Genomic DNA, 57,671 nt, shown 5'->3' with positions numbered 1-57,671 from the left:
GGACCCCTTCGGCTCAATCACGAACGAGCCGAACAGGCCCATGACCGTCAATTCCCGATCGTTGCTGTAGGAGTGGAATTGCCGTCCGCCCTCTTGCTGAGTCGGCGGGATGTACCACTCCAGCTCCACGGCCTTGCCCGGGGCCGCGATGCTATCCGGATTCGTCGTGGTTGCGGGCTGACCCGTCGACGCCACGACCATGCTGGAACCGTGAACGTTGAGACTGACCTCCTCATTCCCCTCCAGTTGATTGCGCAGCGTGATCTTCACGCAATCACCCTGATTGCCGCGGATGACCAGGGGCTGGATCCATTGGCTCTGCAAGCCGTTCCTCACGGCGCCGGGATCATGCCCGTCCTTCTCACGGGCTTCCCGATTCCTCCTTTCCTCTTCCCGCACCTTGTCGATGTCCTCGGTCAGCACGTACATGTAGCCGGGATAAAAGTCGAGCCACATGTTGAGCGTGATTTCAACGTTGATGGCCGAAATGTCGTACTGCCGGACCGGAGCCGCCGCCGGGCAGCGTCCACCCTGGGTGGAGACCGGCTCCACGCCGGGATTCGACATCAGCAGCACATCCTGATTGCCGGCCCCGTATTGGTGCATCATGTTCACGTTGTGGTAGAAGCCGCCGGTGCGTTGGGCCTCGGCATCCTGCTCCATTTGCTGCATGATGCGCTGATGCTGGCGTTCCACCATCGCCGTGCGCTCCGGACGACCCTCCATCGCATCCTCAACGATGGTTTGCCCCTTGAGGCGCTCGGCCCAGGCCGCCCCTGATGAAGGCTCCGTGGCCCCTTGATGCGCCGCATGCTGGGCGGCCGCCTCGTCCCCGACCCAGGCGAGGACCGCGCCGCACAGGATCGTGGCAAGTACCTGATGATGTCGGATCAAGCTCCAGATCATGATGTCTTCTCCCTGTCCTTTCATCCTGTCCAAATCCCCGCCTTCAGATCCTCAATGGAAACCAGTGAACCGTGATCCCCGCTCTCTCCATCAGCGGCCTTCATATTTGGTGGCCCGGTGAAGGGGGCTCGCGCGCGGGGAAAATCAGGAGGCCGGTCCTTTTCTTCCCGCTCCTTCACCAGACCTCGTCATATTCGACAGCAACGCACCAAGCCATGGGCATCCCTACGCAACTCCTGTTCCGCTCACGATCATCCCGGCTACTTCACGATTTCCCGCGAAATCGGATCGTGTCTAGGTTGCACGGGCGAATCCAATGGGGCATCGGCGTCCCATTCGCACCAGGAGTCTCTCCGAACCGCTTGATTGCCTGCCGACTTTCTTCGCCCTTGCTCCAGGTGAACAATGGGACGCCGACGCCCCATGTTCTAGGCGGGGGGCACGAGGGGTAGGAACAGTCTGAATCAGGACGGGCCGAAGGAGCCCACCCATGCTGGCAAGTCTTCGATCCTGCTCCGAGGAGCGTGATCATAGCCCGACAAGATCCGCCAAGGTAGGCGTCGGCATCACGCTCGACCCGCCAGCGGAGTAGAGCCTTCTTATCGGGATTCACGAATCTGCACGAATGTGTCTGATGGGGGACCAGTCAGGACGGTCGACGCTCGAGGAATTCACCGCCGCGCCGCTGCATCATCATGGAGCTTTACGGCAAGAAAAAGATTCAGGTCAGCCCCCGCACAGCGCCTGACCCTCACCTATGAAGACGAGCGCCACCACCCCGTGCGTGAATTTCATATCTTTTCACTGGGGCGTAATAGACACAATAAAGGCCGCGAGGTACGGGGTAAGCTGCCGGACAACCGACCTGATGCCGATCACGTGGCTGTTGGAATCCTATTAAGGTGAGAAGAAATCAGAATACCGTTAGCCCGCTCCTGCCCAAACCGGACGAGTTCGCTGACGAGCTCTGTGACACAAGCGGTTCAGAATGACCGCCAAGTACAAGCGGGAGATTTGCAAGGCAGGATGCGAAAGGCCTCGTTCGCCTCACTTCTCATGTCTCACGAATCTCTATGCGCCGCTGTCTCGCATGCGGCCGAAACTGACACGATAAGCAGGCTCCAGACGTTGAGACAGCCAGGCGCCCCCGGCAACTGGCTCGGCGGGACCGCTGCTCGGTCATGCCTGGCGTGAACCGCTCAGGCCCCCGACCTATCACGATTCCGTGAGACCGTGGCGCTTGACCATGCGCTCGATGGTCTTCCGATCCACCCCCGCCTCTTGGGCCGCGTGCCCCATATGCCAGTCGTGGCGCTTGAGGAGATCGAGCAGGTACGTCCGCTCGAATGAGCGCACCACCTCCTGTTTGGCCTCTTTGTATCGAGGGACCTCGTGATCGGGCAGCTCTTTCAAGCCGATCAGCCGGGCGCGTTCCGGCAGATGCTCCAGGCGGATCACGGGGCCATCCGCCAGCGCCGCCGCCCGCTCGATCACGTTCTGAAGCTCCCGTACATTGCCGGGCCAGGTGTAGGCGTTTAAGGAAGAAAGAGCCATCGGATCGAAGGTTGCCGTATCTCCAAAGCTGTTCGCTTTCTTGTCCATGAAGCGTCGCAAGAAGGCCCGCGCCAGGAACTCCACATCACCCTCCCGTTCCCGCAACGGCGGCAGCACGATCGGAATGACGTTCAATCGGTAATACAGGTCTTCACGAAAGGTGCCGTTTCGGCACGCGTCCTCAAGATTCCTGTTCGAGGCCGCAATCACCCGGACGTCGATATCGCTATAGCGTGTCCCGCCGACACGGCGTACATGCCGCTCCTGCAACACGCGGAGGAGCCGAGCCTGGAGGGTCTGGCTCATCCCGCTGACTTCATCCAGAAAGACCGTCCCGCCGTTCGCCACTTCAAACAGTCCCGGCTTGGCCGCATGGGCCCCCGTAAAGGCCCCCTTTTCATGTCCGAACAACTCCGATTCCAGGAGGGTGTCGGGCAGAGCGGCGCAATCCACCGGCACGAACGAATGGGCCGCCCGGCGGCTGTGCGCATGAATCGCACGCGCGACCAACTCCTTGCCGGTCCCGCTCTCGCCGTAGATCAGCAGGCTGGCTTCCGTATCGGCCACTTTCCGGATCAGCTCCAACAGTGTCAGGATCGCTTTGCTCCGTCCAAGGATCTGTGCAAGCGCGGGCGTCTCTCCCGACCTGGTCCGTTGCAATCGACCGCCGCCGACCTGCGCCAGGACGCCGCCCCCATTGGGTTCAGTTCCTCCGAAAGCCCGTTTCGCCACCTCCTCGAGATCTTTGCTGGAATAGGGTTTCAGAATGTAATCGAGCGCCCCATGCCGCATGGAGGCCACCGCAGTCTGGACGGTCGCATAGGCCGTCAGCAACACCACCTTGATCGTGGGGTCGACCCGCTTGGCCTCGCTGAGCACCCCGAGACCGTCCAACCCCGGCATGCACAGGTCGGTCAGGACCAGTTCCGGTCGCTCGATTTGAATCCTCTGTACGGCGCGAACCGGATCCTGCTCCGTCAGACAGTCATGCCCTAAGCGGCTCAGGATGCGACGGCAGTTGTCCAGCGCATCCGCTTCGTCATCGACGATCAATATCTTGCCTGTGTTCTCCATCCGGCCTCCTGATGAACATCGACACATGATGCCAGAGCGGGCAGCGCCACGGACGCCACGGCGCCACGCTCGTCGTTCTTGACCTCCAGCCGTCCGCGGTGATCCGCGACGATCCCATAACTCAGGAACAATCCCAACCCTGTGCCCTGTCCCGTCTTCTTCGTCGTGAAGAACGGATCGAAGATGCGTCCGAGTATTTCTTCAGGGATGCCTGGTCCCGTATCCCGCACCGTCGTCACGACGAAGTCACCCTCGTCAGCCTGCACGGACTCGGACCGGATGGTCACCTGCCGGGGCTGATCGCTGTCCCGGACCGCATCGATGGCATTGTTGAGCAGATTCAGGATGACCGTCTCCAGCCGGTCCCGATCCCCCATGACGGGAGGCACGTCGCCGGCCAGGTCCGTCTCAAGATGGACATCATGGGCCGCCGCCCGATCCCTGGCGACCTCCACACAGGCGCGCAGCACGCAATTCATGTCGATCGGCTTCAGGGTGGTCGCCGCCCCGCGCGACATGGCGAGGACGCTCCGCGTGACGCGGGAAATACGGTCGGCCTGCGACCGGATCGCCCGCAGATCGTTCCACACGTCCTCCGGCAGATGCGCCGCTTCCGCCTCCATGCATTCGATCCGGTTCAGGATGATCCCGAGCGGATTGTTGATTTCATGGGCAATCCCGCTCGCCACCTGGCCCAGCGTCGCCAACCGTTCGGCGAACTGGAGTTTCTTCAGGTGGCCAGTCACCTCGGCGGTTTTCTCTTCCACGCGACGGGCCAGGTCTGCATTCAAGGCTTCCAGCTCAGCCCGGGAGGTCTTGAGGCGATCGGCCATCCGGTGCACGGCCGCAGCCAAATCCTGAAACTCATCGCCGGTCGCGATATCGAGGGGACGGTCGTAGGTGCCCTGGCTGATCGCCTCCACGCCGGCCTGCAACGTCTGGATGGGTCTGGCGATCCGGGCGGCCACATAGCGGCCCATCAGCCAGAGCAGTCCCACCATCACCAGCCCGATCGCGGCCAGGTTTCTGACCTGATCGCGGATCGGCGCGTAGCTCTCGCTCGGCTGTTGCCGGACCAACACATGCCAGGTGTTATCTGGCAGCTTCAACCCGCCGACCGGCGCAAAGCCGATCACCGTATCCTGGGCGCCATGCCCGTCGTCCTCCGCCACGGCCCAGCCCGGGTCCGGCGACACGATCATGGCCATGAGCTGGCTGGGGATTCGATGCGCTTGCCGCGGCAGGATCGGACAGATCAGCGGCTGGCCCGCCGCGTTGAACAGCATGGCGTGGCCCGTTTGTCCCACCCGAATCTGTTTGATGATCGCAAACAGGCTGTCGAACCGATAGGAGGCCTTGATGGCCCCGATCACCGCATGTTGGCGGTCGTCCAGGATGGGCACGGCGATATCGATGGTTTCCTCCGGCGTGCGAAACGAGCCCTCGCGGGCCGGGATCACGCCGCTGATGAAGACCGGCTCCGGGTCGCCGCTCTGGACCGCCCTCCACCAGGCTTCCTGGTTAAACACATAATGGTCCGGCTCCGAGCTCGCCGCCACCAGGGCCCCATATTGATCCGTGATCAAGAGACCGACGACCTTATCCCCGTCACGGACTTTGGTTTCACGCAGAAAGCGGGACAGCGCGGAATCCAGCAGGCGCGCGGAGGCATCCTTCCCCTGCTCCCACATCTGCATCCGCTCGCGAATGATTTGATCGATGGCTGAGCGCTCGACAGGATAGGCCCGGTTCGCGGTCTCGACTGGCTGGCGGACCCGCAACGGAGCCGAGGCGAGCAGCCGGACGCCTTGAATCTCGCCCTGCACCAACAACGTGACGCGATCTGCGACCTGGGCGGCCACGGCCTGGAGGTTGCCGCCGATGACGTCGCGCAGGGACTGCATGCCGGACATGTAGGCCAGCACCAGTCCGATCAGCAGGGGCACGCAGCCCACCAGCACGATCGCGACGACAATCCGCCCGCGAATGGTATGACTCATGACCTTGGGACTCAAAATGAGGGCTATTCTAAGCAACCGGTGGGAGCAAACTCCAGAGCCGCGAGGGGAGTGGATCAGTCGGAATCCGACCGTCTGGCAACTAACCCACATTATTCACGACGGCTTCTACTGCACCCGCCGATACGCCGCTGCAACAAGCTTGACTGCCAGGTTCTCGCAGCCAAGCGGGCAGGCTCGCCACTCGGTCGGTCGACATACTGCTTTCAAGTATGCCTTTCTCCCTCGCGGTTCCGCGTGGGGTACCCATTGCCGGGGCACCCATTGCACTCTGCTTCAGACAACGGGTCGAGCATGCAATGGGTCCAACGCGTGGCGTCTTGGCGGTTTCGTCACGAACCGCCATGAATAATGTGGGATGAGGCGGACGAGGCATGCGATTGATCCGCGACCGTGGCATAGGGCAACCGCGCGACCGCGAGCTTATCCGGCTTGACGGGACCGCGCGCGAGCAGCCGGTACACGGTGGGGACCAGGAACAACGACAACAGGGTGGAGAGCGCCAACCCGCCGACCAGGACCAGTCCGATATGCCGCCTGCCTGCAGCGCCGGCTCCGGTCGCCAGGGCCAACGGCAGGGCGCCGAGAATCGTCGCGGCCGTGGTCATGATGATCGGCCGGAAACGGAGGGTGGCGGCTTCGACGATCGCCTCCCGCGCGGCCATGCCTCGACCGCGCAACTGGTTGGCGAACTCCACGATCAGGATCGCGTTCTTGGTGACGAGCCCGATCAGGATGATAAGCCCGATCTGGCTGTAGATGTTCAAGGTCCCTCCGGTGAACGCCAGCGCCAGCAGGCCGCCCATCACCGCCGGCGGGACCGTCAGCAAAATCACCAGCGGAGAGAGAAAACTTTCGAACTGCGCCGAGAGCACCAGATAGACGACGAGAATCGCCAACCCGAACGTCACGTGCAGGCTGGCTCGGCTTTCAAGAAATTCCTTCGATTCTCCCGCATAGGCGAACCGCATCATCCTCGGGAGACTCTCCTTCGCCGTCCGGTTCAGATAGTCCAGCGCCTCCCCCAGCGAAAATCCCTCGGCGAGTCCGGCGCTGATCGTGACGGCGCGCATCCGATCGTAATGGTGGAGCGCTTCGGGCGTCGCGTCTTCCCGCACGGACACGACGTTGCCGAGCGGCATCAACTGCCCCTGCTCGCCGCGCACCGGAAGGGTCATAATATCCGACGGGCTGTTCCGGTACGGCTCATCCACCTTGACGATGACGTTGTACACCCGTCCGTCGCGCGAGAAGGTCGTGACAGGCCTTCCGCTCAAAAACGTTTCGAGCGTCCGGCCGATGGCAGCCATGGAGACGCCCACATCGGCGGATTTGGACCGATGCGCCTCCACCGTCACATGGGGCATGTTCATCGACAAATCCATATCCGGGTTGAGGAACCCCGGATGGGCCGCCGCCTTGCGCATGAGCCGTTCGGCCTGAACCCGCAGCTCCTCGTAGGTCGATCCGACCAGCACGAACTGAACCGGCGTCTTCTCGGGCGACTGCTCCATCGGCGGCGGGTTGAGGACCGAGACTTTGACTCCGGTCAACCGTCCAAGCCGGGCATTCAGTTCCGCCACAATGTCCTGTTGCGTCCGGTCCCTCTTCTCCCACTCGGCCAAAGTCACCCAACTCGATGCGCGGTTCACAATCGTGGGGCGATACCCGCGGGCGACCACCATATAGTTGAACGTCACTTCCGGAACTGTCTCCACGATGCCCTCCACTTGCCTGGCATAGGCATCGGTGTAGCGGATCGTAGCGCCTTCCGGCGCCGTCAGGTGGCCGGCGAACCAGCCGACGTCTTCCAGCGGAGCCAATTCCATGGGCAAGCGGAGAAACAGGAGGACGCTGGCGACGATCGCCCCCAACGCGACGCCGAGCACCGGCCCCCTCGCCTCCACCAGACGCTCGACCGCGCGCCGATACCGGCTCACCAGGCCGGCAAAGGCCTCCTCGGCAACCTTGGACAACCGGGTCTGGCGCCGTCCGGTCTTCAACAGCGTGGCGCATAACATCGGCGTCAGCGTCAGCGCCACGAATCCCGACAGCAACACCGCGGCCGCCACCGCAATCGCCAATTCCGCGAAGAGCCGGCCGACTACGCCGGTCAGAAACGCGATCGGAATGAACACCACCACCAGCGACAGGGTCGTGGCCAGCACGGCGAATCCGATTTCCCTGCTTCCCGCCATGGCGGCCTGGATGGGCGGCACCCCGGATTCGATCCGGCGATGGATGTTCTCAAGCACGATGATCGCATCGTCCACCACCAGGCCGACGGCGAGCACAAACCCGAGCAGCGTCAACACATTGAGCGAACAGCCGGTGGCCCAGAGGATGGTCACGGCGCCGATGATCGAGGCCGGAATCGCGACCGCCGGGATGAAGGTCGCGCGGACGCTGCCGAGAAAGAGGTAAATCACCAACACGACCAGGATGAGGGCCAGTCCCAAGGCCCGGTAGACCTCCCGAATGGATTGCTCGATCGCGAGCGACCCGTCCCACGCCACCTGCAAGGTCATCCCCTCGGGCAAGGAGGCGACCAGGTCTGGCCAGGCCTGCTTGACGGCCTGCGCCACCTCCAACGTGTTGGCCTTCGATTGCTTGGCGACGCCGATCCCGATCGCCGGCTTGCCGTTCACGCGGACCAGTTTCCGGTCGTCTTCCGAGCCGAGTTCCACGCGGCCGATGTCCTGAATCCTGACCGGGTATCCGTCTCGATAGGCGACGATCAGGTGCAGAAATTGTTGTGGGGTCTCCAGCGAGCCACGGATCGAGACGTCGAACTCCGTGCGATCGCTCTCGATCCGGCCGGAGGGAAGGGTGAGGTTTTGCGTCCGGAGGGCCTCTTCGACGTCCTGCGCGGCAAGCCGGCGAGCGGCCAACCGTTCAGGGTCAAGCCAGATCCGCATCGCATAGCGGCGCTCCCCGTCCAACGGAATGGTCGAGACGCCGGGCAACATCGCCAACCGGTTCTTGATGAATCGCTCCGCGACATCCGTCATCTCCAACTCGGAATGGCGATCGCTGGCCAGCGAGAGCCACATGATTTCATTGCCGTCGCCGGTTTCCTTCGCGACGAGCGGATCCTGGACGGCGAGCGGGAGTTGGCGCCGCACTCGACTGATGGCGTCCCGCACGTCGTTCGTCGCCGCATCCAAACTGCGCGTCCGTCCGAATTCGAGCACGATCTGGGAGGTCTCGGCCCGGCTGGCGGAGGTGATCGTGCGGAGGCCTTCGATGCCGCTGATGGCCCCTTCGAGGACCGTGGTCACGTCGGTCTCCACCAGCGCCGGGCTGGCGCCGGGATAGACAGTCCTCACCGAGACGATCGGGTAGGCGATATCCGGATATTCCCGCAAGGTCAGGCGGGTGAAGCTCAGGAGCCCGAACAGCACCAGCAGCAGCGACATGACCGTCGCCAAGACGGGACGGCGGACCGAGAGATCGGAAAGGATCATCGCGCGATGGACCGGACGGTCATGACCGTAGGCATGACTATAGAAAGGTTCGGATGAAACGCAGAGAGGCGGCGCATTAGGACTCCGCCGGCGCCTGGGTCGTGACCGCCATCCCGTCGCTGAGCTTGTGGGTGCCGGTGCGAACGACCTGGTCGCCCGCCGACAGGCCGGAGAGGACCTGGACCAATCCTCGTTGCCGCACCCCCAGGATCACCTCCGTCAGACGCGCGGCTGATCCGTCGTAGCGAAAGGCATACGGCCGGCCCTGTTTCAACAGGACCGCCTCTTCGGGAATCATCAGCGCCTCCTGCTCCTCCCGGACCATCAGGCGGACGGTGACGAACAGGCCGGGACGAAGCGCCCCCTCCGGATTGGGGACCACCGCGCGCAGGGGGACCGTCCGATTCACCGCATCCAGTCGCGGATCAACCGCCGAGACTTCGCCCTGAAACACCCTGTCCGGGTAGGCCTCCGTCAGCAACCCCACCCGCTGCCCCACGGCGACCTTGGACAGCCACCCTTCCGGCACCTTGAAGTCCACGTGGAGTGTCCGCAGATCTTCGAGATTGACGAGATCCTGCCCCGGCGCGACATAGTCTCCGGCAGACACACGACGAAGGCCCACCGTGCCGGCAAACGGCGCGCGGATGATCGTCTTCTTGAGCCGCGTCCGGTACAGGACGCTGTTGGCCTCGGCCGCCTGCCAGGCGCTTCGTGCCTCATCAAGCTGCTGGGGAGAAATGATCGTCGTTTGTTGACCGGAGAGACGCTTCAGCCGCTCGTAGGTGAGCCGGGCGATCTTCTCCTGCGCCTCGGCCTGGCCTACCTCCGCCCGAAGCTCCTCTTGATCGAGCTCAAACAACAGGTCCTGCGCCGAGACCCGCTGCCCATCGACAAACGCGATGCGCCGCACCAACCCCGCCAGTTCAGGGCGGATCATGACCGAGGCCACGGCCTGAAGCGTGCCGACGGCGCTGAGTGATTCCGCAACCGGCTCGACCGTCACAGGCGCCACTTCCACCAGGAGAACCGCAGACCTGGCTCCATCCAGCTCGCCGGACCGGCCATCGGCCTTGGTGCCGAGCTTGGCGATCATCAAGAAGGTAAGCACGAGGCCGGCGCCAAGCACCATGGCCCAGGTCAGCCCCCGGCGTTTCAACTGGCGTTCAGACATCGGCATAAACGGGCTGCGGTTTCCCGACGGCAGGCGGACGCCGCCGGGCACACCCAGGCCCCTTCCTTTCCGCAGGCTACACTATATGACGTTTCAGAAGACAGAAACCACACTCGGGCCGGTCACGTCACTCTAAGAATCGGGCTAAGCAATGACCGAAGCAAAAAAGGGAACGGGCACGAGAGGATGACGGTTAATCTTCGACAGGGCTATGTCCCTTCACGCCGGTCTGGTGCGCCCGACAAAGGCCACCGGGTCCCAAGACGCAACCTGTCCGGTCCGACTGCCAAGCATGTCTTTTTCCTGCGCAGGGGCGTATGGTGGGCCAAATACGACGTGGTTCCACCATTCTCTATTATTATGAGGTGACGCGATGACGAGGCGTGGGTGTCGAACGCTGGTGGCGGGGTTGATGTTGGTGAGCCTGGGCTGCGCCGGGGGCGTCACCGTGGATGTCCATGGGCGCGGCACGCAACCGATTCCACCCCACATCACCTTCGCGGTGATCCCGACGGGAGAGGTGGAGCATGATCCGGCCTTTCCCACCTACGCGCGCCTCGTGGCCCGCAAGCTGGCGGAGCGGGACTATCGCGAAACCGACGCCAAGGTAGCCAAGCTCGGTGTCTATCTCGCCTACGGAGTCACCGAACAGGCGGCCACGGCGCCCTCATCAGCCGGCGGACCGCCCCTGGGAAGTCCTGCCGGGACGGGAGGCGGCGTCGGGTATGGAACGGCCGTCTCGCCGTCGGCGTCCGCGGGATTTTCCCGCTATGTCGCCCAAGTGGTCCTTATCGCCGCGGACTTGACCCAGTCACGCGCGACCGGTTCAGTGGTCGAGCTCTGGCGTGGTAATGCGCAGACGACCGGCCCGAGCAAGGATCTGCAGGCTCTGGCGCCGCTCCTGATCGAGGGAGCGTTCCGGCATTTCGGCGACACAACCGCGACGACCGTCCAACACACCTTCGGCGAGGAGGAAGTCAGGAAACTGCGAGCGACTCGATAGGCGACGGTGCCGCCGGCCCGGTGACAGATCCCGGACATCATGCGAGGGCGCGTTCAGCATGACGGCCCCGCGAGGAGCCGTGGAGCCCCCGTCCCATCCGACGAACGGGGCTCGGCATCTACCGTCCGGCGATGGGAGGGGCGTCGTCCAGGGGAGCAGCCAGGGCCGCGGCGGCTTTGTCAACCTCCTCCTCCAACCACCGGGTGAGTAACGGGTGTGCCAGCCCCTTTTCATTCAGCACGTACTCCACATCAGCCAGCAGTTTTTTGTAGGGACCGGAGCCGTACAAACGATTCGCGATGACGAGCACCCGACCCTGCTTGGCGTCTTCCCTGATCGAGGCCTTGATTTCCGCCATCGCGGGGTCCCGGAGCTCCGGCCAGTCTTCTCGCGCCGTGGCCGCGCGCAGCGCCCTGAGCCGGGCGCAGTGAGGGTCCTGCCTGAGCCGCTCGATATGCGATTGCATCACGTGCATCCACTTGGCATTCCCTTCCTCCGACCGGTCGCCGTGCGCGAGCAGGAGGACCGTTTCCGTCGAAGGCTCTTGACTGACTTCCATGATGCGTTGGTGCAGGATCTCCGCGACACCGGGATATTCTTCATAGCCGCCGAAGCCGGCGAAGAGCGCCGCGCTCCGCACCTGAGCCGGAAGCGGATGATCGTGGTCATGGGACGCCGGCGCGGGCGCGAGCCCGAGAATATACTCGATCCGTTCTTCCATATGATGGGACAGGGCATACATCCGCCCGAACACGATGCGCCGGATGCCCTGATCCTCCAACCGAGTCACCGCCTGCTGGATGATTTCCGCATCGCCCATCCCGAAGGCGATCTCCAGGGGGTAGCGCGTTTTGAGAGGGTTGATGATGTGTTCGACCGCATCGTTCCAAGGCTGCGTGGCTCCATGCGGCATGACGATGACGCCGATTTCACCGGCGGAGGCCGGCAGGTACCGGTTGGCGGTCTTCTTGAGCCATAGCAGCACATTCGGATGCGGCAGCAGTTCGTCTTTCACGTACGCCACATCCATTTCTCGGAACTTGTCGCCAAGCCAGTTGGTCAGCGCCATGCTGTGGTCGAACTTGGGGCCCAGTGTGGCAGGAACGGCGATCGTCCGTCCCTTCTTAGCCGCGGCTTGCATGAGGAGCGCGTCCACCGCCTTGTTCTTGTCTTCGGCTCCGGCGGCATCTCGATCGTAATACACGACCGCCTGGACCTCTTTGAACGCCTTCCGCAGGGAGACATAGGCGGCCAGTTTTCCCAGGTCGGCTTTCAGGGCCTGTTCCCCCGCCTCGTCCGGCGCCCCGACGCCGATCATGAACAGGCGCTCCTGCTGTGGATCCTGGCTCGTGGCTTCCACCCGATCCAGCATGATTTGTCCGGTGAGGTAGCTCTGCGCCATGGCCGGAGCCCAGCGAACGGCGCGGGCAGCGGTATAGGCCGGCAGATGGGCGATCACCTTTCGCAGCACGGGATCCGCCTCCGAAAGGAAGAGCGGGATGGCGACGATACGGGCCGCCCCATCTCGTGCCAATTCTTGGACCGCGCGGCTCAGATAAGAGGAATATTCGCTGCCGACTCCGTTGTAGTCCCGTCCAACCAAAGCCAGGGAGGCCGGGGCATACCGCTCCTTGAATTGCTCAAACACCGTTTGGATCTCTTGGTTCCCGAGATAGCCACGATCCGGCGCAACCACTAAAAAGCCGACGTCGCTCGTCTCAGCGGACACCCAGGAGGCTCCGCAGGCAAGGATCGCGCAAACATGGAGGGAGATGCGAATGAGAAGCATGGCTCTTGTCCTCCAGGAACAAGGGCGGGCGAGCGCCTCTTGCCTCACAGATCGATCACGTTGTCCCTGCGGCACGCAAACAAAAAAGCCCACGGCGCGTCTTACGCCCTGGGCTCCGACCTTCATGATCGCTGGCCTCGATACGGAGAGACGATGCTTAAAAGCGGCTCGCGTTCATTGCCTGCCCCTTCGTTGCCTGTAGTTGATATGTATTCTCGTTATCATTTATGACCAGCCCTTGTCAAGACCTCCGCAGCACTTCGGCGCGGCGAAGACACGGAAATGATCGCCGGATACTGAACTGGGCCGCCTGCGGTAGGCATCCCACGCTGACATGCACGGATTCCCCGAGGTCGGAATCGCAGCTCGGCGGCGTCATGGAACTTCGCGGCGTACCCCTTGCTTCGGTTACTCGAACCCAGCCTGATCGAGCCGAGGAACGTCAGCGGGGCGCCCAGTCAGTGAGTCGGTTAGAGAGCACGAAGAGCGCGTTCGAGAACGAGATCTTCCAAGTTACGGCGTCCGTCAAAGACTGCCAATACGTGAACGGCCCGGTGATCGATGCGATAAAGAAGACGATAAGGTGAGATGACCAGTTCGCGGAGAAAGTCTATGCCGATCTGGTGCAATTCAGGAACGATTCTTCCGCGCTCGGGAAAACGCTCCAGGCTTTAGGCGCGACGTTGTAGTTTCTGAAAGAGTCGGTCAGCAGTGTCAGGGGTCTGTTGTGGGAGATACTCTAGAATGGCGACGGCATCTTCGATGGCCACCGGTGACCATCGAACGCGGTATCGCTTAGCCCGCATTATTCACGATGCTTCGTGACGAAACCGCGCAGACGCGTCGTGAGACGGGCAAGCGCAGCCGCGAAAGAGGGAGGCATACTTGCAACAGTATGTTGACCGACTGAGTGGCGAGCACACCCGTCGCAGCAGCGTATCCGCGATTGCAGTAGAAGCCTTCGTGAATAATGCGGGTTAGGCACGTCGGAGGCGCGCCTCGATTGTGGCGAGGGCGCTCGCCTGATCCACCGCGCGCCCGCCGCGAATTTCGGCCTCTCCTTGAGCGGCTAATTTCAAGAGCAACAGTGCCCGTCGTGTCTGCTCAAAGGTCTCGATGTCTTGCACAACAGCTCGTGGCTCCCCGTTCTGTGTCACAATGGCGGCCTGACGGGTGTGATTGATCTGGTGGACCAATTCCGCAGTGTGGGTTTTAACGTAACTGATCGGCTTGATCGTTTCTTTCAAGCTCATCCCGTCTCCTTATAGAGAGCCCAATTTGAGTCGTAACGTAGCACTACTCTCCTAAAATGGGCAAGCGATTGCGAAGCACAACTGAAGACCCTCCCAGAAACTAGCCAGATGTGCTTGCATCGGTTCCGGGAGGGTTTCCAAGAGCTTGAGTGCGGTCTCAATAGCCTCTTCAGTTCTCTTGCCGCGTTGTAAGGACGCCCCCCATTCCTTCCCAAGCTGGCGGGTGACCGCTTAGCCGTCGACCGCTTCTAATAAAACTCCAGCCTGATCGACCCGAGCACGGTGAAGGGCACACCCGGATACACTTCGCGGCGGTTCTCGCGGCTTCCTTCGAAATACTCGTGATCCAACAGATTCCGGAAATTGAGGGCGGCGGTGAGGTTCGTGCGTTTGAACACCTCGAGTTTCCGGTAGTACAGCGCCGCATCCAAGCGAACGTAACCCGGCATCTCATACGTGTTTTGTAAGTCTCCCAGGCGCTTGGCGGCGGCATAGAAGCCGACGCCGGCGCCGAAGTTGCGGAGGGGACCGCTTTGAATCGTATAGGTGCCCCAGAGGCTCCCGCTGTGAAGCGGCGCATTGGCCAACGTATTCCCTGATGCGATGCCCAGAACCGAATCGTCGGACCTATTCTCTGCATCAATGTAGGCATAGGTGGCGATCACGTCCAAGCCCGGCATCACCCGGCCGGCCACGTCCAACTCAACACCCTGGCTGCGGCGTTCGCCGGTCGGCAGCGAGAACCGAAAGGTTGGATCGGTCGGATCGAACGTCGCCAGATTGCGCTGCGTGATCTGAAAGACCGCCAGATTGGTGAACAGACGACCGTCAAACAGCTCGGTTTTCACTCCGGCTTCATATTGCGTCCCTGTCGCCGGACGGATGACCTGATTGTCTTGCGTAATGGCGCCCAACTGCGGCGCGAACGAGCGGCTGAAGTTCGCGTAGAGCGACACGGGTTTCACCGGTTGATAGTTGACTCCCAGCATCGGACTGAAAAAGTTCTCCGAGACGCTCGCGGTCGAGACCCCTCCTTGAACGTCCTCCTGCTTGAAGATGTCGAACCGGCCTCCCAGAAAGAGCTTTAGATTGTCGAGCAGCGCGACTTGATCCACGAGGTATGGGGCGATGAAATTCGCCACGCCGTACCCATCGAAGATGTTGGCGGCCGCCGTCGTCGGCGTAAAGACCCGGGTCGGGTTGAACACGTTGGTGGTGCCGAAGCCGGTTCGAACGATGGTCTGATCCAGGCGCTCGCGTCCGATTTCGACACCCGCCAGCAGGCGATGGCCCAACCACCCGGTCGAGAAGACCCCGACGACTTCGTTTTGCAAGTAATGACTCTGCGCCGTCGTCGGTTGCTCGAACCGCACTAATCCGATGTTGCCGGTCGCCGTCGCGTTTCCGGTCTGCTCGATCGAATCATATGCTTCGCTGGCGATCGCGGTGCGAAAGCCCGTCCGCCAGGTCCAGTTGTTCGAGAGTTCATGGAGCAGGACCAGAAAGGCTTTCCCCTGGTGAAACTCGGTCCGGCGGTTGGGATCGCCGAGAAAGGTCGAGATCGGCACCGGGGCAACCCCACGGCCGATGGCCGGAAGACCGCGATCGATCACGCGATCGTCGTAGAGATATTCCATGTCGAACAGGAGGCGAGTCCGCGATCCCAGGGTCCAACTGAAACTCGGCGCGGCAAAGACGCGGTCGTGTTTTACTCCGTCGCGGAAGCTGCCGCCGCTCTCGTACAGACCGTTGAATCGATACAGCAACGACTTGCTGGCGTTGAGCGGACCGGAGACATCGATCGAAGGGCGATAGAGATTGTAGCTGCCGAAAATGAGGTCCGCCGAATAGTACGGCTCCTCTAGCGGCTTCTTGGTGATCAGGTTCATGATCCCGCCTGGCGCGGCCCGGCCATAGAGAAAGGAAGCCGGTCCTTTCAAGACCTCAATCCGCTGAAGATTGGCGGTTTCTCTGAACACCCGGTTCGCAAACCCGCTGTCATCCCGAAATCCGTTCTTGAAGATGTTCAGATCCGCGAAACTCGTGATCCCCCGGATATTGATGAACTCCTGCCGCCCTCCTCCGGTCGAGCTGATGAAGGTGCCGCTGACGTTGCGGATGACGTCCTGGATGCGAACCGCCTTCTGATCGTCCATGAGCTTGCGCGTGATCACTTCGACAGACTGGGGCAGATCGCGGACCGGCCCCGGGAGTCTCGTCGGCGAGGAGACTTCCTCATCCGTCTTGTAGCCGACTTCCTTGCTCTCGCGGACGACGATTTCCGGCACCTTGATCGCCTTGAACCTGGGCGAACCGGCCCCGCCACGCGGGGGTTCGGGTACCGCCAACCCTTCCCGCGGAGTCGCCGGCGCCGGGGTCATCATCGACCCGGATTGGCCCTCCACGAGCGTGACCGTGTGGGCATCGGTAAACCGATAGGTCAATCCCGTGCCAGCCAGGAGCGCTCGTAACGCCGCCTCCGGCTCATAGCGGCCGGCGACGCCCGGTGAGCTGACGCCGGCCGCCAGCTCCGCCGGATAGCTGACCTGGAGCCCGGTCGTCTCCGCAAAGGCATGCAAGGCGGACGTAAGCGGTTGGGCAGCGATGTCGAAGGTAACCGGCGCCCGCTCGCCCTGGCCGGAGGCGGCAGGCTGCGCCGCAGCCGCCGATTGACCGATCGTCAGCGCCAGCGCCATGGCCGCCGGCGCCGTCCATGGCCACCACCCGTACCCCGACCTGCAGCTCCATCCCCGTCTCGACATGGCTTCTCCCTTCCGGTTGCAGCGCGACGACCCATCGCCGCGACTCCTCCTTGACGGAAGGAAACAACCGTCCCTCACGTGCGGATGAAAAAATTTCTGAATCCAGGGTTAGAAGAGGATGACGAGGCGATTCGTGAGGCGGGCCATTCGAACCGGCAGCGTCTGCGTCAACGTCGTGAGCACGCCGGCGGGATCGGCGAGCGTGTAACTGCCGCTGACTTTGATGTCGGCGATGGAAGGATTCACGACGAGAATGGCGCCCGCATGGTACCGGCGCAGTTCCCCGACCAGATCCCCCAGACGGACGTTATCGACCACGAGGCGGCCCTTGAGCCAGGCCGTGGCAGTCGAGAGATCCGCCTCGCGCACTGGCCCGGGACCGCCCGCATCGACGGAGACCTGCCGGCCTGCCTCCACGCGAAGCGGCGCCCAAGCCGGTCCGTTCGGCGCCAACTCCACCATACCCTCGACGACGGTGACCCGGACCCCTTGCCGTTCTTCCCGAACAAGAAATTCGGTTCCCACGGCGCGGGTCAGGAGCCGCCCGCTTTCCACGATGAACGCCCGCCCTTCCTCCGGTTGCACCTGAAACCACGCTTCGCCCTTCAACAGGCGCACGCGCCGGGTGGCCGCGTTGAATTGCACGGCCAAGGCGCTGTCGGTGTTCAGCGTCACCGTGGAGCGGTCGGGGAGTTGAATCGTGCGCCGCTCGCCGGCGGCGGTCTGCTGGTCGGCGGTCAGGCGAGTCGGAAGGTCCAGTTGCAGGCCGAGGCCAATCACAAGCGCGGCCACCGCGGCCGCTTGCAGCATCCGCGTGAGCCGGCGTCGTCGCGGTGGGGCCGTTGAACCAAGGAAAGGCGAGCGCTCGTCCGCCACCAAGGCCGCGGCCTTGAGCGCCGGATCGTCCCACAGCTCGCAGACCTCGTCGAAGGCCCGCGCATGGCCCGGACTGTTCTGCCGCCACCGGTCGAATTCTCGCCGCTCCTCCGGCGAGAGGCGGCCGGACCTCAGGCGTGTGAACCAAGCGAGCGCCTCATCGGATGGGGTCGGCTCCTCGCCGAGCGGCGGATCGAATGGCGGCCGTTCGTCGGAGGTCGGCATGATCGCGGGGCACCCACTGGGACTGCCGGACAGATTCCGGGATGGGGCGAGTATAGGCTCTGACGGATGAGGGTGCCAGTCCCTCATGTCACTCCGCCTGGCGTTGTTGCAACGCCCGCCGGCAATGGAGCAGCGCCCGCATGATCAATTTCTCCACGGCGCTTTCGGACACGCCCAGTTTGGCGGCGATGGCCCGGTAGGAACAGTCGTGGACCCGATGCAAAAGAAAAGCTTCCCGGCTGCGAGGCGGCAGGCTGTCGATGGCATCCAGGAAGATTCTGAGCCGCTGCTTGTCGAACAGAGCGCGATCGGCGGGGGGCGCCGCCGAGGGGACGTCCGCCGCCGCTTCGAGCGCCTCGCCCGTCCGCCGCCTGGCCTGGCCTTGGCGCAGGTAATCGATCGCCAAATTGGCGGCGGTCCGAAACAGCAGGGCGCGCGGATAGGCCACGGAGGTGGTCGGGGCCAGGCTGACCAGGCGCAAATAGGTCTCCTGCGCCAGGTCCGCGGCCGCATCTTCGCAGCGGACGATGCGATAGAGCGACCGGATCAACTGTTGCCGGCACTCGTGAAACAGCCGCTCGATGTCCTGGGACGTCAGGCTCATGAACGCTCGCTCATCCCTTGATCGGCCGCTCTCGTCGGATGATCACCAGACCTTCCTGTCACTCACCGGCTCATCACGATACGGCGGGCCGTTCCCACGTCCCGCGGGCTGAGGCGCCGTCGCAGCGCCTCCATGCTCCTGACCGTCAGGGGATGCGCATGGTGGAACCTGACGTGGTTGTCGGGATCGATGGCGAAGGTGTGGCATCGGCCTGCCACCACATCGTGCTTGACGCCGTACAGGCGGGCCAATCGCTTCATCGGATCGATCAACAACGGGACCGAAAGCGGCCCGGAGGTCCTTGCCCAGGGGTCGTCGGCAACCAGATCGTCGGGCGCGACCACGAGCAACGCCGTGTCGGCCCGCGCGAACAGATGTTCCTGGCGGTCGAGCACCATCCGCTCCATCAGGCCCAGCCGTCCGGGAAAGCACAGGACCACCCATCGCCGGCGATACCGAGTCGAGTGCAGGTACATCGGCTCCCCGTTCATCACCGCCATAAGCCGAAACGGCGGGGCGGGGCGGCCGATCCGCGACTGATGCCGTGGAATCTGCCTCGCCTGCCTTGAATTGGCCCATCGGGAAACAGCCGCCTTTGAGGGTTCGCTCGCGCCGCCCGGCGGCGTTCGCCCGCAATTGACGCATTTCAGGATCGTGAGACGGGCATACCCTTCGCCGCTATAGTCCGGAACCAAGAGACCTCCGCATCGGAAACAATGTGTCGTGGCAATCATATCGTCCAACTCCTTTCCTCCGGGCTTTGTCTTGTCACCGCTGCTCCAACAAAAAAGCCCGGGCGTACCTGGTACGCTCGGGCTCCGGTCATCGATGACTCCGGCCTCTCCGCCGCGCGCGTCGAAACGGCGCGGCACATCTAGTTTTGATATTGAGAACTCGTCTCAACTAAAGAGTATAGGGATTCCCGTCGGAAAAGTACAGACCTTTTTTTGGGCTTCGATACGAATTAGCTGCGGATGCCCGACACGAGGGTCAGCACCATGGCCGTGACATACATGAGGCTGATGCCGGCAAAGACGCCGGAGGCGACTTGGAGACGACGCGACGCCGTGTAGGACATCGCGGTGAGCGACAGAATCACATAGAGCAGCGAGCCGGCGGCGAGCGTATAGAAGGCAATCGAGAAATACGGAGACAGGCCCTGCCCGCTCAACAGGGTGCCGACGCAGGTGGGACCGCCGGCCAACAGGCCAAGCCACCACACATCGAGCCATGGCAACGGAGCCTTTCCGGCAGCCCCAACGATCCCGAACCCTTCGGTTCCGTTGTGGAGCGCAAACCCGGTTACGAGCAGCGCGCTGAGGACCCACTCCCCGGCGGCATAGCTGGCGCCGATCGCCAAGCCTTCCCCCAGATTGTGCAACCCCATGCCGACGGCGATCATGTACGGAAGCGAGAGCAGGCGGCCGGTTGATCCGGTCCCAAGGATCTGGCTGGATTCCAACGCGACGAGGCCGATCAAGCTGATGCCGAGACTACCCAGAAACACGCCCCACGAGACTCCATCCCGCGCGCCGGTCAGCTCCACGGCTTCGTGCATGAGGTCGAAAAAGAGGTAGGCCAACACGCCCGTCGCCACGCCGATCAAGGCGCCCTCCCAGGATCGCGGCAGGATCTTGCCGAGCGCCAGGGCGACGCCGATGCCGAGATAGACCGGGATGACGCCGGCCACGAGGCCCAACCCGATCAGGTCAATCATGTGCGAAGCGCTCCTGCGCGACCGAGGCGACTGTTCCTGCCCGCTGCCGTTGATGGGCCCGCCGCTTCAGCCACCACATGCGAAGTCCCGTGACGTAGAGGACCAATGGGATCACGCCGCTCGCAAACACGATCCATCGTCCCGCCAATCCGAAGGCCTCGCCGTTGTGCAGGGGGAACAGCCAGGCCAGGAATGTATCACCGGCGGTGAAGTTCCGCCAGTCGCGGACCTTCAAGACCGCGCCGCTGTATTGATCGAGCCACACCTGGCTCTGCCCGCCTGATTCCCGCACCTCGCCGGGCTGGCGCAGCCCGATTCGAAAGACGCCCTCCGGATGGTCCGGGACCGAAAGAAACTTGAGTTCCCCTTCCGGAACAATTTCCCGCGCGCGGGCCACCGCCTGCTCGGCGGACAGCGCCGGCGCGCCGGGTGCGGGAGGACTGGAGCGCAGGTCGCCCTTCTTGGGAAATTCCTGCACCGGCGAGAAGATTCTGACCAGCGGAACGACATACTCGGAGAACTCCAGATAGACGCCGGTGAACGCGAGCACGGCCAGGATGATCGCGCTGTAGAAACCGCTGAGCTTGTGGAGATCGTAATGCCACCGAATGACGCTCCGACCGGGTTTGCATGAAAACGCCTGTCGCAGCCGGCCGAGGCTCGGCCACCAGAGATAGAGGCCGGTGCCGACTGAGACGAGCAGGAACAGGCCGAGGAAGCCCACGATGGTTTGGCCTGGTTTGTCGATCAGCAACGATTCGTGCAGTTCGTAGATGAACGACACCAGCGTGCCGCCCCACTCGCGGCCGGGGCTCAACACCTCGGCCGTCGCCGGGTCGATCCGAACTTCGATCCAGCGGGGTTCTTCCGGGTCATGGGTCGGAATCGTGTACCAGACCAGGACCGTATCGTCCGGATGGTCAGGAAGCCGGATGTGCTCCAAGCCGCCTCCATTCGGTCTTGCGGCCCGCGCCGCTGCGACAATGTCATTGAGCGGGCGGGATTCGCCCGCAGACCGGCTGCGGAGCAGATCCGGATTGAGCCATCCGTCGATGGCCTTATAAAACACGAGCAGGCTGCCGGTGAGGCTGACGAGCACGAAGAGGCCGCCGACGACCAGGCCGAGGTAGAGGTGGGTTTGCAACCACAGTCGGCGAAGCGGATGCCGGAGCACAGTGGAGGCGGGCGGCGGGGCGGCGCCGACCTCCGCCGAGGCAGCGACAGGCTCTTGAACGGCGACGGGCGATCCGGCCATGGTCTCGTTCCCCTCCATTCTGGAAAATGGGCTCCGGGATTCGAGACCCTCCGGCCGCTTCACGAATTGGGATAGGGCGATCCTAGCCCACTTTGAGAGCGGTTTTCAATATCGAGCGAACCGGGACCTCGGCGAAACTCGGCGCAGCGTCGCGGATTGCACCCCGTCTCGCTCCGTCAGATCACACTACGCTTGTCGGCTCATCAATGAACTCCCGGATGTGGCCGTCCTCTCGCCCGGTCGAGCGAAACGGCGCGATCGGATTGGCCAGCGTCCCTGCAAACTGCAGGTTCTTCGCCGGATCCGCCAGATCGATCATCTGGCGATTGTTGGCGATCTGCAACCGGTTGAGGCAGGAGCGCCGAAATTCTGCAGCGAACAGATCGTGGCGCCGGAACTTCTCCGACAGTTCCGGATGTTTCCATTGATACTCCAGCACGCATTCCGCCACCAGCCGCCAGAAGCCCGTCTCGGAACACAGGCGCTCCTCCCACAACAGCTCGGCCAGGTAGCGGAAGAAACAGTCGAACACGTCGACGAAGAGCGACAGCACCTTCATCTCTTCCGGAACCGAAACCGACAGGCGGCGGACCTTCTCGGGCAGCACCCGGGCGTCGAGGACCGCCGATTCCTCCGCAATGTCCTTGAGAACCACGCGGACCGGCACATGGTCCCGCAACACGAGGATGATGTTCTCCCCGTGCGGCATGAACACCAGATCGTGCGCGTAGAAGCAGTGCAGGAGCGGAGCCAGATAACAGCGGAGATATCGCCGCACCCATTGCTCCGCGCCCACGCCGGACGCCCGGATGAGCTCCGGGAGGAGCGCGACGCCGTCACGGTCCCGATGCAACAGCGCCGCCATCGTCATGAGCCGTTCTCCCGCCGCCAAGCGCGGCACCGGGCTTTCGCGCCAGAGCGCAGCCAGCATTTTCTTATAGGGGCTGTCCCCGGTGACCGCCGCTTCATAATGCGGGTGCCGATAGCCGACGGACGCGACCTCGCGCAGAATCCCGAACCCGCTGTCCCGCAAGTACGAGTCCCCCTCGATCAGGGCATGGATCCATTCGTTGATGGCGGGCGTCGTCTCCATGTAAGAGGAGGAGAGCCCGCGCATGAACCCCATGTTCAAGATGGACAGCGCGGTTTTGATGTAGTGTTTCTCCGGACGCGTAAAGTTGAAGAACGTGCGGATGCTCTGCTGCGCGCGATAGACCTCTTCGCCGATTCCGAGATACAGCAACTTCCGAGAGGCCAGGTCGGGGGCGAACAGACAGGCGAGCTTGTTCTCCCATTGCCACGGGTGAACCGGGAAAAAGAGGTACGAGTCCGGATTCAACCCTTCCCGCCGCAGGATCTCGGTGAAGGCCTGCACGGTTGGCGCGCCGAGCGTCTTTTGCATCAGATCCCCATAGCTCAGGTCGCTGGCGGAGGCGAACGTCGCACGGCTCTTGTGCGCGGCCAGCCAGACGAGCCGAACGTCCGCTCCGACCTCCGGCGCGTAGGTCCGATAATCCCGCACGTCGAAGCCGATGCGGCCGTTGTTCGCGACGAATACAGGATGCCCCTCCGCCATGCCTCGTTCGATATCCTGGAACCCGGCATGGGCGAGTTCCACCGCGCCAAGCTCCTGGTTGGCATGCTTGTAGGCGCCGCCATACAACGTGCTCGTGATCTCTTCCATATAGGTCGGCAGCATGGCGGGGTCGATGCCGATGAGCCGGCGGATTTCCAGGATGAAGCTCAGGGCATCGAGGCGGGCCCTTTTGCCGCGGGCGTATTTTTCGATGGAGGCCGCGTCGATGTGCCAGTGCTCCAGATGCAACACCTTCGCGCGAAACCGATATTCGATGTCCGGGCTGTCGGTGCCCAGAACATAGTGTTCCCAGCCGCCTTCCGAGCCGGTGCGCCGCGGTTCCAGCAGCAGCTCGTGAGCGAACTCGCGAATGATCTTTCGGACCAGAAGAACATTGACCGTCGACCACAGGCCCGGAGTCAGATGCGAAACGCCGGTGTCCGCGCCGGACATGGGGGCCCAGCCTCGTTCGCCGCCGTTCCGCTTGAGGGCAGTCTGGTACCGGGCTCTCGTACAGAATGCCAGGTAGGCGGTCTTCTTCGGCAACTGGATGATGTCCTGGTATTCGAAGCCGGCACGCCTGTTCAGCCGGTGAATCTTCTCGTTCCTGACGTCCGGCTCGACCACGATACGCTCCACCGAGTCCTCGCTGAAGAGAAAATCCATGACGACGGTGAAGACATGCCAGGTGAACTGGGCGATCGGCCGGTCTGTCGGCGCCACCAGGATATGCATGCCCCGGTCGCCCGGGCGGGCGTCGTAATAGCGACCCACCACGTCCTCCATCGGGTGATAGCGCTCGACAAGAAACGCCGGCTCGTCGTCGTGAAACCCGAGGAACACGGATGAACCCGGCTGCCTCAGAATCTCCCTATAGGCCGACTCGACGTCATCGACGGACTGCTGTTGCATGCCCCAGTACTTGGCGCGCTCATGCGTGACCCAGCGGTGCACCAGCGGAATGTCATCCGGCACATCCAGCATCCGGAGCGTGAACCGACCAACAGCCGGAACATCCTTCTCAAAACATGGGTCCTGTCTTCGCATAGGTTCCTCCGGTTCGTGAACTTCCTCCTGCAACATGTGGCTCATAACGCGGCCGTCACCCTGCTGACCGCCGGCTGCGCACCAGGGTGTAAGAGCCACCGATACAACAAGATGGTCGCGACAAATCCGACCGACGCGACCACAAACGGCGCCCGAAGGCCATGGGTTGTCACGAGCGACCCGGCCGCGAATGACGAGCAGAGGACGCCGAGCTGTTGAAACACGTGGATCTTGCTGAAGTCGGTCGCGTAGCGCTCGGGATCGCTCCGCTGAAACAACAGCAGGTCGAGACGAACGGCCCCCTGGAACAGCGCCCAGCCGAAGATGCCGCGCCCGATCAGCACGAGCAGCTCCTGGGGAGAGGCTTGGAGCAGACTCCCGAGCAGCCCCGCGAGAAGGGCCGTGACGACCCTGTGGCGGCCCTCGTCACCCGCGCCCCGTCGCGCCCCGAGCCACAGCGCCGCCAGGGCCACGATTCCCGGAATCGCGTAGACCAGGCCGGCGACCAGGCGATTGTCCAGCCCGGACATCGACTCCCAGTACAGGGTAAAGAACGGCCGGGTCAGAAACGCGCTGAAATAGAAGAGCAGCATGACCGCACCGAGACGGTAGACGAGGACGGTCGCCCGGCTTCTCGGCTCCCGGCTTGGCGCTCGGAGCGACTCGGTTGCCCGACCGGTCGCGCCGCGCTGCTGGTCTCTTGCCAACGGCAGGCAGATGAGCGCCTGCGTCAGGTCACAGGCCGCCATGACCAGGAACAGATGGCGCGGCTCCAATACTTGGAGGACCAGGCCGGAGAGCAACGCTCCGAGGATGCCTCCAAGGTGCACGATGACGGAGAGCAACCCGATCGTGCCGACATGGCGGTCCTTGGCCTCCTCGCTCAGCAGGTAGGGATAGATGAGCAGGTAGCTGGCCTTGAAGGTAAACATCCCGAGCGACATCAGCCAAAAGATCGGGAGCGACCCGGCGCCATACGACAGCAGGCACAGAAGTCCGGCGGCGAGCTGGGTGTAGACCAGCAGGCGCAGCGCGGGCAGATACCTGGCGACCCAGGCCCAGAACGGAAAGGCCGCCATCACGGTGAAGCAAGAGGCTCCGATGTAGAAGCCCACGTGCTCCGGATCGCGCAGGCCGAACACGTCCGCAAAGTAGTGCGGATAAAACGGAGCCAGCAAGCTGTCGCCGACCACCGCGATGACGGTCACCAGCACCAGCAGGAGCTTGAGGGTCATGCTCGACACGCGCCCGAACGTGTGGGATCGCCGGCTGTCCTGCGCAGGGCGTGCCTAGGTGCGGAGTCGCAAGCCGGCGCAAGCACCGCACTTTCTCCTGGATGCGCCGAAACGAACGCTCCTGTGTCGGACCCCGGGGCGTCGAAGGTGCTGAACGCCGTTGATATCGGGAGCCGGTAGACTTCTCGCCCCACGATGGCATTGAGAATGACGGCATTGCGGTACGGCGCGATGCCGAGATCCGGCGCGGCCGCGCCATGACTGTGCAGGTCCGCGTGGGCGACGAAGATGCGCCCGCTGATCGAGTCGGCCAGCTCCAGGGAATGATCGAGTCGGACTTTGTAGCGCCCCTGCTCGTCTCGGCGCAGCCTCCCCTCGATCGGGCCGAGAAAGGACGCCCGGCGGTGCCGGTACCCGGTCGCCGCGATCACGAGATCCGTGCTGTGCGGGAAGACCGCCCCGGTGTCGCGATGGCGACAGTGCAGGACCGGCCGGCCGGACCCGTCCTGCCGGGCCGACTCGATCGTGACACCGCACCGGAGGTCGACCGGGGACGATTCGAGCTTGAGCCGCCGCCGGTACAGCAGGTCGTGGATCTGCTCCAGGGTTTCGGTCGAGATCCCCTTGTAGTGCTGCCACTGTTCGGCGACCAGCCGGTCTTTCACCGGCTGGGGCAACCGATGGAAGTACCGGACGTAGGCCGGCGTCGTCATCTCCAGGACGAGCTTCGTGTAGTCGAGGGGCGCGAACGACCGCGTCCGGGTCAGCCAGCTCACGGCGGGCCCGCCGGCCAGATTCTGCGTCAGCAGATCGACCATGATCTCGGCGCCGGATTGCCCGGCGCCGACCACCGTCACATGCGATGCGCGTTCCACCTCGCTCCGGCGGTCCAGATAGTCTCCGGCGCGCACCAGCCTGTCCGCCGGCAGTCCGGCCAACGCCTCGGGCACGTACGATTCGGTGCCGATGCCGATCACCAAATGTTTGGCCGCCAGGGCGAGCCGCGCGCCGTCGCCACGCGTCGTTTCAACGACAAACCGCTCCCGGGCTTCGTCCCAGTGAACCGCTTCGACCCGGTGCGAGAACCGCACGGCCGGCAATCGGGAGGCCGCCCACCGGAGGTAGTCCTCGTATTCGACGCGGGTCGGATGAAACTGCTCGCGGATGTAGAACGGGTACATGCGATCGACGTCCCGGAGGTAGGCCAAGAACGACAGTGGGTGCGTCGGATCGACCAGCGTCACCAGGTCGGCGAGGAAGCTGAGCTGGAGCCGGGCATCGTCGAACATCAACCCGGGATGCCACCGCAGCTCGGGGCGCGCCTCGAGGACGACAAGATCCAACCCGGTGATGGTCGACGCGAGCGCGGCCAACCCCAGGTTGAACGGCCCGCAGCCGATCGCGATGACATCATGCTCGCGCCGATCCCCGGCCGGGTCCTCCGTGATGACCCGATCCATCGCTGACAGCCGCCGCTCCTCTTCACACTCCCGGCCCGCCTCCAGCGCCGCGTCGAGGAGGTGGTCGATCTCGTGCGGGGAGGCGGTGGGATTGAGCAGGGTCAGCTTCAGGCAGACGCGCTCGGGTGAATCGGGCCCTTGCCCGCGCACCGCGGTGCGGCCGATCAGCGCCATCCCGCGCTCCAGCAGGCGCCGCCGCAATTCGCCGTTGATGTCGTCCTCGATCTGGGCCAGATCCCCCCGGTGCCGATGTGTGCACCGGTACCGGAACACGACGGTCGTGAGCTCGGCCGGCGACACCAGTTCCAGGTTGGGTTCGGCTTCGATCCGCTCCTGCGCGCGGCAGGCCAAGCCGTGGCAGGCATCGACCATATCCCCCAATCCCCGGCGGCCGTAGGCCAGCAACGTGGCGACGACCTTCACCGCATCCGGCCGGCGCGTCGTCTGCAGGCTACGGCCGAGCAGGCCGTCGTAGCCCGCCGCCTGATCATCGGTCGGGTTCAGATAGGCGACTTCGCGGTCCAACGGGGCGAACGCGGCGTGGTCAGACACGAGCAAGATACTCGCCGCCGCCGGCTGCCAGCCGAGCTTGTGCAGGTCTACGGTGATCGAGTCGGCTCGCTCCAGACCCGCCAGCCGATCCGCCAGGCGCTCGGAGAACAAGGCGCCGAAGCCGTACGCGGCATCGATGTGCAGCCAGACGCCATACTCCGCGGCGAGTGGCGCGATCTCCGGAATTGGGTCCATCGTCCCGAAGTCCGTCGTGCCCGCGGTGGCAACGACCGCCACAAGCGTGTGGCGTGGAGCCAGGTCGCGCAGGAGGCCCCCCAACGCCCGAGCACACATCCGCCGGCCTCCGTCCGTCGGGACGGTGCGGACGGCGCCTTCCCCCAATCCCAAGGCGGCGCAGGCCCGCTGGACCGAGAAATGCGCACATTCCGAGCAGAGCACCAGAGGACCGGGCAGCGCCCCGACCCCATCGCGGCGAATGTCCACTCCGCGTCGCCGGGCGGCCCGGTCGCGCGCCAGCAGCAGGCCCATGAGATTCGAGATCGAGCCGCCCGGTGTGAGGACGCCGTCCGCCTTCGGCCCCAGCTTGGCCATCCGGGCGAGCGCCCCGATCAACCAGCGTTCCACGGCAATCGCAGACGGACCGGAATCATAGGTATCCAACGACGCATTGCTGATGCTGGCCAGCGCATCGGCGGCAACTGCCACCAAGAGCGGCGGCGGCTGCAGGTGCGCCGCCGCCCGCGGATGGGACAGGTCGAGTCCGTATTCCGCCAGCACTCTGGCCAGTCGTTCCAACGCCGCGTCCGTGCCGATCCCCTCGGTGGGCACTTCGACCGGCCCGAGCAGGTCCTCAGCGGCGCTCAGCACCTCCCCGGCCGTACCGGCAGGGAACGGCCGGTCATCGCGCTGGCATTCGAGCGCCCGCTCGATGGCTCCTGCGAGCACCGCCGGAAGCCGGGCGAGCCCTCCGCGCGAACCGGCCAGGAGGCAGCGGCGCCCCCTCGACAACGGGTCGTCGGACGGCGTGGTCGCTGTCATGCCGGCCAACATCGATGCAGGGATCTTGCGAATGGTGTCCATAGGTCCCTCACTCCAAGTTGTGGTGCCCGCAACAGGCGGGCATCAGCAGGCCGATGCCGGGCTCTGGACGCGAGGTCTCGGGCCGTAGAGCTGACGAAGGCTGCTCGGCGCGATGCGCGCCGAGCCTTGACACGCAGGAGGGACGAGGCAACCCTTCACCCCCGCGCTGACGGTCTCACCACCGGTAGGCGACTGTCCCGACCACGGTGCGGCGTTCGCCGAAGACGCAGAAATTGGTCCCTCCGCGATCGAAGCAGGAAAACGCGTCATGATTGAAGATGTTGCTGATATTCAGCGCGAACCGATAGCGGCGCCAGGTGTAGTCGATGACCGCGTCCCCGACCACGAAGCTCGGGACTCTGAACTGGTTCGCGACGTCCGAATAGGTATACCCCGTGTACCGCGCGCCGCCGCCGATCCCGAACCCCTTCCAGGTTCCGTCCGGAACCGTGTACTTGACCCAGAGCGAGCCGAACTGCGCGGGAGTTTGGGTCAGCCGCTTGCCCTTCTCGGTCGGATCGGCGCTCTCCATCACTTCATTGTCGAGCAGCGTATAGCTGGCGATCAGGTCGATGCCCGAGTCGAAGCTCGCCAGTCCTTCCAGTTCAAGCCCGCGCGAGCGCGCCTTGCCCCGTTGCACCGGGAGAAACGTCCCCGGATCGGTCTGCACGTAATTTTCTCTCGTGAGGTCGAACAACGCCGCGGTGAAGAAGCTGCGTGACCCCGGGGGCTGGTACTTGATGCCGACTTCATATTGCCGGCCGGTCTCCGGCGAAAAGGGCTGCCCCGATTGGTTCAGACCGATCGACGGCAGGAAGAACGTGGAATAGCTGACGTATGGCGCCAGCCCGAAATCGAAGAGGTACGTCAAGGCCGCCCGGCCGGTGGCTTTGCGGTCGTCCTGGCTCTGGCTGGCCGACGGCGTAAGGTTGTCCTGCGTGTCGTTGTTCGCCCAGTCATGACGTCCGCCCACGGTCAGCAGCCACTTGTCGTAGAACTTGATCTGATCCTGCAGATAGAGACCCGTCTGCCATTGGGTGACGTGTTGGTCCAGGAACAGGGAGGGCAACGGAAAGGGCGCGCCGTAATCGAACCGGTTGAAAATATCGATGTCGGAGGCGGCGCCGAACGTTTGCCGCAACTTCACCGTGATCCGCTGGAAGTCCAAGCCGCCCAGCACCAGGTGCTGGAACGGCCCGGTCGAGAATCGGCCGTGCACTTGGTTGTCAATGGCCAGCGCGTTCAATGTGCCGAGCGATCCGAAGGCGCCTCTCCCGACAGTGCGGCGGTCCGCTCCGAAGCTGCTGCTGAAGATGTTCATGAGGTCGAGTTCGGTCATGCTGTAGCGGAGCTTCTGGACGAAATCCCAGTCCGTGGCCAGACGATGCTGCAATTCATACCCGACCGATGATTCCGTTCTGTTTTGCTTTTCAATATCGGGGAAGCCCGTGAACCGGGCGGCCGGAATGCTCCCGTTGGGATTGACCCGCAACGTGCCCTCGGCCGGCAAGGCCTGGGAGGAACCGAGCTGATCTTTCTGAAAGTGCGCAAAGAACGTGATCTTGGTGCCGGGGGCCGCCCGCCACGTCAGCGCGGGCGCGATGTAGATCCGATCGTTCGGCACCTGATCGATCTGCGTGCCGCTTTCGCGGAAGAGGCCGGTCAATCTGAACGCGAGCGCGTCGCTGTCGTTGACCCGGCCGCCGAGATCGAGCCGGCCTTCGTACCGGCTGAAACTGCCGGTCAGGAATTGCAGTTCATGGAACGTCTGTCCCGTCGGCCGCTTCGTGATGTAGTTCAACAAACCGCCGGGGCTGCCCTGTCCGTAGAGGAAGGAGGCCGGCCCGCGGAGCACGTCGATCCGCTCGGCGCCGTAGGGCTCGAGGTTGTAACTGACCGCGAAGCCCGGATTGCGGAGCTGGAGCCCGTCCTTGAACAATCCGTTCTGCGTCGCGTCGAATCCGCGGAACCGCAGGAAGGTGAACCGCGGCTCGAATCCGAACGGCTCGCCCTGGACGCCGGCCGTGTAGCGCAAGGCTTCCGCGATGGTATTGACTTCCTGGGCGTTCATCCGTTCGCGCGTGATCACGGTGATGGACTGCGGGGTCTCGATGAGCGGCGTGTCGCTCTTGGTCGAAGTGCTCGTCTCCTCCGCCACATAGGAGGCGGCATCCTCTCGTTCACGGACGTCTTTGACCAGCACTTCCGGTAGCTTGACCGGTTTTCCCGTCGTCCCGTCCGCGCGAGGCGACAGGCCGGACGGACCTTCAGGCGGCGCAGCGGACGGGGCCACCGGCATGGCCGGCGCTTCCACGAGGGTTACGGCTCCGCCGCTTGTGAATCGATGGGTGAGACCCGTGCCTGCCAGGAGGGCGCTCAGCGCCTCTTCCGCCGTATACGTTCCCGTCACCCCCGGACTTTCGCGCGCGCTGGTGAGCGAGGCGTCTACCAGCAATTCCACATTCGCAGTTTCCGAGAACTGAAGCAGCGCCGAGGACAAGGACTGCGGCGGAATGTTGAAGGGTATACGTTGCTGAGCGGATGTCTCCAAAGCGAACCCGGCATGAACGACGAGGCCCAGCAGGAAACTGATGAAGACCAAACGGCTCCGATGCGCCATGCGACAGACCCTCCGGTATGTGAAACACAGCTCGCCGTCTCTCCTGATACGACGAACTGCGCCGCCGTGAGGTCTAGTCGCGTGAAAAGATTTGTGTGAAAGATTGTGAAGGGCCGCGGAGGGCTGAGGCGTGATGCGAAAGCGGCCCCACGCCCGGGCTCAGGGGGAAGACGGCCCGGTCTTACGCGACAGCAGCACCAGCCGGTCGGTGACGGCCACCGTTCGGATCGGAAGGGTTTCTTCGATGGTCTGGAGCGCCTGTTGGGTCCTGCGGATATCGAAGACGGCCGTCACGGGAAGCCGTTGCAGGGATGGGTCACGCAGCACGATCCACCCGCGGCGGTATCGGTTTACCTCCGCAATGACCTCGGCCAGCGGCTGATGCTCGAAGACAAGGCGATGGCGCCGCCAGGCGAGCGCTCGGTCGAGATCCGCCGTCTCGACAAGGCTGAACGAGCCGGCCGACCCGTACGAGAGACGCCGGCCTTCCGGCACGTCAACCGCTGCGCGATGGCCGATAACGCGGACGGCATGCTCGGTGACCGTCACGACGACCTGCCCTCCATCGGCTCGCACATTGAACGCCGTCCCCAGGGCGCGAATCGTGCCGCCCCCCGCCACGACCTCGAAGGGACGCCGGGTATCCGGCGCAACGGAAAAGAAGGCTTCGCCTTCGTGCAGGACCAACCGGCGGGCGGCCGGGGTAATCTCCACCGACAGGGCCGTGGCGGTATTGAGATGGACCGTCGATCCGTCGTTCAGCGTGACGGACCGCTGTTCGCCGGTGGCCGTGCGGTAGTCCGCTCCGAGATGCCAGGTTTGGATCAGGCTCACCAGACACAGGGCCGCCAAGGCGGCGGCAGCGCTGAGCAGGGCAGCCCGCCGCCACGCGCCAACCCAGCCGACGCGCCGTGGGGCTGCGGCGCCCGCCCTGTCGGGGCCCGAGGCACGAGGCGACAGCAGCGCGCCCATCGCCTGAATGTCCGGCTCGGGGAGGACGTCGAGCTGGTCCCAGAACCGCTCGGCCTCCCGATACGCCAGCCGGTGAGCCGGATCGGCGGCGAGCCATTCGGCGAATTCCCGCCGGTGTTCGGCTCTGGCGTCGTCGGCTTGCAACAACACGAGCCACCGTGTCGCCGCCTCCGCGGGCGTCTCCCGAGACCTGTCGGTCATGGCGAGGGTCATGGTAATGATCCGGCCGCCGTCCTGTCACCTGCTATTATGAACGACGAACCGGGCGGCTTTCGCATCCAGGACGCCGGCCTCCTCACAGCGGCTCCTCCTCAACGCGCCGCCGGCAATAGTCCAGCGCTTTGATCATATGTTTGACCACGGTGCTCTTGGTGATGCCGAGCCGCTTCGCCACGTCCGCATAGCTCAGATGGTGGAACTTGTGAAGGATGAACACGTCGCGGCACTTGGGCGGCAGCTCGGCGATGGCCCGGTGCAGCCGCCCGACCTGCTCTTTGCTCAAGACTTCGGCTTCGGCCGAGGGACGCTCATCGGCCGTCTCGATGCCCGCCTCGTCCCATACCTCGTAGCGGGCGGCATAGCGCAACCGGCGCTGGTGATCCACGGCGAGATTGGCGGCGACCCGGAACAGAAACGCGCGAGGATTATCGGGCTGCTGCGCCGGCGGCAGTTGTGCGAGCCGCACAAAGGTTTCCTGGACCAGATCAGCGGCGGTATCGGGACATCCCAGGCGGCGAGCGAGAAATCGCTGCAACTCGCCGCCGCACAGCCGGAAGGTCTCCAGCAGAGAACGTTGTGGCGATTCCGGCCAGGCGGTCGATTCCTCCGTACTCATGGCCGCAGACCGTATCACAGGACAGGGGGAGCGGGAATGTTCATCCGCCGGAATAGAAAACATCGGCCAGGGACCGGTCTCTCCACATTGGAGGGCCGGAGAGGGCGGTGGAGGACCCTCGATTCAGCGGTAGCCCTTCGACTGCATGCAGCCGGAGAGGTTGATGCCGCCCGCCATCGTGTCGTTCTGGTGTTCCACGCCGGCCAGCACCTCGGCCGTGCAGCGCTCCCAGTCGGCTCTGGGACTCAGTCTCGGACGTGGTCTCTTGTCAAAAGTCGGAGGTCACGGTTCCAGTATTTGACATGTGATGCGTGAGGAGATAGCATCAACGCATCATGGCGCGAACGACGCTCGACATTGACACCCCCATTCTCAAGGAGCTCAAGGCGCTTCAAAAAAGCGAGAAGCGTTCCTTGGGACAAGTCGTCTCCCATCTGCTTGCGGAGGCGTTGGCCCGCCGAACACGCAAGCACGGGAAGAGGGAGCTGAAATGGACGGCCAAGCCAATGCGAGCGCAGCTCGATCTCGATGACAAGGACCATCTGTACGCAATCCTTGATGACGAGAGGCCGTGAGCGACTCGATCGACGTCAACATTCTGCTGTACGCCTCCGATCAAACCAGTCCGCATCACGAGGCGGCGCGTGAATTTCTGACGCGTCGAACTGCGGACCCTGAACCATTCTGTCTCACCTGGCCCGTGCTGATGGCGTACCTTCGAATCGCAACCCACCCGCGTATCTTCCGTAACCCGTTGTCGCCCGATGAGGCATTGGGCAACATCGAAGCCCTTTTGGCGTACCCGCATGTGCGCGTCCTGGCAGAAGAGGATGGTTTTCTCCAGGTGTATCGGGAAGCGACCGGACACCTGAAGGCGCGAGGCAATCTCGTTCCGGACGCGCACGTGGCGACCCTCCTACGGCAGCACGATGTGCGACGGCTCTACACCATGGATGCCGATTTCAAGAAGTTTCCGTTTCTTGAGACGCGCGACCCGTTTGCATGATCCGTTGCGTTGACAGCGCTGCACAGGGCTGAGCCCGGCTCCACCGATTAATACAGCTCCTGCTCAAGCGAGCCGAGGAGAGTGAACGGGGCGCCGGTAGAGCCCTGGCATATCGCGACGCAAGACCTGACCCTGAAACTCCCCCCTGTTCGGTTGGAAGACGTATGGAACGGGAAAAACCCAACCTGTGGTGGGCAATATTTTTGCTCGGTGGGGCCGAATCAAGGAGCTACGAGACCAATAGAGGCACAACAAGCGAGGCGACCGGTCGCGACCGCGGATCCTCAATGTCTGAGGAAGGGTCGAGATCGGCGCGCCGTAAGGCTTCCGAGCATGATTGACTCACCGTCGGAGCGTCTGCCAGGATACCTGTATTCATCATCCCCCTGGCTTTTTCGAGGAGGGACCATGCCACATCCATCTCTGCCACTCGCTCTGTCACTCACGTCATCTGTCGTGATCCTGTCGCTGGGCCTAGCCGGCTGCACGGCCACGAATGAGCGACCCCCTCAGCAGACCTTGGCTGCTGAGGAGCGGCAGCCGGCCGCTTTTCCCGACCAGCGTTGTCAGGCGGCCAGTCGGGACAGGGGCTATGTCGAACCCTGTGTGTCGGTCAACTCGCGCGATCCAAATACCCCGGTCCGCGATATTCCGGGATCGTCCCAGGTCATCAACCGCCAGCTCATCGAGGATCAACGGGCCTTGACCGTCGGCGATGCGCTCCGCAACGTGAGCGGCGTCCAGGGCCGGTAGCCGCTCGACCGCCTGCTATCAGGTCGGCCGCCTCATCAAGCGGAGAACGCGATCGGGCTTCAGTGGAAACTCCGGCTCGTCCGGCATAGGCATGACAGACCGAACCACAGGCTGACGGCGATCGGCGTGCCAAGCGCGAGCCAAGACAACGCATCCCAGACCCCGTCTCCCAACAACGCGGAAATCAGCCCGACCGCGCTCACCGCGGCCAGAGCGACCGGCATGCCCCAGACTTGACCGGCTGGAAGAGGCCGACTCATCGGATCACCTGGCCTGGCGACGCCCCCATCATTACGGCACCGTTGGGATCGGTTTCAGCCAGGAGTTGCTCCACCGACATCCGCCGCTTCCGCCACCACAGATAGAGCCCGCTGAGCAGCACGACGATCGTGATGACGTCCAGCAGCGCCCACAGGATCTTGAGGGGCAGGCCGCCGTAGTCGCCGAAATGGAGCGGCTGCGACAGCAGCAAGGCTGTCAGATACCAGGGCAGATGCCTGCTATCGCTCACCTGCGCCGTTTCAGCGTCGATCAAGAGCGGCGTCAGCAACCGCGAGGTCAAGGGCGTCTGCCCACGCATGAACGCCATATAATGGTGCGGACCTCCGAACGGGGTGCCGGGAAAGGCGATGAAGCGGACGATCATCTCCGGAGCCGCTGCCTCCGCCGTCCGGACGATCTCATCCACCGGCCTCATCACCGCCGGAGGTGGCCGGTCTTCCCAGGGCGCGACCATCCCGGCGATGTCCGTCATCTGCCAATAGGCCAAGAGCGGGCGGTCCAAGGTATTCACCACGCCCGTGAAACCGACGACGAACGCCCAGACCACGGTCACGATTCCGAGCAGGTTGTGGATGTCCAGCCACCAGAGCCTGGGGCTTCTCTCCCGCCGCACCGTCCCAAACGGCAGCTTGCGCATGAACGGCCCATATACCACGACGCCGGACACGACGGAGGCAACGAACAAGAGGCCCATGGCTCCCAGGAACAAGGTTCCCGGCAGGCCGGCCAGCAGTTCGACGTGGAGCTTGAAGAGCAGATTGAGCAGGCCCTCGTTGACCGGGAGTGCGTGCAGAAACGCCCCCGTGCGGGCGTCGTACATGAAGAGCGCGCTGTTGTCCTGCGCCTCGGGCGTCTCGCCCAAGGAGACGAACCACGCGGGATCTTCGTCGTCCCGTATCAGCAATTTTATATGCTCCTGCGGCCGTCTGGCCCGGGCGTCCTGAATCAAGCCATCGAGGACGACGGGCGCCGTGGCCGTAACCTGTTCGGGCGGCTCGACGGCGTCGCCCAGCCAGACGGCCAGCTCGTCTCGAAAGACCAGCGGCAGCCCGGTGAGACAGAGCAGGACCAGAAAGGCGGTGCAGATCAGGCTCGTCCACTTGTGGACGAGGTGCCAAGTCTTGAAGGCCTTAACCGTCATGCCAGACCTTGGAGATCAATAGAACTCCAACTTAATGGAACCGAGAAAGGTGAGCGGCGCCCCCGGAAACGCGGCGGCGGCCCGGCTTTGTCCTCCGCTGTAGAAATACTCCTGGTTGAGCAGGTTCAGCACGTTCAACTGGGCGACCAGATTGGTTCGGGGAAAGATCTCGGGCTTGCGGTAGTAGAGGGCGGCGTCCGTCCGCACATAGCCGGGAAGCTCGAAGGTATTCCCCAGATCTCCGGCCCGTTCCCCCACCGCAAAGAGACCGATACCGGCCCCGAATCCTTTCAACGGACCGTCTTGAAGGTCGTAGGTGGTCCAGAAACTCCCGGTATGTCTCGCGATCAAGGGCAGCCGATTGCCGACCGGAACGGTCGTGTCCGCCGCGATGCGCGCGTCCGTGTAGGCATAGGTCACGATGACATTCCATTCCGGCGTCAGGTTCGCCGTCAGGTCGAACTCGACGCCGTGACTGCGTTGCGCGCCGGTCTGCACGAAAAAGAGCGGGTTGGTCGGGTCGGCCGCCAGGACGTCCTTTTTCAGAATCCGATAAAAGGCCAAGGTCGAGGTCAAGCGCCCGGGCACGATTTCGGCTTTAATCCCGGCTTCGTATTGCGTCGCCGTCGTCGGCTTGAATTGATTGCTCGCCGCGGTGAAGGGGCCGAAGTTCGGCACGAACGACCGAGTGACGTTGGCGTAGATCGCGATCGGCGCGAGCGGCTGATAGGTCAGGCCGATGCGGGGGCTGAACGCAAAATTTTCCGCCTTCGTGTCCGTTCCCACAACGTGGCTGTGCTGGTAAAAATAATCGCCCCGGGCGCCGATCAGGACATGGAGGTTGTCGAGCAAAGACAGTTGGTCCTGCACATAGCCGCCCAGCGCATTGGCGAAGCTGTGGCTGAAGGGCGTTCGCGGCAGGATCGGTCCCGGCGTCTGCCCGTAGACCGGATTGAAGAAGTTGAACGTGTCGAAGGGCACTGCGGCCTGCTCGTACGAAGCGTATTGCCGGCCCACCTCCACCCCGGTCAGGAGACGATGGGCGATCGAGCCGGTGGCGAACTTCCCGATGACATCGTTCCGCCAGTAGTAGCTGGAGACCGGCGCCAGTTGGTCGAAAAAGAATCGCGCGACGGCTTGATCGCCCGGCAACACGGCGAGGGGGACGGTGCGATAGGCCGTGGCGGTGCCCCGGTCGGCCCTGAAGCGACTCTCGATACGCCAGTCTGGATTGAAGCGGTGCTCCACGGTGAGGCTGGCTCGTCCTTCTTCGAAGGCCAGCGTATCGAACCGCTCGCCGAGAAACCGGCTGTCGGGCACCGGCGCGAGCCCGCGCCCGATCGCCGGAATCCCCGGGTCTGGCGTCCGGCGATCGCGGATATATTCGCCTTCGATCGTGATCGTCGTATGGTTGCCGGCGATCCAGGTCAACACGGGCGAGACGAAATACCGCTGGCCTCGGACGATATCCCGGAAACTTTCCGTGTTTTCATAGGCGCCGGTGATGCGAAAGCGCAGCGTTTTGCTTTCATTCATCGGGCCGGTGGCGTCGATCATCGTCCGATAGTAGTTGTAGCTGCCCATGATCTGATCGATGGAGGCATAGCGTTCCGCCTGTGGCTGCTTCGTCAGGATGTTGATGATGCCGCCCGGTTCGCTCCGGCCGTAGAGGACCGAGGCCGGCCCTTTGAGCACCTCGATCCGTTGCATGTTGGCGATGTCCCGATAGGCGAGCGCCTGGTTGGCGTCTTCGTTCCGGAGATAGTTCTTGAAATAGCCGCATCGGAATCCTCGGCAAAAGGCCACGTCGGCGGCGAGGCCGGTTTGCCCGACATCGCCGAGCGCCACGCCGCTGACGTTGCGCAGCGCCTGCTCGACGCGAATGCCCCGTTGGTCCTGGATAACTTTCTGCGTCACGACTTCCACCGACTGCGGCACCTGGATCAGCGGGGTGTCGGTCCGCGTGGCGGTGTTCGCCTCCTCGGCCACGTAGTCCTTGCCGTCATCCCGCTGATGCACGTCCTTGACCAGCACTTCCGGGAGTTTGACCGGTTTCTCTCCGCTGCTGCGGGGCATGCCGACCGGTGGCGGCGGCGTGGGTTCCGGCTGGATCGTGAAGGTGTTCGCCCCGGCCGGTTGGAGTTGGAGTCCGGTTCCCTTCAGCAATTGCGCGAGCGCCGCCTCGTTCGTGTAAGGCCCGGTAACTCCCATGCTCTGCCGGCCGGCCAGCAACTCGGGGTCGGCGTTCACCGATACGCCGGCCTGGGTGGCAAATTCGATCAGGGCTCTGTTCAAGGGTTGCGCGGCAATGTCGAATGTACGCTCTTGCGCCCGGACCGGGCCGGAAAACAACAACACGGCCGCCAGGATACCGGCGGCCCGCCGCGCCGCAGACATGGCCTCGATCGTGAATCGTCTCCACGGAACCTCCCGCATGACCACCCTCCGTGCTCGGTTTCTCCTGTCGCCGCTATCTGCTACGACACAGGAGGAGAGAAAACCCTCACGGGGATGGAAAAGAACAACACAGGGCCGACTCGGAAGCCGGAATCAGATCGCCGTCGACGGAGTAGGAGCCATTAGGGAAGTCCGGCTCGGATATGCCAGTCGGCCGGAGCAGGATGATCGACGCGGACCGGCAGGCTGGCCGGCAGAGCGGCGAGCGTGGCCTCGATATCGGTGAACTGCACGACCGCGGTCAGCCGAATGTCCGAGGCAGCGGGGTCGAGCCGGATGATCCCTTGATACTGGCGCTGCAACGCGGGCACGACCTCCCGGAGCGGAGCCCGGTCGAACACCAACACGTGACGTCTCCAGGTTCCGATCGTTTCCACAGCGACGTCGGCAACCGGCTCGATGCCGGTTGCCGTGACGTTGACACCTTGACCGGCCGAGAGCACGACGGTCATCACAGGTGGGAGAGGCCGTTCCACCCGTACCTGACCCCTCACGACCTTTATGGCGACCCGATCCGCCTCGCGAGTCACCTGAAACGAGGTCCCGACCACACGGACCGTGCCGAGACCGGCCTCCACCACAAACGGCCGGTCGGGATCGCCGGCGACATCGAACAGCGCCTCGCCTTCGTCCAAATGACTGATGCGGCGACCGCGGAAATATTCGACCCGCACCCTGGAGCGGCCGTTCAACTCAATGCGCGACCCGTCGATCAACTCCAACGTCCTGCGCTCCGCGATCTGCGTGGAGGCCGCGACCTCATAGGTCGGCCAGAGACGGGCGGCGGCGAAGAATCCGATCGTGGCCACGGCGGCCAACATCGCGGCCATGCCAGCGATCCACATCCAATTGCGCGCCCGCTTGAGCCCGGAAGCCCTGGCTTTCGCGGTTGGTCCGGCGCTCGGACCATACACCGAGGCCAGCGGCTCCAGTTCATCCCAGTCGGCCCGGCATTCCTCGAAGGCCCTGGCATGTTCGGGGCTCGCCGCAAGCCATTGCTCGAAGGCGCGCCGGTTCCGATTCAGGGGCACAGGACCGGCCTGTCGCAACGCCATCAGCCAGCGCACGGCCTCATCGTAGGCCTTGGCCGGGTCCGGCCCATCGGCGGGCTGGTTGGTGGTTCCGTTCATGAGGCGCCTGTCTAGTCCGTCTATTCCTTCGACACGATTCACCGCATTTCCCTCACTGTGCCCCATCCCGCGCCTCGCGGCAAGCACGCATGGCTCGAATGACGTGCTTCTCGACCATGCTGAGCGAGATGCCGAGTTGCGCGGCGATCTCCGTTTGGTTCATGTGATGAAACCGGTACAGGATGAAGACCTCCTTGCAGCGTGACGGAAGCGATTCGATCGCCTCCATCACCCGGCGCAGCCGGTCGGCGCCGGCCACCACCCGCTCCGGCGTCCGGTCATCGCGGAGCGATCGGTCGGCGGCCGGCCCGGAGTCCGGCTCGGAGGAGAGGGCATCGAGATCGCGCCGTCTGGTTCCATGGTTGATGGCCAGGTTGGAGGCAATACGAAACAGGTACCCGCGCGGGTCCCTGATCTCCGCGGCCGGTTGCCTCCCCATCAGTTTGAGAAAGGCTTCCTGCATCAGATCGGATACCGTGTGCGGGCAGGCGATCCGCCGCGAGAGAAACCGCCTGAGATCGTCGCCGGCGGAGAGAAAAAGCTGTTCGACATCGTGGGAGGTCATGAGGCTGATGGATCGGCCGCTATTCAGCGCGCGTGAGATCGACCGCGCATGGAATCCTCGACCATTCCGGTCCGGAACCGCCGCGCAAACGGCGCCACGCTATCACGAGGAGCAGGGCAGGAGAATGTTCATTCGCCGGTACTGTGAGGGACAGCGCGTGTGGGCCGCGTGTCAGCCGGATGACCTGTTTCGCAGGCTTGGCCGTGCCAGATCACGCCCGATGACGGCCGCGGGAAGGGCAATGCGCGAGTCAGGCAGACATGCCAACGTGGTCGAGCGAGGACGATCAGCGGGGCTCCGTAACCTTGGCGCCGGGATCGCGTGGTGCTTCGCCTTCGACGTAGGTATATCCTTTGGACTTCATGCACCCGCTGAGGTTCACCCCGCCGGCGAGCGTCTCCTTTTGATGCTCGACGCCCGAAAGCACCTCGGCCTTGCAGACTTCCCAATCCTGCGCGGCCTGCTCTTCCGTGTTCGTCGGATGCGCCCAGCGCCCTTCGCTGCACCCGGCCAGCGTCAACAACCAAACGAGGCCGGCGGCGGTACGTCCTCCCCTGTTCGTCACGAGCCGCCTCCTTTCAGAACCGTATCCCCACGGTGCCCAGCACGGTGAAGGGCTCGCCGAAGAAGAAAAACTGGGAACCGTTGTGCGAGGTGGCGATGTAGCGCTTGTCCAGAAGATTCCGAATATTCAGCGCGACATTCAAGGCCTTGGCCCTCAGCCAATTTCCCGGCTCCAAGGCGCGGTTGTAGTACACGGCCGCATCGGCTCTGATATAGCCGGGCATTGAGATTTGGTCTCCGAACAGGGAGGCGTTCCGGTCGCTGTAGGCAAAGATCCCGCCGCCAAGACCGAATCCTTTGAGCGGCCCTTCCTGAAAATGATAGGTCGACCAGAGGGTGGCCTTGTTGTAGGGCACGTTGGCCAGACGCTTGTTGAGCAACGCCGGATCGTTGTCCTTCGTCACCTCGGCATCGGTATAGGCATAGCTCGCGATCACGTTCCATCCAGGCGTCAGTTGCGCCGTCACGTCCAATTCCACGCCCTGACTCCGTTGTTCGCCCGTTTGCACCGAAAATCCCGCGAAGGCCAGCGCGGGGTCCGGATTGGGCGTGACCAGATTCTCCCGCGTCAGGTGAAACCAGGCGAGGGTGGCCGACAGGCGGTTCTCGAACATGAAGATCTTCGTTCCCACTTCATATTGGGTGGATCGTTCCGGCTTGAAGAGCTGGCCGTCCGGATTGAACCCAAAGGGCGAACTCGGCTGAAATCCCTTGGTCCAGGACGTATAGAGGGACACCGGTTCGACCGGCTGATAGACGAGGCCCAGTCGAGGGCTGACCGCATGGTTGTCCGACGTCTGTTCCGGCTCGCCCAGAGAGTGGGCGAATTGGTGAATGTAGTCGAAGCGCAAGCCGCCGAGGAATTTCAGGTTGGGCAGAATGGTCACCTGATCCTGCACAAAGAGGCCGGCGCTCTTGGTGTCGTTGTTGAAGTTCACGAGGTCGCCGGTAAAGGCCAGCGGGCTCAGTGAATAGTCCGGAGCAAACAGGTCCAGCGGCGGCGCCGCGGCGAAGGTATAGACGGACCGGTCGGTCTTCTCCTGCCGCAATTCGACACCGGTCAACAGGGTATGGTCCATGTCGAAAAACCGGAAATGCCCGACCACGTTCGTGATCATCGAATGCGCATGCCTGCGGGCAATCGCCGGCTGCAGCACCTGCAACCGCTGGAGCGTCCGTTGGTCTGGGTCCAGCGAATCGGGGAAGGCGTACAGGTTGTTCTTGTCGTCCTCCGCAATCGTATGCCGATAGGCATTGCGAAAGGACCAGTTGTTGCTGAACTGATGGGTGAGGTCATAGCCGACCCGGTAGGACGTGCGGTTGAACGAGCTGAAATCGCCCAGGGTCACGGTGCGGTTCCTCGGGAGCGGGCCGTTGATGTTCGGGAAAAGCGTCCCCTGAGCCGGAAGACCGTAGGGATCGTTGCTCCAGCGGCGCAGGTAATCGGCCTCCACGGTCAAGGTGGTGCGCGGGCCGATGAGCCAGGTGATGGTCGGCGCAAAGGCCACCAGATCGCGATTGGCATAGTCGATGAAGCTGTCCGCCTTTTGCCCCGCCACATTCAATCGATAGAGCACCGTCTTGTTCGCGTTGAGCGGGCCTGTGGCGTCAAGCTCGGACCGATAGAAGCGGAAATTCCCCAAAGTGACGTTCGCGGCATAGGCGGCATCCGGTAGGGCTCGGTTCGTGACGATATTGATGATGCCGCCGGGGTCTCCCTGCCCGTACAGGACCGCCGCCGGCCCTTTCAGCACTTCGATCCTTCGAATGTTGTAGGTGTCCGACGCCGTAAATTGCGCGAATGGATCGAACAAGCCGTTTCGGAAATAGGTCCGGGTCGTCGCGTCGAACCCTCGAATGATGATCGATTCATACAGCGACGCCGCGGACTCCGTCGCGTTGATGCCGGAGATATTCTGCAAGGCGTCCTGCAGACGAAACGTGCGCTGCTCTTCGATCACCTTCCGAGTGGTCACTTGGATCGACTGCGGCACGTCCCGGATCGGCGTATCGGTTCTCGTCGCCGTATTCGCCTCTTCGGCTACATACGATTTCGTGTCGTCGGCGCGCTGGCGCACGTCCTTGACCAAGACTTCGGGCAGCTTCACGGGTTTCTTTTTGGGTGCGCCGTTCATGCCGTTCGCCGAGTCCACCGGCGCCGTTTCGCTCGTCGTCGGAGGGATTGGAGGCGGGGCCGCGGCCGATGAGGCCGATTCGATCGTGACGGTTCTTGGATCGGTCATGCGAAACGCAAGTCCGGTTCCGGCCAGCAGTTCTTTCAGCGCGCGGTCCGGCGCATAGATGCCGGACAGGCCGGGGCTCTGGATGCCTTCCGCCACCTCCGCGCTATAGAAGAGCTGCCAGCCGCTCTGCTCCGCGAACGTCGTGAGCGCGCTCCGCAAGGGTTGCGGCGGGATGTCGAAATTGATCCGCTCCGCCTCCGCGAGGCGCGCCCCCTCGTCTTGACGATCGGCCGTTTCCGCATAGGCCGGCGCAAGTGGCCAAGCCAATGCGAACGTCCACAGCAGCGCTCCCGCTATCCGTCTGACCCGTTGTCTGTCCCTTCCCAACCTGCTATCCATTCGTCCTCCACCACGCGCTTCGCGCACACACTCCCGGAAATGGGCGAACCGCCGAGTCGCCCAACCTCGACATTGTTCCTTCCGTTCCCATCGATCTCAGAACCGATGACAGAGAATAGACGCTCTCGGGGAAGAAACCCGGACGGCTAGGCTTAGAAAAAATGCGTGGGGAGTCTCGGCGGAGGCTGCGACGTTTAGCGGAAGAAGATCAGGCGGTCGGTGAAGTGGGTGGCGGTGATCGGCAGGGTCCGTTCAATGGTGCTGACGGCGGCGTCCAATCGTTGGAGATCGAAGACGCCGCTGACTCGGTGCTCGGCAAGTTTCGGATTGAGCACCATGATGTGGCCGCGGCGATACCGGTTCATCTCGTCGACCACGAGGGTCAGCGGCGTCGCTTCGAAGATCAGCTTGCCCCGCTGCCAGGCCGTGGCCACGCGGAGATCGACCGGCTCGACCGGTCCCACGCCGGCAGGATCGTACCGTATCCGTTGGCCGGCCTGGACCAGAGTCGGAGATGCCGCAAGGCCGCCCTTGACACTGACCTCCACGACGCCTTCCGTGACGGTGACAAGTACGGCTTCCGCGGTCTTATGGACGATGAACTCCGTGCCGACGGCACGGACCTGTCCCTCGTTCGTCTGCACGAGGAACGGACGCCCGGCATCCTTTTCCACGCGAAATGCCGCTTCCCCGGCCAACAGGTCCACCAGACGCGCCTGCTCGGAGTAGTGGATGGAGACCGCGGCCTGCGTATTGAGGAGGATCTCGCTGCCGTCATCTAAGGGGAGCGTTCGCTGCTCGCCGACCCCTGTGCGGGCATCCGCCCACAGCAGCGGAAAGGTTCCGCTCGCCAGGGCCAGCGTCACCGCAAGGGCCGCCAGAGACGCGGCGATGGCGCCCCATCGAATCCATACAGGCTGCTTGATCCTGCGTGTACCGGCCGTCGCGGTGGCGGCGACCGGTGCACCCGTTCGCTCGCTCGCAGCCTCCGCAGCAGAGAGGCGTGCTTTCAAGGGCTGAATGCCCGCCCAGAGACGCTCCACCTTTCGAAACGCCTGATCGTGTTCGGGACTCCGGCGGCGCCAGACCGCCAGCGCGTCCCGATCGGCGTCGGTCGCGCCGCCTGACGTGAGGCGCACGATCCACGCCACGGCCTCTTCTTCAAGCTGTTCCCGTTCCTGTTCGAAGGGCTCCGCTGCCGACATGCTGCGCCATCTCCAGGCGATCCGGCCCTTGAGATAGGGCAAAGAACCGTCGCGAATCAAGAGGGGCCTATGGATAAGACGATGGGCGCGTCCAAAGCCGGACGGAACGGGAGCGAATTCTTCACCCGGCGGACTCGTTCAGACGCCGGCGGCAGTGATTCAGGGCGCGGGCGATGTTCTTCTCCACGGTGCTGAGGTGAATCCCGAGCCGATCCGCGATCTCGCGGTGGGGCAAGCCTTCGAAGCGATTGAGGACGAAGATCCGGCGGCACAGGGGCGACAGTTCCTCCAGGGCCTGAAAGGCGACGGCCAGTTCCTCTTTGGCGAGGGTCGCCGCTTCCGGTGTCGCGGCCCCATCCGGATATTCGATCAGCGCGCTCTCATCCTCCGGAGAGGAGCACCTCGTCCGCGCGCGGGCCCGATGGTGATCGATGGCCAGATTGTTCGCGATCTTGAACAGGTAGGTGCGAAGATTGTCGATCGCCTCCAGGTTGGGCACCTGCGCGAGACGCAAAAAGGTCTCTTGCGTGAGATCCGCAGCCGTGGCCTCGCAGGTGACCCGGCTCGCGAGGAATCGTTGCAGGTCCGGCGCGAGCCGGTCAAAGATCTGTGGAAGATCTGCGTGAGCCATGGCGCTTTCGGAATCTCTATCGCGTGAGCAGACCCATCATGCAGCATCACGGGCTCCGACAGTATAGTGATTTTGAGAAGTAATATCAACTATCAAACAAGCGGTCCCGGAAGGCGGCCCCGACGGACCGCGCGACCGCCATCCCTGGTCTCGGCTGCCCCCCTCAATAGAACTCGAACTTCAGCGATCCGATCACGGTGAGCGGCATGCCCGGGTAGACGATCTCCCGGAAATCCTGGGCGCCGGCGAAGTAGCGTTGGTCGAGGAGATTGTAGATATTCACCGACGCCAGCAGGTTCGTGCGATTGAAGATGTTCTGCTTCCGGTAGTACACCGCCGCATCCATCCGCACGAACCCCGCCAAGTTGAACGGCTCCTGCCCGAACGCGGTAGGTTGCACGAGTTTGATCCCGTTCCGTTGGCCTTGCGCGTACATGCCGATGCCGGCCCCGAGTCCCTTCAATCGGCCTTCTTGGAGAAAATACTGGGTCCAGATGCTGCCCTGGTGATAGGGCACGTTATCGAGCCGGCTGTTTTCGACGAAGGTGTTGTCCTTGGTAATGCGGGCGTCGATGTAGGCATAGTTGGCGATCACGTCCCATCCGGGCAGGATCCGGCCGGCCACGTCGAACTCCACGCCTCGGCTCCGCTGCTCGCCGGTGGCAATCGAAAAGCCGGTGAAGGCTCCGCCGGCACCGATCTCGCTCGTCAGGACATTGGTCTTGACGATATCGAACAGGGCGATGGTGGACCGGAGCCTGCCGTCGGAGGCTTGGAACTTGATGCCGCCTTCGTACTGACGCCCTCTGGTCGGATCGAACAGGGTCCCTTGCGAACTACGGGCGCCGGGTGATTGCGGCATGAACGAGCGTGTGTAGTTGGCGAAGAGCGCAACGGTCTTGAGCGGCTCATAGGTCAACCCGACCGACGGACTGAACGCCCGGTGGGTCTCTTCCACCTCCCGATCGGTGGGATCGAATGCATCAGGCCGGTTGGTCAGATGCTGTTTGAAGATATCGAAGCGGCCCCCGAAATTCAGGTGGAGATTGTCCAAGAGATCGATCTGGTCCCCCGCGTAGAGGCCGATGATGCCGTTGGTCTGGCTGCTGTCGTTGATCGTGCTCAGCGGATTATTAAAGAACGAATAGGTCGGGTTCAGAATATCGATTGTGTTCAATGCGGCGCAGGTTCCGAGAAAGGCGCAACTGCTGTCCGTGAGGACCGTCGATTTCTGAACCTCCCGGCCCAGCTCCACCCCCAACAACAGGCGGTGCCCGATCGGACCGGTGGAGAAATGGCCGTGCAGTTCGTTTTGCAGGTAATGGCTCTGGACGGTTTGCGGAATACGGAAAGCGGCCAGCTCCAGCGTGCGATTGTCCGCCAGCAGAAACCACGATTCGAGACTGTCGTACTTTTCCGATGCGACCGCCGAGCGAAAGCCGGTCCGCCAAGCCCAGGCCTCGTTGAACTGATGGCGGAAAATCAACGTCGCTTTCCCCTGGTTGATCTCACCCCGCCTAGTGGGATCGCCGAGAAAGCGGCCGATCGGAATATCGGCCGGCCCGCTCCCGACCGCCACGATCCCGCGATCGATCGGAGAGCGATCGTGCAGATACTCCGCTTCGAAGCGCAGGGTCGTGCGAGGCCCCAGTTCCCAGCCGATGGTCGGGGCCAGGAAGATCCGATCGATCCTTACCCCTTCCCGAAAACTCTGCGAGGATTCATAGACCCCGTTGAATCGGTAGGTGAGGGTTTTGCTGTCGTTCAGCGGACCGCCAAGATCGACGGAGGGACGATAGAGATTATAGCTGCCCACGGTCAGGTCCACGGCCGAGTACCGTTCCCGCAACGGGCTCTTGGTGATCTGATTGATGACTCCGCCGGGATCGGCGCGTCCGTAGAGATAGGAGGGCGGTCCCTTGATCACCTCGATGGACTCGAGATTGGCCGTGTCCCGCGAGGCGCGCGCGCCGAAGGTGCTGTCTTCCCGGAAGCCGTTCTTGAACACACTCTGATCGGACCGGAATCCCCGAATCATGAAATCGCCGGCCCGGCCTCCCTGGGAACTCGGCATCGAGGCGCCGCTGACGTTGCGCAAGGCGTCCTGCACCCGGAGCACTTTCTGGTCGTCGAGCACCTGCCTGGTGACCACTTCGATAGAACGAGGAGTCTCCTGGATGGGGATCGACAGGCGCATCGCCGTGGAAGAATCGTCGGCCGTATAGCCGCGCTCTTTCACGTCCTTCACCAGGATCTCCGGCAACTTGAGCGGTTTTCCGCTGTTCGGCGATGTGGCCGGTGCCGGATGGGCCGGAACCTCCTGACTCTGTGGTGCGGGCGCCCCGGGAGGAAGGGGAACAACCGGCGCACGTTCCAACGTAATCGTGTGGTGATCGGTGAACCGGTACTCGAGCCCGCTCTCCTTGAGCAGGTGCCCGAGGGCCTCTTCCGGTTCATAGCGGCCGCTGATTCCCCGCGTGCGCTGTCCCCGCGTCAGCTCCCCGCTGTACAACACCTGCAGATCGGTCTTGGCCGCAAACTCGGCCAGGGCGGAGGCCAATGATTGTTCGGGGATCTCGAAATCCACCGGTTCGGCGGCAACCAGCAGTGGGAACACGACCCCGGACAGCACACACACCATCACACCGCTGACAGCCAGCAACAACGTCTTCATACATCCCTCGTGAAGTGAGCCTGGTCCTGCCCGTAAGACGGATCAGGCCGCGCCCACCCCAAGCCGTGATGAATTTATTTTCGGATGACGGGATGATGGTTCGAGGAGGGCTACTGATAGAGGATGATGAGGAGCCCGGCAACCTTCAGCGATTTCATCTGAAACGTCGTCTCCAGCGCGTGCACGACCGCGTCGGGATCGCCGGTCTTGAAGACCCCGCTGACACGATGGCGCCGAAGGTCTGGACTCAGCACGAGGATGCGCCCCGGCCAGTATCGATCGACCTCCTCGACAACGTCGCCCAGCGGCTTGAGATCGAACACCAATTGCCCGCGGCGCCACCCGGTGACCTGCACCAGATCGGCGGGCACCACCTTGTCCATCCCTCCGGACCGGCTGTATCGGACCTGTTCACCGGCCCCCACCGATGCTCGAACGGAGGGAGGCGACGAAGCCGGCGGCGCCGATGGCGACACCTCGACCGTCCCCTCGATGACGGTCACGGTGGTGCCGTCGTGATCCTGGCGGACATTGAACTCGGTCCCGATTGCGCGCACCGTGCCTCCGCCGGCTTCAACAGCGAAGGGCCTGGCCGGCTCCGACGCGACGGAAAACCACGCTTCACCCCGTTTGAGTACCAGACGCCGCTTCTGATCGGTGAACTCGACCGAGACAACGCTGTCGGTGTTGAGATGGACCGTCGAACCGTCCGGCAAGATACGGCTGGCATATTCTCCCCGAGCGGTCCTGACGAGGCCCGGCGTCCACGGCTCTCCAAAATCCATGACCCACAGCCCGGCGAGCACCGCCAGCAGGACCGACGCGGCGATGAGCGCGGGCCGTTTCCATCTCAAAGAGACAGGTGGGACAGCCGCATCGGCCGGTTCGACTCCCCGCCGAACCTCCTCCCACACGTGGCGGCTGGGCGCATCCAGATCGCGCCAGAGCGAATCGATTCGCGCGTAGGCGGCGCGGTGGCGGTCGCTGCGGCGCGTCCACTCTTCGAATGACCGCCGTTCTTCGTCGGTGAGATCTTCGGCTTGCAGGCGCACCCGCCAACGGACAGCCTCATCGGACAGTCTGCGCTCGTCAGGACTCATGGCGTTCCCGGGCTCATCGCTCCGCCTACCCTGTGTGACGAACGAATCCAGGGTTACCACAGCCTGGACCGGCTCATCGCCCTTCTCGTTCCAGGGCATCACGGCATAGCGCCAGCGCTTTGCTCATATGTTTTTCGACGGCGCTGGTGGAGATGTTCAAACGGGCGGCGATCTGCGCATACGAGAGGTGCTCGGCCTTGTGGAGCAAGAACACGGTCCGGCACTTGGGCGCCAGGGTGGCGACGGCCCGGCGCAGCAGCAGATATCGCTGGCGGGCATCGATCGCATCATCCGCCGAGGGCATCGGACTGGGAACTTCGTCCGTGACCGCGTCCACCGCTTCGTAAGAGGCATGCAGTTGCCGCTTGCGCAAATGGTCGATCGCCAGATTCCTGGCGGTCCGATGCAAGAGCGCGCGCGGATAGGCCACGGCGGTGTGTTTCGCCAAATTGATCAGCCGCAGGTACGTCTCTTGGCAAAGATCCGCCGCCGTTTCCTCGCACCGCACGATCTTGTAGAGACTGCGAGCCAGCTCGCGCCGATGCCGGCAGAACAGTTGCTCGATGTCGCGGTACGTCAGGTTCATGCGCGGCGACCCGGCCCCATAAAAAAGCCCGCGCGCATCGTGAGATGCGGCGGGCTCCGCCCTGATGGGCTCTGGCCTCAGGAATTGGCTACCTGATGATATTGAGAACTTGTCTCAAAATGTAAATTTACACGCGCCAACGATCGAATGTCCAGTTGATTTCTTCCGGCCTCTGCCGTCCGAGTCGGAACGGTCCGGCCGGCCGCCGCCGGCCATCGTCGTGATGGTCATCCGGGTTGGGTGAGGATTCACCGCGCATCGAGCGAGGAGAAACCTGCTAATCAGGGGTCGGGACGAATAGCCGAACGAGCTGTCTGTCGGCCAGGTATCGTAGGATTGCCTTGAGGCTGTTGCGAGGCGCTTCCCGATCGGTGGAGACAATCACTTCCGAGTCTGTCGGCTCTTCATAGGGATCGGACAGGCCGGTGACATGGGCCACTTCCCCGCGCCGGGCTCTGGCATAGAGGCCTTTCGGATCGCGCTGCATGCAGACGGCGAGGGGGCAGCGGACATAGACCTCCACGAACCGGCCGATCTCCTTTCGGGCCTCGGCGCGCGCCCCGGCATAGGGGGAGATGGCGGCCACGATCGCGACGCCCCCCGCACGGGTCACGCAGCCGGCCACGAATGCGATGCGGCGCACGTTCTCGTTGCGATCCTCCCGAGAGAATCCGAGGTCCTTTGCCAGCTTTCGGCGGACCTCATCGCCGTCGAGCACCACCACCGGTAGGCCGAGCCTTATCAGATCGGCCTCGAGCAAGTGGGCGAGCGTGGTCTTTCCGGAGCCAGGCAGGCCCGTGAGCCAGATCGTGAAGCCCGGGTCAGCGGGGACTTGATCCACCTCTTGAAGCGACGTATCCCCAAAGACAGTCACTTCTCCCAACGTCAGCGGGCCGTCCATCAGTCGTCCTCCATGGCTGCAAACGCCGACTCCAGCTCCGGCAGGAACTCTCGATACCGCCGCCATCGGCCGACGGACTTCGAGTAGATCGGCTGGCGAACCTGCCAGCGGCTGGGCGTCTGCACCGCGCGATCCTGTTGGTGAAAGTTGAGGCACCGCTCGTCCCAGGGCGCGCCGAGAAAGTCGATGAGCCGGCGAGCCTGGCCCTCCAGGTCCGCGACCGTGTCTTCGTACTGGACCTCCAGGATCTGAAGCGGCAGCACAGCGCGCCAATGCGCCATCAATCGGCGATATTCGGCCGTGAAATGCGCCAGGTCGCCGAAGTCCGTGGCATACGTCTGATCGGGGTTGAAATTCTCCATCCAGATCGAGAGCGCATTGTCGCGCGCATCGCGGCGGCAGTGAATCACGCGGGCATTGGGAAAGAGGAGCGCGGCAAAGGCGAGATGAAAGAAGTTCAGCGGCTGCTTATCACTGATGCGCCGGCAGTCCGGCGGGGCGCTGCGCCGCATTGCGCTCAAATACTCATGGGCGAGCCGGCGACTGGTCATCTCCTCGTCGAGGTACTGGGCCGCTTCCCAGGGCGCTACATCCTCTCCTTCCAGCGACTGCTTCGCCAAGCGGGCCAGATCGGGCAGTTCTCCCGCGCCATGCAGGAGCGGATGGGCCGAGAGAATTTGTTCGGTCAAGGTCGTGCCGGAGCGCGGCAAGCCCACGATGAACACCGGCTGGTCGGTCCCGATTCCGAGATGCCGGCGTTCGGCGAAGAACTCCACGGTGTATGCCGCCAGAATGGCATCGATCCGGCCGGTCATGCCGGCGCGGTTGAACGGTCCTGTCGCTTGCCTCCTTGCCGCATTGGCCTTAGTGCCGGCCGAGGCGGCGTCGCGGAACCGGCTGCGGCGGTCATACCATTTCGTGAGGCCATAGCCCATGAGGGCTTTGGCCTCAGCCGACCCCTCCGTGCGATCGAGCGCCGGTTCCAGTTGGGCGAGCCACTCGTGGCCTTCCTCCCCTTTCGCCAGCGCCAGATAATGTCCCAGCGCCAGGGCATGGCCCGGTTGCCGCTGCAGGAGGGTCCGATAGCAGCTCAGCGCCGCCTCTGCCAGGCCGAGGTCTTCGAGGGTGCGGCCCAGCCCGAACCAGCTCTCGACATGGCCGGCATCGAGCGAGAGGGCGCGTAGAAACAGCGATTCGGCCCGGTCGACCTCGCCGCGTTGGGACAGTTCCTGCGCGAGCCGCGTATGGGCCTTGGCCAGAGCGGGATCATGCCGCACGGCCCGTTCGAAACAGCCGATGGCCTCCTCCAACTGTTCCGCATCCACCAGGAGGTTCCCAAGGCTGAGATAGGATTCGGCTCGCGTCGGATCGATGATCAACGCCTGCTTCAGGGCGTCGAAGGCCCGCTCTGTTTGGCCCGTCTGCCGGAGCGCCAGGCCCAAGTTATGCCAGCCGTCGGCATAGTGTGGATCGACTTCGACGGCTTTCTCGAAGCAGACGATCGCGTCGCGAAGATTTCTCGACAAGACATGCACTCGTCCCAGATCAGACCAGGCGCGAGGATCATCCGGGGCAAATTCGGTGGCGCGGATCGCAATGGTACGCGCCTGTTCGTGCTCGCCCAAGACCATCAACACTTGGGCTAAGTACCGGTGCGCATCGGGATCGTCCGGAGCGGCACGGAGATGATCCTCGCAGATGCGCTTGGCCACCCGAGGGTGATTGTCATTCAGGGCCAGTTGCACCGCATGGAGAAGCGCTGAGCCCCGGCACTCGGCATCTGGTACAGCAGCCCTGCCCACTCCCGACCTCAGAAAAACACCCGGAGCGACGCGATGGCGATGATTGGCGCGCCGAAGCCGTTATAGGAGTTTAAGTTGCCGGGACTCTCGATGTATTTTTGGTTGAGCAGATTGCGGATGTTGACGCTCAGATCGTATCGTTTGTTTCCCCGGTAAAAGAGCAGCGCGTCCACCCGCTGATAGGGGTCTGTCTTGATCCCGTTTGGGAACGATAATTCATACCCGCCTTGGAAATAGACTCCGCCCCCGAATCCGAAGCCTTGCAGAGGCCCGGACTGGAGTTGATAGGTCGCGAAGACGCGCCCCACATAGTTGCGCGGCACCCGAGTCGGATAGCTGCCGACCAATGCCGGGTTGTTGTCTTCTGTAATCACGGCATCCAGGTACGTGAAGGCTGCATTCAGGTTCAGGCCGGGAATCGGCTGCCCGTTCACGTCCAGTTCCGCCCCCTGATGGCGCTGCTCCCCGACAGCGATGGAAAATCGAAAGTCGGTCGGATCGGGCGTCGCGACATTGCGGCGATAGGTGCGAAACAGTGCGGTGGTGATACGGAGGCGCTCGTTGAGCAGGTTGAACTTGGCGCCGACTTCATAATTGATGCCGGTCTCCGCGTTCAGCATTTCATTATTTCGAGTGATAAAGAGCGGTTGCGGAGCGAAGGACTGTTGGACACCGCCATAGACGTTCATCCATTCGGTCACTTTCATGGTCGCGCCGGCTCGGCCGGTCAATCGGGAGTCCGTCCGTGCGCTTTGTGCACTCGTTGATGTTTCGCGGTTGGTCGAGTCCGCGTTGTCGTGCCGTCCCGCCAGCACGAGCGTCAACCGTTCGAAGGGACGGATGACGGTCTGTGCGAATACGCCGGTCTGTTTCAAGGTGGATCGGCGGTCTGCACCCGCTACGCTAGTCAGGAACGAATCGGACGCCACTGGTATCCCGTTCCTCGGGTTGAACACGTTATCGATCACAAACGGTCCGCCTACGGGCAAATAGGTATAGCCGAGAAGGAAATTCTGCGTCATGTCGCGATAATCGGCGCCGGCCAAGATTTCGTTCTTTTGCCCCAAGAGATCAAACTCCTTACTGAGGAACAACTCGCCCGCATAGGTATCGAAACGGTTGCGGCGCAAGCCATTGTTGAGATAGGAGTCCCCGCTCGGAGGAATCCCGCCGATGGTATAGCTGTACACGACATTATCGGTGAGGTCCGACTTCGAGTACTTGCCCTTGGCTGAGAGTTTGATGTCGTGGATGAACTGATGATTGTAATGGACCTCGCCGTTGTAGCCGGTAAAGTTGGTATGGGCGCCCACGTCGGCGCCGCCGCCGAAGTTGCTCGTGCGCGGCACGTTGAGCATGTTCCCATCGCTCGTGAGCGGCCAACCGGGATAGCTGGCGCCGTCGAATTTTTGATAGGTGCCGATGATGAGCAACTTGCCGGCGCCCTTGAACAGGTCGAACTCGACGGATGGGGCGACGGTATATTGCCGGACCGGCGTGAAGTCGATGAAGTTGCCCCCCTCTTCGACAGCAAACACCAAGCGGCCCCGGATGTTCTCGTGATTCGGCATCACGCCGTTGGCGTCGATCATCCCTCTGTAAAAATCATAGGAGCCGATGTTGGCTTCCACGGTCGTGAAATTCGAGCGTTGCGGGGTCTTGGTGATACGGTTGACGATGCCGCCCGGGGTGGCGGCGCCGCCGACGATCGAGGCCGGCCCTTTCACGATCTCATATCGTTCGACGATGGCCCAATCCGGCGCGAAGACGCAATCCGTCGGCAACCCATTGACCTTCATGCCGTTAAAGGCGCCGGTGAAGGTACATGCTTCGAATCCTCGGATATTGATCCCTTCACCCCGTCCCAATCTGGTATTGCTCCGGGACAGACCGCTCACGCTTTCGAATGCGTCATTCTGGGTCCGAGAGAAGGTATCGCGGATGACGTCGCGCGTGACGACGCCGATCGAGGTCGGGGTCTCGTCGATCGACATCGTGCTGCGCGTGACGGTCGACGAATAGTCGGCTTTGTAGCCTGCCGGGGGGTCTTGAGACGGCTGCGGCAGTTCTCTCGTCTCCTTGACGACGACTTCCGGGAGTTTGACCGGCTTGCCGGAGTCCGCCGGCGTTCTGGCTGCTCCAGCCGCGGCAGCAGCCCCGGTCCCGACTGTACCGGCCGGTTGTAAGGTGACGGCCCCGGGACCGGCAAACCGATACTGGAGCCCGGTGTGATCGAGCAACAGACGAAGCGCCTCTTCCGGGGTGTAGTCGCCCTGTAGCCCTGCGGTCCGTTGTCCGGCGACCAGTTCCGAGGAGTACAGCAATTGAAGGCCGGATTGCCGGGAAAACCCGATGAGCGCCGTCTCCAAGTCTCCTGGAGGAAGATCGAATGGCTGCGCCGGTCCGTCCTGCGACCCCTCGTTGGATGCCAGACGGACCGCCGGAGGGGCGCTGTGGGACAACTCGCCCTTCCCGCCCGGCCGCCACGGCAGGCCTCGCTTTCTCGCCCCGAGCGGGTCCCGTGGGTCGGGGCTCCGTTCCGGCTCGCGAGGCGTCGGTTTCCAATGCTCCGCCCGCGCATCCTGCGGAATGGCCGGGTGATAGGCGCTCAGCGCCACGGCCGAGAGGCTCGCGAGCAATCCCCACAAGAACCGGTGCCGCGCAGGACCGACGCCCTCCACGGTCGCCGTGGCGAGAGCTGCGCCCAGGCGAGCCGCGGCCGCTCGCCTCCCGGGTTTCATGCTGTTGTGCCTGCGCAATGTACGAGCCATTGATGGCGCCTCCTCGTCGTAGATTGATGGTGTCCGCGTGCTCCTGCTGTTCCCTCCATCCTCGACCTTGCCTCTTCCGGTGGAGGCGGATGACGGCAAGGCGTTCAGCGGCACACGACGAGTAGGACGACGACTGCGGCGGGAGCCCTCATGTCGGAACGGAATTTTTTTTGACAAGCGGTCGGTGCGTGGGGGTGGGAAGAGGGGCTAGCGACCAGTTGAGGAGGCCGGCGGGCGTTCGACAACGATCAGGTTGGTACCGACCCGGTGCGCGCGAATGGGCAAGGCGTCCTCCAAGATTGGGATGACGTGCTCGAGATCGTGAATGTGAAAGACGCCGCTCACCGGAAATTCTTCCAAGCTCGGGTCGAGCAGCCGAATTTCTTCAGGCCGGTAGCGCGCGACTTCCGTCAAGACCTGCTTGAGCGGTTGTGACCGGAAGATCAATTTGCCGTCCTTCCAACTCCCGACCATCTCCCGGTCGAAGGAGCGGATGTCTGACATCCGGCCTTCTTCGTCATACGAAACCTGCTGCCCCTCGCGAAGAATCGCCGGATGAGCAGCCGCCCCGGACTCATCCGGCGCGCGGACCCCGACTTCCACCACTCCTTCCCAGACGTTGACGCGCACGGCCTGAGGCGCCTTGTTCACCATGAACTGCGTGCCGATGTCGCGAATCGTGCCGTTGGCGACCTGGACGGTGAACGGGCGGCGTTCGTCGTGCCGGACCGTAAACCAGGCTTCGCCCTGATCCAACCGGATCAGCCGCGTCCTTGAAGAAAACTGCACGGTCAGCCTCGTATCCGTATTCAGCATCACCATCGACCCATCCGCCAGGGTCACCTGTCGTTGCGCGCCTTTGGCCGTCTCATACATCCACACCTCGGGCAGCCGCATCCACCACCAGGCGGTGACGAGCATGAGGACCAGCGCAGCCGCTCCGGCGGCCGGCCAGGCCACCGACCGCCAAGACCATCGACCTGCCGCCTGCCGGTTCGCCGTATAGCGCTCCCAAAGTTGTTCCGCCTTGTCGATCTCCGTTGTCAGCAATGACTGAGTCCCGTCCAGAGCCGCCCACATCCTCGACAATTGCTCGAATTCGTGCCGGTGTTCCGGTCCGGCCGCCAGCCAGGCTTCAAACTCCCGGCGATCGCCTGGGGTGGCCGTGCCGGAGTTGAGCCGGACGATCCATCGGACGGCTTGCTCCCGCAGTGATCCCGTATGAGAAGAGGGTGTGCGTTCGGCCATGGTCGAGACGGTCGGACGGTCGAGGAATAAGCGGGCGCCGCGGCTTCCGGCGGCGATGATAGCTCCGCAATGATGGGACGAACAAGACGGCCGCGCCCCTCAGGTCTGTCTGTCCCTGACTCTGATTTTATTGGGGTGCGGGCAACGGCAAGGCGCGAGGAATGCGGAACTCGGCAAGTGAGAAGCTACGAGATGTCTTGGAAACGGGCTCGGCAGTGCGCCGTCGCCTTGCTGATGTGTTTTTCCACCATGCTGATGGAAATGCCGAAGTGCGCCGCGATCTCCGCGTGGGAACGATCTTTGAATTTATGCAGGAGGAACACCTGGCGACAGCGGGGAGGCAATTCCATAATGGCCTCATACAACAGGCGAATCTGCTCCCTGGCCTCGACGATGGCCTCCTGCTCGGGCGACGCAATCAGGCTCTCCCGCATGCCCTCCGCATCCAAGGAGTCCTCGGCCCGCCGCTGCCGTTTGCGGAACAGATCGACGGTGAGATTGAGCGCGGTTTTGTAGAGAAAGGCTCTGGGCTGGACTACGGGAACCGTCGAGTCCTGCGTGAGGACGCGCAGGAAGGTTTCTTGCGCGACATCCATCGCCTGATCGCGCGATCTCAACTTCAGCGTCAGAAAGCCGACGAGTTCGTCATAGTACTCCCGAAACAGAGAAAATCGTTCCGCCGCAATCTGGTTATCCACCTAAGTCCATCCGTGCCGACGAACGCATCCCGAGTTCCAATCTGGGTGCCGGTCGCCTCTGCGAACGGTCTATCTATGATAATGAGAAATAGTCTCATCAGTATACGTGCGCCGGCGGCGGAAAGTCCAGACCGCCGGCTTCGGTTCACCAGGTCACGCTGTACCCGAGGCTGACGACCATCCCGCGAGCGGCGGTCAGGCTGGCGATGCCGACACGTTGGAGCTGCGAGATGGGGAGGTAATACTGGCTGTTCAGAAGGTTTTCAATGCCGAATTGGATCCGGCCGGGACCTGCTTTGACCGTGCTGATAAAATCCAGCACCGTGAAACTGTGCACCGGCCGGCCGCCGAACACAGCCGGTCCCAGTCCAGGGTCCCTGGTGCCGGAATACAACACCTGAAGCCGGTTCCGCCAACTCCATGTCGGCACCGTGAGGTGTTCCACATAAGCGGTCAGCTTCAGTGGAGGAATTCGAAATCCGTTGAGATACTTGTAGTCGCCTGTTCGATTGATGTCGTTCTCGCCTTCAACGTAAGTGGCCGTTCCGCCGAGTGACCAG

At 63.3% G+C, this 57,671-nt stretch carries 42 protein-coding genes (2 of these 42 running past the window's edge); 4 read left to right on the top strand and 38 right to left on the bottom strand.

Features of this window, described 5'->3' with window-relative positions:
• From QWI75_RS03530 to QWI75_RS03510, 5 genes are all read right to left on the bottom strand, one after another.
• On the bottom strand, nucleotides 1–906 hold the 5' end (the start) of the coding sequence (locus QWI75_RS03530; RefSeq protein WP_289267305.1) for a multicopper oxidase domain-containing protein. Its footprint begins 3,933 nt before the window's first position; 906 of the gene's 4,839 nt are visible here — the first part of the coding sequence; the start codon lies at nucleotides 904–906; its stop codon lies off the left edge, out of view.
• Between the two features lie 1,215 nt (nucleotides 907–2,121).
• Nucleotides 2,122–3,534, bottom strand: coding sequence for a sigma-54-dependent transcriptional regulator (locus QWI75_RS03525; RefSeq protein ID WP_289267304.1), 1,413 nt, complete (start codon nucleotides 3,532–3,534; stop codon nucleotides 2,122–2,124).
• Nucleotides 3,510–5,534, bottom strand: coding sequence for a sensor histidine kinase (locus QWI75_RS03520; RefSeq protein WP_289267303.1), 2,025 nt, complete (start codon nucleotides 5,532–5,534; stop codon nucleotides 3,510–3,512). The genes QWI75_RS03525 and QWI75_RS03520 overlap by 25 nt, the downstream gene beginning before the upstream one ends.
• A 350-nt stretch (nucleotides 5,535–5,884) precedes the next feature.
• Complete coding sequence (locus QWI75_RS03515) at nucleotides 5,885–9,019, bottom strand: efflux RND transporter permease subunit (protein ID WP_289267302.1); 3,135 nt, start codon at nucleotides 9,017–9,019, stop codon at nucleotides 5,885–5,887.
• A 76-nt stretch (nucleotides 9,020–9,095) separates the two neighbouring features.
• Nucleotides 9,096–10,199 (bottom strand): efflux RND transporter periplasmic adaptor subunit, encoded by a 1,104-nt coding sequence (locus tag QWI75_RS03510; RefSeq protein WP_289267301.1) that lies wholly within the window; start codon nucleotides 10,197–10,199, stop codon nucleotides 9,096–9,098.
• A 367-nt stretch (nucleotides 10,200–10,566) separates the two neighbouring features.
• Between QWI75_RS03510 and QWI75_RS03505 the strand changes: the two genes are divergently transcribed.
• Nucleotides 10,567–11,196, top strand: a complete 630-nt coding sequence (locus QWI75_RS03505) for a DUF4136 domain-containing protein (protein ID WP_289267300.1) — start codon at nucleotides 10,567–10,569, stop codon at nucleotides 11,194–11,196.
• 118 nt (nucleotides 11,197–11,314) lie between these two features.
• Here the strand turns inward: QWI75_RS03505 and QWI75_RS03500 are convergent, their stop codons facing one another.
• The 15 genes from QWI75_RS03500 to QWI75_RS03435 form a co-directional block, all read right to left on the bottom strand.
• A complete protein-coding gene (locus QWI75_RS03500; RefSeq protein WP_289267299.1) occupies nucleotides 11,315–12,985 on the bottom strand; it encodes a sirohydrochlorin chelatase family protein in 1,671 nt (556 codons plus the stop codon).
• A 470-nt stretch (nucleotides 12,986–13,455) separates the two neighbouring features.
• Nucleotides 13,456–13,653 (bottom strand): type II toxin-antitoxin system RelE/ParE family toxin, encoded by a 198-nt coding sequence (locus QWI75_RS22635; protein WP_370693612.1) that lies wholly within the window; start codon nucleotides 13,651–13,653, stop codon nucleotides 13,456–13,458.
• Between the two features lie 309 nt (nucleotides 13,654–13,962).
• The gene (locus QWI75_RS03495; RefSeq protein WP_289267298.1) at nucleotides 13,963–14,238 is read right to left on the bottom strand and encodes a type II toxin-antitoxin system prevent-host-death family antitoxin; all 276 of its coding nucleotides are present in this window, start codon (nucleotides 14,236–14,238) and stop codon (nucleotides 13,963–13,965) included.
• 248 nt (nucleotides 14,239–14,486) lie between these two features.
• Nucleotides 14,487–16,934 (bottom strand): TonB-dependent siderophore receptor, encoded by a 2,448-nt coding sequence (locus QWI75_RS03490; RefSeq protein ID WP_289267297.1) that lies wholly within the window; start codon nucleotides 16,932–16,934, stop codon nucleotides 14,487–14,489.
• A gap of 174 nt (nucleotides 16,935–17,108) precedes the next feature.
• A complete protein-coding gene (locus QWI75_RS03485; protein ID WP_289267296.1) occupies nucleotides 17,109–18,101 on the bottom strand; it encodes a FecR family protein in 993 nt (330 codons plus the stop codon).
• Between the two features lie 88 nt (nucleotides 18,102–18,189).
• Complete coding sequence (locus tag QWI75_RS03480) at nucleotides 18,190–18,705, bottom strand: RNA polymerase sigma factor (protein WP_370693543.1); 516 nt, start codon at nucleotides 18,703–18,705, stop codon at nucleotides 18,190–18,192.
• Nucleotides 18,706–18,767: 62 nt separating this feature from the next.
• A complete protein-coding gene (locus QWI75_RS03475; RefSeq protein ID WP_289267295.1) occupies nucleotides 18,768–19,439 on the bottom strand; it encodes a redoxin domain-containing protein in 672 nt (223 codons plus the stop codon).
• Between the two features lie 230 nt (nucleotides 19,440–19,669).
• Nucleotides 19,670–20,422, bottom strand: a complete 753-nt coding sequence (locus QWI75_RS03470) for a ZIP family metal transporter (RefSeq protein ID WP_289267294.1) — start codon at nucleotides 20,420–20,422, stop codon at nucleotides 19,670–19,672.
• A complete protein-coding gene (locus QWI75_RS03465) occupies nucleotides 20,415–21,677 on the bottom strand; it encodes a PepSY-associated TM helix domain-containing protein (protein ID WP_289267293.1) in 1,263 nt (420 codons plus the stop codon). Before QWI75_RS03465 ends, QWI75_RS03470 begins: the two co-directional genes overlap by 8 nt.
• 181 nt (nucleotides 21,678–21,858) lie before the next feature.
• On the bottom strand, nucleotides 21,859–24,300 hold the full coding sequence (locus tag QWI75_RS03460; RefSeq protein WP_289267292.1) for a GNAT family N-acetyltransferase: 2,442 nt from the start codon (nucleotides 24,298–24,300) through the stop codon (nucleotides 21,859–21,861).
• 41 nt (nucleotides 24,301–24,341) lie between these two features.
• Nucleotides 24,342–25,535 carry an MFS transporter gene (locus QWI75_RS03455; RefSeq protein ID WP_289267291.1) on the bottom strand — a complete coding sequence of 398 codons (1,194 nt, stop codon included), beginning with the start codon at nucleotides 25,533–25,535 and terminating at the stop codon, nucleotides 24,342–24,344.
• Nucleotides 25,532–28,588: a SidA/IucD/PvdA family monooxygenase gene (locus QWI75_RS03450; RefSeq protein WP_289267290.1), complete on the bottom strand. Its 3,057-nt coding sequence runs from the start codon at nucleotides 28,586–28,588 to the stop codon at nucleotides 25,532–25,534. The genes QWI75_RS03455 and QWI75_RS03450 overlap by 4 nt, the downstream gene beginning before the upstream one ends.
• Nucleotides 28,589–28,763: 175 nt before the next feature.
• A complete protein-coding gene (locus QWI75_RS03445) occupies nucleotides 28,764–31,208 on the bottom strand; it encodes a TonB-dependent siderophore receptor (protein WP_289267289.1) in 2,445 nt (814 codons plus the stop codon).
• A gap of 159 nt (nucleotides 31,209–31,367) precedes the next feature.
• Nucleotides 31,368–32,381, bottom strand: coding sequence for a FecR family protein (locus QWI75_RS03440; protein ID WP_289267288.1), 1,014 nt, complete (start codon nucleotides 32,379–32,381; stop codon nucleotides 31,368–31,370).
• Nucleotides 32,382–32,475: 94 nt separating this feature from the next.
• A complete protein-coding gene (locus tag QWI75_RS03435) occupies nucleotides 32,476–33,015 on the bottom strand; it encodes an RNA polymerase sigma factor (RefSeq protein ID WP_289267287.1) in 540 nt (179 codons plus the stop codon).
• Between the two features lie 335 nt (nucleotides 33,016–33,350).
• Between QWI75_RS03435 and QWI75_RS03430 the strand changes: the two genes are divergently transcribed.
• From QWI75_RS03430 to QWI75_RS03420, 3 genes are all read left to right on the top strand, one after another.
• Nucleotides 33,351–33,590 carry a hypothetical protein gene (locus QWI75_RS03430; protein ID WP_289267286.1) on the top strand — a complete coding sequence of 80 codons (240 nt, stop codon included), beginning with the start codon at nucleotides 33,351–33,353 and terminating at the stop codon, nucleotides 33,588–33,590.
• On the top strand, nucleotides 33,587–34,021 hold the full coding sequence (locus QWI75_RS03425) for a TA system VapC family ribonuclease toxin (RefSeq protein ID WP_289267285.1): 435 nt from the start codon (nucleotides 33,587–33,589) through the stop codon (nucleotides 34,019–34,021). The genes QWI75_RS03430 and QWI75_RS03425 overlap by 4 nt, the downstream gene beginning before the upstream one ends.
• Nucleotides 34,022–34,429: 408 nt before the next feature.
• Nucleotides 34,430–34,774, top strand: coding sequence for a TonB-dependent receptor plug domain-containing protein (locus tag QWI75_RS03420; protein WP_289267284.1), 345 nt, complete (start codon nucleotides 34,430–34,432; stop codon nucleotides 34,772–34,774).
• Between the two features lie 59 nt (nucleotides 34,775–34,833).
• Here the strand turns inward: QWI75_RS03420 and QWI75_RS03415 are convergent, their stop codons facing one another.
• The 18 genes from QWI75_RS03415 to QWI75_RS03330 all read right to left on the bottom strand — a co-directional run.
• Nucleotides 34,834–35,034 carry a hypothetical protein gene (locus tag QWI75_RS03415; protein ID WP_289267283.1) on the bottom strand — a complete coding sequence of 67 codons (201 nt, stop codon included), beginning with the start codon at nucleotides 35,032–35,034 and terminating at the stop codon, nucleotides 34,834–34,836.
• Nucleotides 35,031–36,197, bottom strand: coding sequence for a PepSY-associated TM helix domain-containing protein (locus QWI75_RS03410; protein ID WP_289267282.1), 1,167 nt, complete (start codon nucleotides 36,195–36,197; stop codon nucleotides 35,031–35,033). Before QWI75_RS03410 ends, QWI75_RS03415 begins: the two co-directional genes overlap by 4 nt.
• Before the next feature lie 15 nt (nucleotides 36,198–36,212).
• Nucleotides 36,213–38,633: a TonB-dependent siderophore receptor gene (locus QWI75_RS03405; RefSeq protein ID WP_289267281.1), complete on the bottom strand. Its 2,421-nt coding sequence runs from the start codon at nucleotides 38,631–38,633 to the stop codon at nucleotides 36,213–36,215.
• A gap of 143 nt (nucleotides 38,634–38,776) precedes the next feature.
• A complete protein-coding gene (locus QWI75_RS03400; RefSeq protein WP_289267280.1) occupies nucleotides 38,777–39,784 on the bottom strand; it encodes a FecR family protein in 1,008 nt (335 codons plus the stop codon).
• Between the two features lie 52 nt (nucleotides 39,785–39,836).
• Nucleotides 39,837–40,349: an RNA polymerase sigma factor gene (locus QWI75_RS03395; protein ID WP_289267279.1), complete on the bottom strand. Its 513-nt coding sequence runs from the start codon at nucleotides 40,347–40,349 to the stop codon at nucleotides 39,837–39,839.
• Nucleotides 40,350–40,635: 286 nt separating this feature from the next.
• Nucleotides 40,636–40,914, bottom strand: a complete 279-nt coding sequence (locus QWI75_RS03390; RefSeq protein ID WP_289267278.1) for a hypothetical protein — start codon at nucleotides 40,912–40,914, stop codon at nucleotides 40,636–40,638.
• Nucleotides 40,915–40,927: 13 nt separating this feature from the next.
• The gene (locus tag QWI75_RS03385) at nucleotides 40,928–43,495 is read right to left on the bottom strand and encodes a TonB-dependent siderophore receptor (protein ID WP_289267277.1); all 2,568 of its coding nucleotides are present in this window, start codon (nucleotides 43,493–43,495) and stop codon (nucleotides 40,928–40,930) included.
• A 194-nt stretch (nucleotides 43,496–43,689) separates the two neighbouring features.
• A complete protein-coding gene (locus QWI75_RS03380) occupies nucleotides 43,690–44,700 on the bottom strand; it encodes a FecR family protein (protein WP_289267276.1) in 1,011 nt (336 codons plus the stop codon).
• A gap of 121 nt (nucleotides 44,701–44,821) precedes the next feature.
• A complete protein-coding gene (locus tag QWI75_RS03375) occupies nucleotides 44,822–45,331 on the bottom strand; it encodes an RNA polymerase sigma factor (protein ID WP_289267275.1) in 510 nt (169 codons plus the stop codon).
• Between the two features lie 163 nt (nucleotides 45,332–45,494).
• The gene (locus QWI75_RS03370; protein WP_289267274.1) at nucleotides 45,495–48,005 is read right to left on the bottom strand and encodes a TonB-dependent siderophore receptor; all 2,511 of its coding nucleotides are present in this window, start codon (nucleotides 48,003–48,005) and stop codon (nucleotides 45,495–45,497) included.
• Nucleotides 48,006–48,115: 110 nt separating this feature from the next.
• A complete protein-coding gene (locus QWI75_RS03365) occupies nucleotides 48,116–49,105 on the bottom strand; it encodes a FecR family protein (RefSeq protein ID WP_289267273.1) in 990 nt (329 codons plus the stop codon).
• A gap of 73 nt (nucleotides 49,106–49,178) precedes the next feature.
• Nucleotides 49,179–49,691, bottom strand: coding sequence for an RNA polymerase sigma factor (locus QWI75_RS03360; protein ID WP_289267272.1), 513 nt, complete (start codon nucleotides 49,689–49,691; stop codon nucleotides 49,179–49,181).
• A 277-nt stretch (nucleotides 49,692–49,968) separates the two neighbouring features.
• Nucleotides 49,969–50,592, bottom strand: a complete 624-nt coding sequence (gene cysC / locus QWI75_RS03355) for an adenylyl-sulfate kinase (RefSeq protein WP_289267271.1) — start codon at nucleotides 50,590–50,592, stop codon at nucleotides 49,969–49,971.
• A complete protein-coding gene (locus tag QWI75_RS03350) occupies nucleotides 50,592–52,337 on the bottom strand; it encodes a tetratricopeptide repeat-containing sulfotransferase family protein (RefSeq protein ID WP_289271630.1) in 1,746 nt (581 codons plus the stop codon). The genes cysC and QWI75_RS03350 overlap by 1 nt, the downstream gene beginning before the upstream one ends.
• Before the next feature lie 65 nt (nucleotides 52,338–52,402).
• Nucleotides 52,403–55,165, bottom strand: coding sequence for a TonB-dependent siderophore receptor (locus QWI75_RS03345; RefSeq protein ID WP_289267270.1), 2,763 nt, complete (start codon nucleotides 55,163–55,165; stop codon nucleotides 52,403–52,405).
• Nucleotides 55,166–55,372: 207 nt separating this feature from the next.
• Complete coding sequence (locus QWI75_RS03340; RefSeq protein ID WP_289267269.1) at nucleotides 55,373–56,413, bottom strand: FecR family protein; 1,041 nt, start codon at nucleotides 56,411–56,413, stop codon at nucleotides 55,373–55,375.
• 185 nt (nucleotides 56,414–56,598) lie between these two features.
• Complete coding sequence (locus QWI75_RS03335; protein WP_289267268.1) at nucleotides 56,599–57,111, bottom strand: sigma-70 family RNA polymerase sigma factor; 513 nt, start codon at nucleotides 57,109–57,111, stop codon at nucleotides 56,599–56,601.
• 145 nt (nucleotides 57,112–57,256) lie between these two features.
• On the bottom strand, nucleotides 57,257–57,671 hold the 3' portion of the coding sequence (locus QWI75_RS03330; protein ID WP_289267267.1) for a TonB-dependent receptor. The gene runs 2,027 nt beyond the window's last position; only the last 415 of its 2,442 coding nucleotides appear in the window; its start codon lies beyond the right edge, outside the window; it ends in the stop codon at nucleotides 57,257–57,259.

It is taken from the genome of Nitrospira tepida (genome assembly GCF_947241125.1).
In the GTDB taxonomy this organism is placed as follows: domain Bacteria; phylum Nitrospirota; class Nitrospiria; order Nitrospirales; family Nitrospiraceae; genus Nitrospira_G; species Nitrospira_G tepida.
Note: the sequence above shows the minus strand (reverse complement) of the source record. Positions and strands in the feature narration are given on the sequence as shown.

Coding starts and splice junctions, on each gene's coding strand:
- QWI75_RS03525 (WP_289267304.1), bottom strand. CDS start 3,534: ATGGAGAACACAGGCAAGATATTGATCGTCGATGACGAAGCGGATGCG.
- QWI75_RS03520 (WP_289267303.1), bottom strand. CDS start 5,534: ATGAGTCATACCATTCGCGGGCGGATTGTCGTCGCGATCGTGCTGGTG.
- QWI75_RS03515 (WP_289267302.1), bottom strand. CDS start 9,019: ATGATCCTTTCCGATCTCTCGGTCCGCCGTCCCGTCTTGGCGACGGTC.
- QWI75_RS03510 (WP_289267301.1), bottom strand. CDS start 10,199: ATGCCGATGTCTGAACGCCAGTTGAAACGCCGGGGGCTGACCTGGGCC.
- QWI75_RS03505 (WP_289267300.1), top strand. CDS start 10,567: ATGACGAGGCGTGGGTGTCGAACGCTGGTGGCGGGGTTGATGTTGGTG.
- QWI75_RS03500 (WP_289267299.1), bottom strand. CDS start 12,985: ATGCTTCTCATTCGCATCTCCCTCCATGTTTGCGCGATCCTTGCCTGC.
- QWI75_RS03495 (WP_289267298.1), bottom strand. CDS start 14,238: ATGAGCTTGAAAGAAACGATCAAGCCGATCAGTTACGTTAAAACCCAC.
- QWI75_RS03490 (WP_289267297.1), bottom strand. CDS start 16,934: ATGGCGCTGGCGCTGACGATCGGTCAATCGGCGGCTGCGGCGCAGCCT.
- QWI75_RS03485 (WP_289267296.1), bottom strand. CDS start 18,101: ATGCCGACCTCCGACGAACGGCCGCCATTCGATCCGCCGCTCGGCGAG.
- QWI75_RS03480 (WP_370693543.1), bottom strand. CDS start 18,705: ATGAGCCTGACGTCCCAGGACATCGAGCGGCTGTTTCACGAGTGCCGG.
- QWI75_RS03475 (WP_289267295.1), bottom strand. CDS start 19,439: ATGATTGCCACGACACATTGTTTCCGATGCGGAGGTCTCTTGGTTCCG.
- QWI75_RS03470 (WP_289267294.1), bottom strand. CDS start 20,422: ATGATTGACCTGATCGGGTTGGGCCTCGTGGCCGGCGTCATCCCGGTC.
- QWI75_RS03465 (WP_289267293.1), bottom strand. CDS start 21,677: ATGGCCGGATCGCCCGTCGCCGTTCAAGAGCCTGTCGCTGCCTCGGCG.
- QWI75_RS03460 (WP_289267292.1), bottom strand. CDS start 24,300: ATGCGAAGACAGGACCCATGTTTTGAGAAGGATGTTCCGGCTGTTGGT.
- QWI75_RS03455 (WP_289267291.1), bottom strand. CDS start 25,535: ATGACCCTCAAGCTCCTGCTGGTGCTGGTGACCGTCATCGCGGTGGTC.
- QWI75_RS03450 (WP_289267290.1), bottom strand. CDS start 28,588: ATGGACACCATTCGCAAGATCCCTGCATCGATGTTGGCCGGCATGACA.
- QWI75_RS03445 (WP_289267289.1), bottom strand. CDS start 31,208: ATGGCGCATCGGAGCCGTTTGGTCTTCATCAGTTTCCTGCTGGGCCTC.
- QWI75_RS03440 (WP_289267288.1), bottom strand. CDS start 32,381: ATGACCGACAGGTCTCGGGAGACGCCCGCGGAGGCGGCGACACGGTGG.
- QWI75_RS03435 (WP_289267287.1), bottom strand. CDS start 33,015: ATGAGTACGGAGGAATCGACCGCCTGGCCGGAATCGCCACAACGTTCT.
- QWI75_RS03430 (WP_289267286.1), top strand. CDS start 33,351: ATGGCGCGAACGACGCTCGACATTGACACCCCCATTCTCAAGGAGCTC.
- QWI75_RS03420 (WP_289267284.1), top strand. CDS start 34,430: ATGCCACATCCATCTCTGCCACTCGCTCTGTCACTCACGTCATCTGTC.
- QWI75_RS03415 (WP_289267283.1), bottom strand. CDS start 35,034: ATGAGTCGGCCTCTTCCAGCCGGTCAAGTCTGGGGCATGCCGGTCGCT.
- QWI75_RS03410 (WP_289267282.1), bottom strand. CDS start 36,197: ATGACGGTTAAGGCCTTCAAGACTTGGCACCTCGTCCACAAGTGGACG.
- QWI75_RS03405 (WP_289267281.1), bottom strand. CDS start 38,633: ATGCGGGAGGTTCCGTGGAGACGATTCACGATCGAGGCCATGTCTGCG.
- QWI75_RS03400 (WP_289267280.1), bottom strand. CDS start 39,784: ATGAACGGAACCACCAACCAGCCCGCCGATGGGCCGGACCCGGCCAAG.
- QWI75_RS03395 (WP_289267279.1), bottom strand. CDS start 40,349: ATGACCTCCCACGATGTCGAACAGCTTTTTCTCTCCGCCGGCGACGAT.
- QWI75_RS03385 (WP_289267277.1), bottom strand. CDS start 43,495: ATGGATAGCAGGTTGGGAAGGGACAGACAACGGGTCAGACGGATAGCG.
- QWI75_RS03380 (WP_289267276.1), bottom strand. CDS start 44,700: ATGTCGGCAGCGGAGCCCTTCGAACAGGAACGGGAACAGCTTGAAGAA.
- QWI75_RS03375 (WP_289267275.1), bottom strand. CDS start 45,331: ATGGCTCACGCAGATCTTCCACAGATCTTTGACCGGCTCGCGCCGGAC.
- QWI75_RS03370 (WP_289267274.1), bottom strand. CDS start 48,005: ATGAAGACGTTGTTGCTGGCTGTCAGCGGTGTGATGGTGTGTGTGCTG.
- QWI75_RS03365 (WP_289267273.1), bottom strand. CDS start 49,105: ATGAGTCCTGACGAGCGCAGACTGTCCGATGAGGCTGTCCGTTGGCGG.
- QWI75_RS03360 (WP_289267272.1), bottom strand. CDS start 49,691: ATGAACCTGACGTACCGCGACATCGAGCAACTGTTCTGCCGGCATCGG.
- cysC (WP_289267271.1), bottom strand. CDS start 50,592: ATGGACGGCCCGCTGACGTTGGGAGAAGTGACTGTCTTTGGGGATACG.
- QWI75_RS03345 (WP_289267270.1), bottom strand. CDS start 55,165: ATGGCTCGTACATTGCGCAGGCACAACAGCATGAAACCCGGGAGGCGA.
- QWI75_RS03340 (WP_289267269.1), bottom strand. CDS start 56,413: ATGGCCGAACGCACACCCTCTTCTCATACGGGATCACTGCGGGAGCAA.